Source organism: Microbacterium sp. NPDC078428 (assembly GCF_044542535.1).
Taxonomy (GTDB): domain Bacteria; phylum Actinomycetota; class Actinomycetes; order Actinomycetales; family Microbacteriaceae; genus Microbacterium; species Microbacterium limosum.
Genome location: NZ_JBITUP010000004.1, coordinates 228,170 through 285,840, shown reverse-complemented (window position 1 = coordinate 285,840; position 57,671 = coordinate 228,170). Strand labels below are relative to the sequence as shown.

The following is a 57,671-nucleotide window of genomic DNA, read 5'->3' as shown; positions in this document are numbered from 1 at the left end:
GGAGGCCTCGTCGAAGCTCGCGACCGGCGAGCCGTCGATCGCGAGGATCCGATCGCCCGGTCGCAGTCCCGCCTCGGCGGCGGGGGCTGCCGGATCGGAGGCGGAGCACTCCGTCTGGGTCGATCCGGCGGGCGCGATGCACTCGCTGATCGAGGCGATCGTGGTGGAGGCTTGCTGCACGCCGATGCCCGTGAAGAGGATCGCGAATAGCACGATCGCGAGCACCAGGTTCATCAGCGGCCCGCCGAGCATGATGACGATGCGCTTCCAGACCGGGAGGCGCCAGAACACCCGATCGTCGTCGGCATCCACCATCGTGTCGGCGTTCGCGGCACGCGCGTCCTGCACCATCGTCGCGAAGAATCCGCCGCCAGCCCGACCCGATCGGGTGCCGGATGCCGCGGCGTCGCGTTCCTCGGGCGGGGGCGGATACATGCCCGCCATCGAGATGTAGCCGCCGATCGGGAGCGCCTTCACGCCGTACTCGGTCTCGCCACGGCGACGCGAGAACAGCGTGGGCCCGAATCCGATCATGTACTGCCCGACGCGGACGCCGAAGCGCTTTGCGGGGACGAGATGCCCGATCTCGTGAAGGGCGATCGACACGGCGAGCCCCACGATCATGATGAGGATGCCGATGACGAAGGCGAGCGCGGTCACACCCACACGCTACTCCGGGCTTCCTTTGCACCGGCCGGGAGCTGCGCGCCGGACGGTAGGTTCGAGTCAGGAGACGACCGGGGAGGCCCAGTGACCGCACGTTCGCTGCGCGCCGCGCGAGGCGCGGGCGCGACGGTCGTCGCCGTCCTCCTGGGTGCGGTCTCCCACACGATCGGGGGCGGCTCCGCACCCGACGCGGCGATCCTGCTCGCGGTCGCGGCGCTCGGCTGGCCCCTCGCCACGATCCTGGTGGGTCGCCGGCGGCGACCGTGGGGCCTGGCCGCATCGGTCGTGCTCACGCAGGCCGCGCTCCACACAGTCTTCGCCGTCGCGGGCGGAGCGCGGGTGCCGTCTGCGGGCGGCCATGTGCACGGCGTCCCGGACCTGAACCTCGTTGCCGCCGCGCACACGTCGGCACCACTGGCATCGTCGACACCGGATGCCGCGATGTGGGTCGCCCATCTCGCCGCCGCTCTCGTCGCCTTCGCCGTGCTCGCGCGGGGCGAGTCCGCCCTCGTCGCGATCGCCCGCTGGGTGCGCCGGCACGCCGAGCGTGCAACCTGGTCGACGCCCGCGCCCGCGGTGCGTGCCCGGCTCGCCCCGGTCGCTCCCGTCCTCCGGCGACTCCCGCCCCGGTACCTCATCGCCGCGCCCCTGCGCGGCCCGCCCTCTTCTCCCGGCGACCTCCGCGTCGCGTGACCCGCGCCGGGACCTCCGTCCCCGCGCGCCACAGGAGTGCACCGCAGACGGCGATCGCCGCGGGTGCCGAGAAGAGAGAACCCATGAACGATCACATCCACACCCCCGCTCCCGCACGCCGACGCTTCCGCGCGGGACGCCTCGTCGCCGGCTCGGTCATCGCCGCGGGCCTCGTGCTCGCGGCGCCCGCGGCCGCGCAGGCCCACGTCACGGCGACCCCCGGCGCCGACGCCGCCGCCGGCGCCTACGGCGTGCTCACGTTCGCCTTCAGTCACGGATGCGACGGGTCCCCCACCACCGCCCTCGAGATCGAGATCCCCGATGGCCTCGCCTCGGTGACCCCGACCATCGAGCCTGGCTGGGACGTCGCCCTCGAGCGGGACGGGGAGAACGGCCCCGTCTCCCGCATCGTGTACACCGCCGCCGAACCCGTCGCCGACGGCTTCCGAGCCACCGTCGACCTCGGCGTGCAGTACGCGCAGGATGCCGCAGGTCGGACGCTGGCCTTCCCGGTCAACCAGGTGTGCGAAGTCGGCAACACCTCCTGGAGCGAGATCCCGGAAGAGGGTCAGGACCCGCACGACCTCGACGCGCCCGCGCCCACCGTGGCCGTCGGCGAGGCGAGCGAGGCGGGCGGCCACGAGCACGGCTCCGGCGATGCCGCCCACGAGGAGGGCGAGAGCGCGGATGCCGCCGCGACGTCCGCCTCGCCGGAGTCCGCGGTCCTGCCCGTCGTCCTGGCGACCTCCGGCCTCGTCCTGGGCGCCGCAGCCCTCGTCGTGGCCCTGCTCGCCCTCCGGCGGCGCGCCTGAGACCCGGGGGCGCCGGCGCGCGCACGACGCCGCCGGCGCCTCCCGTCCCTCCCGCGGGTGTCTGGTTGAATGGGTGGGCTATGCCGAGCCCCTCTGACTCCCCCGTGACACCCTCCCTCCCGCCGGTGCTGCGGCCCGCTCACCCGCCCGCGCGGCGACTTCACGACCTCGCCGACGTGATCGATGCCGAGCTCCGCGGCGACGCCGGGAGCACGACCGTGTCGGGCATCACGCTCGCGACGGCGGATCTGCGTCCGGGCGAGGCCTTCGTGGCGATTCGCGGCGTGAACCGCCACGGCGCGGAGCTCGCGCGCGACGCCGTCGCGAAGGGCGCCGTCGCCATCGTGACCGATGCCGAGGGCGCGGAGATCGCGGCGGACTGCGGCGTCCCCCTCGTGATCGTCGACCATCCCCGTGCACGACTCGGCGCCCTCTCGGCCTGGGTGTACGGCACCGGTCCGTCGGACGCGCTCCCCCTGCTGCTGGCGACGACCGGCACCAATGGCAAGACGAGCACGTCGCACCTCCTGGCGGGCATCCTCGAACAGCTCGACGTCGTCACCGGCCTCAGCTCGACGGCCGAGCGTCACATCGCGGGCGAGGTCATCGTCTCGCGCCTCACGACGCCCGAGGCATCCGAGTTCCACGCCCTCCTCGCGCTCATGCGCGAGCGCGGCGTCGAAGCGGTCGCCGTCGAGGTCAGCGCGCAGGCGCTGAGCCGCCACAGGGTCGACGGGCTCGTCTTCGACGTCGCGGCCTTCACGAACCTCACTCACGACCACCTCGACGACTACGCCGACATGCGGGAGTACCTCGAGGCCAAGCTCCCCCTGTTCCAGCCGGACCGGTCGCGCCGGGCCGTCGTCGCGCTGGACTCCCCGGCGGGCGCCGAGGTCGTCCGCTCCGCCGGCGTGCCCGTCACGACGATCGGCACGCCGGCCATCGCGACCGATCCGGATGCCGCGGCGGCCGCGGACTGGACCGTGACGATCCACGACGAGACGCAGGCCGGCACGCGCTTCACGCTGGAGGGCCCGGGCGGATCGCTGACCACGGTCGTGCCCGTCATCGGTCCGCACATGGCGGCGAACGCCGGCCTGGCGATCGTCATGCTGCACGAGGCGGGCTACGCGTGGGACCGCATCGTGCAGGCGCTCGATCGCGACGGCGGCGTGCGCGCCTACCTGCCGGGGCGGACCGAGCGGGTCTCCGGCGACCGGGGCCCCGCCGTCTACGTCGATTTCGGCCACTCCCCGGATGCCTTCGAGAAGACGCTCGCCGCCGTGCGGCGCGTCACCCCCGGACGCGTGCTGATGCTCTTCGGGGCAGACGGCGACCGCGACACCACGAAGCGCGCCGACATGGGTCGCACCGCCGCCCTGGGCAGCGACATCCTCATCGTCACCGACCATCACCCGCGCTTCGAGGATCCCGACTCGATCCGCGCCGCTCTCATCGAGGGGGCCCGCGCGGCACGACCCGACGCCGAGATCCACGAGCACTCGCCTCCCGAGAGCGCGATCGTCGCCGCCGTCGCGATGGCCGGTGAGGGCGATGCCATCCTCTGGGCGGGCCCGGGACACCAGGACTACCGCGACATCCGAGGCGTGCGCACGCCGTACTCCGCACGGGAGCTGGCACGGCGCGCCCTGCGCGACGCCGGCTGGCCGGTGCCGGACCCTCGCTGGCCGGTCCCCTACTCCGACTGACGTCGGACGCCCGCTCAGGCCGCGGCGGCGATCGCCTCATCGGCGCTGCGACGGGCCCAGCCCTCGGCGTCGGCGAGCGACTCGCGAGTGAGCTCGCCGGGGGCGTCGTGCGCGTCGACGATGCGCTCCACCGTCTCGACGATCCCGGTGAAGGCGATGCGCCCCTCGTGGAACGCGTCGACGGCCTGCTCGTTGGCCGCGTTGAACACGGCCGGGTAGGTGCCGCCCGCGCGGCCCACGCGCTTGGCGAGCTCGACGGCGGGGAAGGCCCCGGCGTCGAGGGGCTCGAACGTCCACGTCGCGGCGCGCGTCCAGTCGAGCGGCGCTCCGACCCCGCCCACGCGGTTCGGCCAGTCCAGGCCCAGGGAGATCGGCAGGCGCATGTCGGGCGGGGACGCCTGGGCGATCGTCGACCCGTCGATGAACTCCACCATCGAGTGGACGATGGACTGGGGGTGGACGACGACGTCGATGCGGTCGTAGTCCACGCCGAACAGCAGATGGGCCTCGATCACCTCCAGTCCCTTGTTCACGAGCGTCGCGGAGTTCGTCGTGACGACCCGCCCCATGTCCCACGTGGGGTGCGCGAGCGCCTGTGCCGGAGTCACCTCCGCCAACTCCGCCCGCGACCGCCCGCGGAACGGGCCGCCGGAGGCCGTGAGCACGAGGCGGCGCACCTCGCCGGCCGTGCCCGAGAGCAGCGACTGCGCGAGCGCCGAGTGCTCGGAGTCGACGGGGACGATCTGACCCGGGGCGGCGAGCGCCGTGACGAGCCCCCCGCCGACGATCAGCGACTCCTTGTTCGCCAGCGCCAGGGTGCGGCCCTTCTCGAGCGCCGCAAGGGTCGGGCCGAGGCCGACGGAGCCGGTGATGCCGTTGAGCACGACATCGGCCTCGACATCCCGCACGAGCTGCTCCGCCTCCACCGCCCCGATCGCGCAGTGCTCGACGCCGAACCGGCGGGCCTGGACCGTCATCGCCTCGCGGTTGCGGCCAGCGGCGAGGCCCACGACCTCGAAGCGCTCGGGGTGCGCCTCAATCACCTCGAGGGCCTGGGTACCGATCGAACCGGTGGATCCGAGGATGAGGACGCGACGCACCTCGTCAGCCTAGCGAGAGCGCACGGCGGATGCCGGGGGCGCTCAGGCGGCGGCGTGCTGCGTGCCGAGGATGTCGACGACGAAGACGAGCGTCTCGTTCTGCAGCTCGTGCCCCTCGGAGGCGCCGTAGCCCGCGGCCGGCGGCACGACGACGACGACCTGGGATCCGACCGTCTGACCCTCCAGCGCCTGGCGGAAGCCGTCCACGACGCCCGTCGTCGCGAAGGCCGCGGGGGTCCCGCGATCCCAGCTCGAGTCGAACACCTCGCCATCCGACCACTTCACGCCGTGGTACTGCACGAGCACGTTGTCGCCCGATTCGACGACCTCGCCGTCTCCGCGCTTGAGGACGCCCAACTCCACCTCGGTGGGGGCCTCGGCGTCGGGGATCTCGACGGTCGGCACGCCGCCCTCGCCGAGCTCGACCGTCGGCAGGCCGCCTGCGGGGGTCTCCTCCTCGCCCCACGCGGCGGCGGGGGTGACACCGAGCACGTCGACGATGTAGACCTCCGCGCCGGCCGACTCCGACGCGGGGAAGGTCACGACCAGGCGGGACCCGACGTTGGCGCATCCCATGATCTGTCCGAGGTTCGACTCCGCCGAGACCGTCGTGGGCAGCACTTCGCCACCGACGTAGCCGATGTCGCCGACCTTCTCGGCGGTGTCGGCCGAGAAGGCGCTCAGCGCATACTCCACGAGGTCGCCCTCCTGCAGCGCCTCGCCGTCGCCGTCGCTCACGACCGTGCGCTCGAGTTCTTCGATCGTCAGCCCGGCGTCGAACGTGGCGGTGGAGATCTGCCCCGCCTCGCCGTCGACGGTGACCGCCTCCGACGCGTCTCCCGACGGCGCGGCCGCGGCGCACAGCGCGTCGGCCGAAGCCGACGCTTCGCCGTCGGAGGTACCGGTGCAGCCGGCCAGGGCGAGGGCCGACACGGAGAGGGCGGCCAGGGTCAACAGGGGGCGAGAGCGCACGGAGATACCTCGGAGTGATCGGGGACGAACCTCCATCCTGCCGGAGAATCCTTTGTCTCCGCTGAGTCATCGCATAACGGCCGGCGCATGAAGCGGGCGCTAGCCTCGGTGGGTGACCACTGCGAAGGATGAGCCGGCACCCGCCCGCGCAGAGGAGACGGAAGCCGCGACCGACCCGGCCCACCGGATGACCTGGACCTACGCCGTCGGGCGGTTCTTCATCGCACCCCTCGCGAGAGTGGTGTACCGGCCGATCGTCGAAGGCCGCGAGCGCGTGCCGCGCCGCGGACCGGTCATCTTCGCGAGCAACCACCTGTCGTTCATCGACTCCATCGCCATCCCCGTCGCCGCTCCACGGCCCGTCCACTTCCTCGCGAAGGCGTCCTATTTCGAGGGTCGGGGGCTCTCCGGCTGGGTCACGCGGGAGTTCTTCACCTCGATCGGCGCCATCCCGGTGCGGCGAGGGGCGGGCCAGGCCGCCCTCGACGCCCTCGATCAGCAGCGTCTCCTGCTCGATGAGGGCAAGGCCGTGGCCCTCTACCCCGAGGGAACCCGCTCGCTCGACGGACGTCTCTACAAGGGGCGGACGGGGGCGGCCTTCCTCGCCCTCCAGACCGGCGCTCCCGTCGTGCCCGTCGGCCTCGTCGGCACCGACGAGGTGATGCCGGTCGGCGCCAAGATGCCCGTGCGCGGAAAGCGCATCACCGTGCGTTTCGGAGACCCGATCGATGTGAGCGCCCACGGCGCCGCGACGTCGGGTCGGGCCCGCCGAGCGGCGACCGACGAGATCATGGCGGCCATCCACGCCCTGTCGGGTCAGGAGCTCGCGGGCGAATACAACGAGGCGCCCGCCCACGGCGCCGTCGAGCGCATCAAGCAGGTCCTGCCCCACGAACGCCGCTGACGCGGCGTCCTACTCCGCCGTCACCTCGGCCTCGTGGCGCACGGGGAAGGCCACGGAGTTCGCGATGAAGCACCACGCGTTCGCCTGCGCATGGGCGCGCATCGCGGCATCCACCATCGCCGGCTCGGCGACCACGACCCGGGGCCGCAGCACCGCCTCCGTGAACGCGCCTCCCCCACGGCCATCGAGCCTCATCGTTGCGACGGCCGTGTCGGAGTAGCGTGTCACGACCACGCCCTCGCTCACGCAGGCGTGCAGATAGCTCAGCAGGTGGCACTCGGCCAGAGCCGCGAGCAGAAGGTCCTCCGGGTTCCACTTCGCCGGATCGCCACGGAACGGGCGGTCGGCGGAGGCATGGATTGCGGGCTTGCCCTCGATCTCCAGCGTCACCGCCCGGACGTAGTCGCGATATCCGCTCGTCCCCGAGCCGAGATCCCCCGTCCACGTCGCCGTGACCTCGTAGGTGTGCTCTCCGCGCATGTCAGCAGTCTCGCATCGACCCGGCCGCCGGGCGGGGCGCGCGCCCGGCCGCCGGTAGGCTGTGTCGGTGCTGCAGACCTTCTCCTCCACGGATGCCGTCGAGCTCGCCACGCTCGAGCGGGGCGGCTTCATCGAGTCCCGGCACAGCGGCAGCGCCGTGGTCCTCGGACCGGACGGGTCGGTGCGTGCGTCGCACGGATCGCCGGATGCCGCGGTCCTGCCCCGCTCCAGCCTCAAGCCCCTGCAGGCGGTCGGCATCCTCACGGCCGGCGCACCGCTCCAGGGCGAGCAGCTCGGTCTGTCGACGGCCAGCCACTCCGGCACGGATCGGCACATCGAGGTGGTGCGCGACATCCTCGGCGCAGCCGGCCTGACCGAGGATGCCCTCGCCTGTCCGGCCACGCTCGCGGGCGACCCCGCGACCCGCGAGCGCATGGTGCGCGACCTCGAGGCGAAAGCCGCCGTGCGCCACAACTGCTCCGGCAAGCACGCCGGCATGCTCGCGGCGTGCGTCGCGTCGGGGTGGGCGACCGACGGGTACCTGGACGTCGATCACCCGCTTCAGGTCCATCTGCGCGACGTCGTCGAGCGTCTCACCGGCGAGAAGGTGCGCGCGAGCGTGACCGACGGCTGCGGCGCCCCCGTGCATGCGATGTCGCTCACCGCGCTCGCACGCGGTGTGCAGCGCGTGGGGACCGCGGCCGAACGCTCCCCGTTCGCCCTTCATCGCCACGCAGCCGCTGTCCGGGAAGCGGTCAGGTCGCACCCGTGGACGATCGCCGGGCCGGGATGGCCGGACACCGTCGTCGGCGAGCGCCTCGGCCTGTTCTCCAAGCTCGGCGCCGAGGGTGTGCAGGTGATGGTCGCCTCGGACGGCACGACGGTCGCGCTCAAGGTGCTCGACGGAAGCCAGCGCGCCGCGACGGCCGTCGCTCTCCGGCTCCTCCGGATCGCGGGCGCCCTGCCGGAGGAGGCCGAGTCGGATGCCCTCGCCCACCTCGATCTCGCCGTGTACGGCGGAGGGGCCGTGGTCGGCGCGATCCGACCCTCGCCCGCCCTGGGCTGAGCCCCGGCGGGGTGTCGCCCCGGAACCTCCGGTCGAGCGCGGCCGATCAGTCGACGGGCATCTCCCGGATCCCCCACGGCGACCCGTAGCCCTCCGGCGCGGGCGCCGCGAGCAGATCGAGGTACGGCTTCGCGTCGAAGGCCTCGGGGCCGAGCACGCCGACGCCCTCCCAGCGCCCGCCGGCGAGCAGTTCCAGTGCGACGACGGGGTTGATGGCGGTCTGCCAGACCACCGCCTGCGACCCGTACTCGCGCATCGTCTCGGCATTGTCGGCGACGTGGTAGAGGTAGGACGACCGGGGACGACCGTCGGTCCCCCGCCCCCGCACCCAGACCCCGGCGCACGTCTTCCCCGTCATCCGGTCCCCCAGGGTGGCGGGATCGGGGAGGCAGGCGGCGACGACGTCGCGGGGCGATACCGATACGCCCTTCACCGTCACGGGCTCCGTGCGGTCGAGTCCGATCGTGTGCAACACCTGCAGAACGGTGATGAACTCGCGACCGAGCCCGTACTTGAAGGTCGCCCGCTCCGCCCGCGTCCACCGCGGCATGAGCAGGACCTCCTCGTGCTCGACGTTGACGCACTCGACCGGGCCGATTCCCTCGGGGAAGTCGAAGACCTCGGGTTCGGAGAACGGCTCTGTGGTGAACCAGCCCCTACCCTTCTCAGCGACCCGTCGCCGATGAGGGACCAGAGGTAGGGGTGCCTGCGGCGAGGCCCTTTCCACCGCCCGCGCGAGCCTCTTCCTGGCGAATCGCTGCGCTCAAGACCTCACCCTGGCCGACGCCGCATCGTCGCGCAAGCATCAGCGCTTCGCCGGCGTCAGCAGTACTCGTCGTGCCCCGCGACCGGCGCGCCAGAGCCACGCGCGCCCCGCTCTCGGCTGCGCCCAGGGCGGCAGATCCCGCTCGCCGAGCAGCGTCCGCAGCGCGTCGGGACAGCTCGCGTCGACGACGACCTGCCCCTCCGCGATCGCCCGCTGCAGGTCGCGCCAGTGCGCCTGCCAGTGCGCCGGCTCCCCCACCACGACACGGGGCGGATCCTCGGGCGCGGCGTCGCCGGATGCCGCGGCATCCGCGCGCAGGAGGACGGGGACCCCCGTGCCGGCCCATGCCTCCCGCAGCCGCGCCCGCACGCCGTGCGGATCGCGGGCGATCACGGCGGTGTGCCGAGCGGGGAGCCAGGCGGGCGGCTCCGGGGAAGCCTCCGGCTCACCCGGATCGTGCTCGGTCCACCCGAACTGCGTCTCGAGCCCATCGAGCATGCCGCGACCCGGGCCTCGTACCGCGAAGGACCGGCCGTCGCCGCCGGCGGCGACGTGCTCGGCGCGCGAGGGGAAGCCGAGCACCGCCCTGCGCGGCAGGCCCTCCACGAGGCGGCCCACCGCCCCGGACACGCGACGCGTCGTCAGCACGACGGTCGGCCCCGCGGTGCCCCCCATGCGGATGAGCGCCTCGAGTCGATCCGTCAGCTCCGCGGCGTAGTCGTGCCCGAAGCCGGCGAGCAGCCGGTCCACGTCGTCGACGAGGAGGAGCCGCGGAGGGTCTGTCGCCCCGCGCGCGACGGCGTCCCACGCGGCCTCGCCCGCCTGTGTCAGGATCGTCGCCTCGCGGCCGTGGGAGGCGACGAGGCGGAGGATGGCGCTCTTGCCGCTTCCGGCACCGCCGACGACGACGAGGCCGCGTTCGCCCATCCGGAGTCCGACCCCGAGCCGGGACTGCGCCGCGGGATCGTCGGCGATCCCGAGCGGGATCGTGTCCTCGCCCTGCGCCGGCAGCTCGCCCGCCCGGATGAGGGAGGGCAGGGGCGGCAGCCAGGACGCGCGGGGACGCTCCTGATGTGCCACCTCCGCGACCACCGTCGCGAGGTCCTCGGCGGCGGTCCGGGGTATCTGCGCGACCACCGGCGAGGAGTCGGCGGCGCGGCGGATCAGTGCGCGCCCCCGCGCTGCCTCACCGCCCGGGAGACGGGCCGCCGCGGGGGTGCCGAGCAGGGTGCGGCTGTCGGCGTCGTCGGCCGCGCGCAGCGCGATGCGCAAGGGGGCGTTCGCCAGGATGCCCTCTCGAACGACGCCGGTGACGCGCTGCGTTCCGAGGATGAGGTGGATGCCGAGGGCGCGCCCCCTCGCGGCGATGTCCGTGAAGACCCGCTGCAGGTCGGGCAGGTCGGACACGAGGGCGGCGAACTCGTCGACGACCACGACCAGCCGCGGCAGGAGCAGGCCCGCTTCGGCGATGTGGCGGACGCCCGCGCCCGCCAGGATGCGCTCGCGCCGCCGCATCTCCGCGCGAAGGCTCGAGATGGCGCGATCCGCTCCATCGCCGTCGAGGTCGGTGATCACCCCGGTGACGTGCGGAAGTGCCGAAAGGGCGTCGAAGGAGACTCCGCCCTTGAAATCGGCGAGGAGGAAGGTCACCTCGGTCGTCGTGTAGGCGCGGCACAGGCTCGTGATCCAGGTCGTCAACAGCTCGGACTTGCCCGCCCCCGTCACCCCCGCGACGACCGCGTGCGGACCGTCGCCCACGAGATCGACGAGCACCGGCGTCCTTCCCATGCCGAGCGCCACGACCAGGCGACCGGGTACCCCGACGCCGTCGGCACGCCACAAGTCCCTCACATCAGCGACGGCCTCCGGGCTGCTCGGGTGGAGGGCGCGCGCACGAGCAGCCAGCGATGAGGCGATGGCCGCGGCCTGTGCCGAGCCCAGCGCCTCGGGTTCGAGCGCCGCCGTCACCGTTCCGATCCGCAGCTCGGCGCGCAGGGGTGAGCCCGCCTCGATCAGCGCGGCGCATCGGGGGTCGAGTGCACCGGCCTCGTCATGCCAGGCGAGGACGACATCGCCCGAATCCTCGGCGCGCTCGCGGGGCGCGCCCAGACACAGGCGAAGCGCTCCGCCGTCGCCCTCCGTGTCATCGCCACGGTGCGGCAGTCGATCCACCCACCCCCATCCCTCGGGCGTCGTTCCCACGATCCGCAGTGCCCTGGGCGGGTGGATGAGGCAGAGCTGGATCAGCAGCGCCCGCGCGACCGCTTCCGCCAACGGCCCGGGCCCGCGCACCGCGAGGCCGTCGCGCCACGGCACGGTGACGGGCGCGCGGCGCAGCACGTTCGCGTCCGCGCGCAGCCGGGCCGCGGCATCCCGACCCGCCGGGTCGCCGCCCACCGCGATCCCGCTCTCGCGGTCGCCGCGTCCCACGATCACGGTGGCGGCGCGTTCGGGCACCGGTCGCCAGACCTCGTCGGGCGCGCTCGCGAACCCCGCCACGTCGGGATGGCGCGCCTCGAGCGCCGTGCGACGACGGTCGAGGGAGGCGTCCAGCCGCTCGCGCAGCGATTGCAGGGCGAGGGCGTACTCCCTCTCGTGGCGTCGCCGCTCACGGCGGCGTGCACGCAGCGAATCGAGCAGCCCGCCCAGGGCGATCACGGGCCCGAGAACGGCGAACCACAGCGCGAACATCGATCCCGTGATCAGCCACAGGGCAACGCCGCCGAGCACCGGGGCCAGGGAGGCCAGGACCGGCACGGCGGGCCGACGCGGTGACGGCGGCGCGACGGGAAGGGCGAAGACGTCATCGCTCAGCATCCCGCCAGTACATCCCGCCCCGCGCCGCGGGAATGCGGTCGTGGCGCGAAGGCGGGGTCAACGGGCGGGAATCGGCTCTGTGGAGGAGCCGTCGTCGCGCGGGCCGCGACGCGCGGCGGTGTCGGTGTCGGCTTCGGCGTCGCCGGCGCGGTGGCCCGTGCGCTCGACATTGAGGACGATGACCGTGATGTTGTCGCGCCCGCCGTTGTCCAGAGCCGCCGCGAGCATCGCCTCGACGGCGGCCTTGGGATCGCGGTTCTCGGCGAGGAAGTGCCGGATGCCGTAGTCGGTGAGCTCCTTCGTCAGGCCGTCCGAGCAGATGACGAAGCGGTCGCCGTCGACGACGTCGAGACGTACGTAATCGGGCTGCACGCTCTCGCTCGGCCCGACGGCCCGTGTGATGACGTTCCCGTACGGATGGTTCTCCGCCTCTTCGGGGCTCAGGCGTCCCGCCGCGACGAGCTCCTGCACCACCGAGTGGTCCGTCGTGACCTGCACGAGCGAGTCGTCGCGCAGCAGGTAGACACGGGAGTCGCCGATGTTGAGCGTGACCCAGGTGGGCTCGGCCCCGCTCTGATCGAGGAACACGCCGGTCACGGTGGTCCCCGTGCCGTCGTCGGTGGCCTGGGGGTGGGAGAGGATGTCCTTGACCGCCTTCGCCAGCGCCCGCTCGATGGTCTTCACCGACACCTTGCCGTCCCGCACGACGGCTCCCAGCCGGTCGATCGTGCTCGCGCTGGCGATCTCGCCCCCGAGGTGCCCACCCATCCCGTCGGCGACGATGAACAGGGGGAAATCGGCGAGCACGGCGTCCTGGTTCTGGTCTCGCCTCACTCCGCGGTGCGTCACGGCGGCCCACGACAGCGTCAGTTCGCCGCCCCCGCTCAGGGGCAGCGTTCGCCGGTCGGCGGATGCTGCGGTGTCGGTGTCGGTATCGGACAAACCGTTCGTCCCTCTCGTGGGCGTCTGCGTGCGCCGTCGGCAACACCGGCGACGGGCCCTCCCATTCTAGTCGGACCGCACACCCCTGCCCCGGGGGAGCGGGAGGCGTCCCTCCCGGTCCGGACGTGCGTTCGCTCAGAGCGAACGCTGGTCAGCCGGCCGCGGGGTCGGCGGGCAGCGGCAGTATGCCGTCGATCGCGTCCAGGTCGTCCGCCGTGGGCGTCCAGGATGCCGCGGCGGCGTTCTGGCGGATCTGATTCGGCGTCGTCGCGCCCGCGATGACGCTCGCGAGAGCGGGCTGCGCGAGGAGCCACCCGAACGTCGCCTGGAGCATCGTGATGCCGCGTTCGTCGCAGAATCGCGCGTACGCCTCCAGCGCGTCCCACGGCGCGGCGCGCCACACGTGGGGGCGCTGGCGCATGATGCGGCTGTCCTCGGGTCCGCCCTCGCGGGCGAACTTGCCGGTGAGGAGGCCGTTGTGGAGCGGGAAGAACGGGAGGAAACCGACTCCCGAGGCACTCGCCGCCGGAATCACCTCGCGCTCGGCCGCCCGGGCGAGCAGACTGTACTGGTTCTGGGCGGAGATGAAGCGCTCCGCACCGCGGGCGCGCGCGACGGCGTCCGCCTGCGCCAACTGCCACCCGGACAGGTTGGAGTGCCCGATGTAGCGCACCTTCCCCTCCCGGACGAGCTCGGTGAGGGCGTCGAGGGTCTCCTCGATGGGCGTCTCGGGGTCGGGCGTGTGCAGCTGGTAGAGATCGATCCAGTCGGTGCGCAGGCGGCGGAGCGAGGCTTCGACCGCGGCACGCACGTAGGCGCGCGACCCTTTGGATGCCGTGCTGGACACTCCCCCGGGGATCTGCGAGTGCCCGAACTTCGTGGCCACGACGAAGCGGTCGCGCCGCCCTTGCAGCGCGGCCCCCATCAGTGTCTCCGAGAGCCCGGGCTCCTTGCCGTAGACGTCGGCGGTGTCCAGGAAGGTGACCCCGGCATCCAGTGCGGCATCCAGCACGTCGCGCGTGCCCTCGAGCGTCTCGCTGTGGGTCCCCGCGCGCCCGAAGTTGTTGCAGCCGAGGCCGATCGCGCTGACGAGAAGTCCGGATGCGCCGACGCGGCGCTGGGGCATATCGGTCATGCCTCCACGCTACCGAGCTTCCCGCCGGACGACGACGGCCGGCACCTCCTGGAGGAGGCGCCGGCCGTGACGAGCGCACCGGTTCGATGCGCTCCCGTCAGACGCGGGGGCTGTTGGGATCGTCGGAAGCCCCGGCATCCGTCGTGCCCGCCGGAGGCGCGGGCGGGGCGGCGGGCGGCTGGGGCGCCGCGGGCGGCGGATACGCGGCCGCGGAGGGCGCGGACGTCGGTGCGGATGCGTCGGCGGCGTACCCGGGCGAGGCGGGCGGCGCCGAGACGCCGCCGGCGGAGGCCTGGGCGGGGACGCCCTCCCAGACGGTTCTGTCGGCGAGGAAAGAGTTGCCCGCCCACGGGGCCGGGGCCACCGCGGAGTTCCAGCGCGACTGACCGAACGCGAGGATCGCGAGCCAGATGAGCGTGCCGAGTCCCGGGATGAGCCAGAGCAGCAGCAGGTACCACTCGTGTCCGAGCTTGAGGCCCACGCGCCATCCGACCATGACGGCGACGGCGAGGGCGACGAGCGAGAGCAGCCAGCCGATGATCGGCACCTGACCGAGCACGCTGGCGGCGACGATGGCGCCGAGCATGACCCACGGCGATACGTCGCCCAGTTTGGCGAGGATCATCGAGTTGTAGACGGGCACCCATGCGCGCCACTTGCCCTGCACGCCGGCCTTCTCGAAGATCTTCATCAGCAGGAACGACCCGATGATGTACCCGGCGAAGATCAGGATCAGCAGGATCGGCAGAACGATGAGCAGGAAGGCGATGGCGGCTCCCGCCCCACCGTCGTTGTAGGTCTCGGCCACGGTGAAGTTTCCCTTCACGTCAGCCCCGCCGGCCACAGTGGCCACGCGGGACGCGGGCGTCTCCCGCGCCACAATGCTAGCGATACACACGGCTTCTTCGCAGGAAACGCCCAGCCCGGTGTGTCACACGACGAGATGCCACACCCGCGGGTCGGGCGTGCGTCGGAGATCCACCCGCGCCGCCGCGCCCCACGCCAGCAGATCCTCCCCCGAAGCGATCACGGGCGCGTCCCTCGCAAGCGCTCGCACCAGCTCGCCCTTGGCACGCTTGTTGAAGTGGTTGAGCGCCCGCGCCCCCGTACCGGATCCGTCGTCCGACACCACCCGGATGTATGCCGACGCGGCCGCCGGGGGAACCGGCCCCAGCGCGACATAGGCCTCCGACCGCAGGTCCAGGACGAACGGCGCATCGACCCCGGCCAACGCCTCCGTCACGGCAGGCGCCCAGGCACGACGAAGCGGCGGCACGCCCGGAAGGGATGCGCCCGCGGCGAGTCGGTATGAGGGGATGCCGTCCAGGACGCCGACGGGTCCGAAGGGCGCCGTGTGGATGAGCGCGTGCCGCCCGAGCCAGGCGCGTTCGGCGTCGCCGAGCGTGCCGGGGTCGAGGGCGTCGAACAGCACGCCCGTGTACCGGTCCATCGCGGGCATCGTCGCCGCCGAGCGCAGCCCCGCGTTCACGGCGATTTGATCGCGCTGCCGCGGCCCGAGCTTGAGGACCCGCGCCGCGTCATCCGGTCGCGCCGAAAGGGCGACCAGCGCGGCGACGACGTCCTCACGCACGGCGTGCAGGCTCGGCAGCGCCAGCCCATCCAGCGCCAGGGCGGGCCCTTCGCCTCCGACACGCTTCGTCTCCGACGGCGGCAGGAGTATGAGCACGGTGTCTCCCCTCACGTCGAACGCCGGCGGACCCGTTGGTCCGCCGGCGTTCGAGGTGGTCTTCGTCAGGCGACGAGTGCGGCGTTCCCTGCGACGATCGTCAAGGTGTCGGCCTCCATCGAGAGGAAGCCGTCCTGCGCGTTGGCGAGGATCTTCGACCCGTCGGAGGTCGTGATGCGAACCTGGCCTTCAGCCAGGATCGCCAGCACGGGCTCGTGGCCGGGCATGAATCCGATCTCGCCCTCGACGGTCTTCGCGATCACGAGGGACGCGTCTCCGGTCCAGACCTCGGCATCGGCCGAGACCAGGCTGACCTTCAGCGGCATGATCAGCCGTTCTCCTTCTGGATCTGCGCCCAGCGGGCCTCGACGTCGGAGATGCCGCCGACGTTGAAGAACGCCTGCTCGGCGACGTGGTCGAAGTCGCCCTTGACGATCGCGTCGAACGACTCGATGGTCTCCTTGATCGGAACCGTCGAGCCCTCGACGCCGGTGAACTTCTTCGCCATGTAGGTGTTCTGCGAGAGGAACTGCTGGATGCGCCGCGCACGCGACACGACGACCTTGTCCTCTTCGGAGAGCTCGTCGACACCGAGGATCGCGATGATCTCCTGCAGTTCCTTGTTCTTCTGCAGGATCTGCTTCACCGAGGTCGCCACGCGGTAGTGGTCCTCGCCGATGTAGCGCGGGTCGAGGATGCGGCTGGTCGACGTCAGCGGGTCGACGGCCGGGTAGAGGCCCTTGGAGGCGATCTCTCGCGAGAGCTCCGTCGTCGCGTCGAGGTGCGCGAATGTCGTGGCCGGCGCCGGGTCGGTGTAGTCGTCGGCGGGGACGTAGATCGCCTGGAGGGAGGTGATCGAGTGACCGCGCGTCGAAGTGATGCGCTCCTGGAGCACACCCATCTCGTCGGCGAGGTTCGGCTGGTAGCCCACGGCGGAGGGCATGCGACCGAGAAGCGTCGAGACCTCGGAGCCGGCCTGCGTGAAGCGGAAGATGTTGTCGATGAAGAGCAGGACGTCCTGCTTCTGCACGTCGCGGAAGTACTCCGCCATCGTCAGGGCCGACAGGGCGACGCGCAGACGCGTTCCCGGCGGCTCGTCCATCTGGCCGAACACGAGGGCGGTCTTGTCGAAGACGCCCGCCTCCTCCATCTCGTGGATGAGGTCGTTGCCCTCACGGGTGCGCTCGCCGACACCGGCGAACACCGACACACCGCCGTGGTCCTGCGCGACGCGCTGGATCATCTCCTGGATGAGCACGGTCTTGCCGACGCCGGCACCACCGAAGAGGCCGATCTTCCCACCCTGCACGTACGGGGTGAGCAGGTCGATGACCTTGATACCGGTCTCGAACATCTGCGTCTTCGACTCGAGCTGGTCGAAGTTGGGCGCCTTGCGGTGGATGCCCCAGCGCTCGGTGACCTCGACGGTCTCACCGGGAGCGGCGTTGAGCACCTCGCCGATGACGTTGAAGACCTTGCCCTTGGTGACGTCGCCGACCGGGACCGTGATGGGACCGCCCGTGTCGCGGACCTCCTGGCCGCGAACGAGGCCGTCGGTGGGCTTCAGGGCGATCGCACGGACGAGGTCGTCGCCCAGGTGCTGCGCGACCTCGAGGGTCAGCTCGCTGGACTCCTCGCCGATCGTGATCGTCGTCTTGAGCGCGTTGTAGATCTCGGGGATCGCGTCGTGCGGGAACTCGATGTCGACGACGGGACCGGTGACGCGCGCGACGCGCCCGACGACCGCGGTCTCCGTCGCTTCGGCGGTGGCGGTGGGGGTCATGGTCTTCTTCTCTTTCGTGTGGGCTACTTGGCCGACGCCAGAGCGTCGGCGCCGCCGACGATCTCGGCGATCTGCTGAGTGATCTCGGCCTGACGCGCGTTGTTGCGCAGGCGGGTGTAGTCGGTGATGAGCTTGTCGGCGTTGTCCGAAGCCGACTTCATCGCCTTCTGGGTGGCGGCGTGCTTGGCCGCGGAGGACTGCAGGAGCGCGTTGAACACGCGGCTCTGCACGTACACCGGCAGCAGCGCGTCGAGCACCGTCTCGGCTTCCGGCTCGAACTCGTAGAGCGGATAGACGGCGCTGTCGGTCGCCGCGGCATCCGCCTCGACGATCTCGAGCGGCAGGAGACGCAGCGTCTCCGGCGACTGGGTCATCATGCTCACGAAGCGGTTGTAGACGAGGTGGATCTCATCCACCCCGTCACCCGCTCCCCCGCGCCGGAACGCCGCGAGCAGCTCATCGGAGATCTCCTCCGCCGTGCTGAACTGAGGCGTGTCGGTGTCGCCGGTCCACTGCGCCGCGCTGGCGATCTTCCGGAACTGGAAGTACCCGACGGCCTTGCGGCCCACCAGGTAGTAGACGACCTCGCGGCCCTCCGAGCGCAGCAGCTCCGCGAGCTCGAGCCCCTCGCGCAGGATCTGCGAGTTGAACGCGCCCGCCAGGCCCCGGTCCGACGTGAAGATCACGACGGCCGAGCGACGGATGACCTCCGGCTCGCGGGTGAGGGGGTGGTCGACGTTCGAGTGGGTCGCCACCGCAGACACGGCGTTCGTCACGGCGCGCGCGAAGGGAGAGGACGCGCGCACGCGCCCCATCGCCTTCTGGATGCGGGATGCCGCGATGAGCTCCATCGCCTTGGTGATCTTCTTGGTCGTCTGAGCAGAAGAGATCTTCTGCTTGTAGACCCGCAGTTGTGCGCCCATGGTTTCGCTGTCGCGTCTCTCCTCAGCCCCGGCGGCCCTTGACGATGCGCTCCTGGTTGACGTCTTCCGCGTCGGCGGCGTGCACGTCCTCCCTGCCGGGAGCGACCAGGCTCTGTCCCTCGCCCGCCTGGAACTCCAACGCGAAGGCATCCACCTGCTTCTCGAGCTCGGCGACGGTGTCATCGTCCAGGACGTTGGTCGTGCGCAGGGTGTCGAGGATCTGCGTGTGGCGACGCAGGTGGTCGAGCAGCTCGCGTTCGAAGCGCAGCACGTCCTCGACGGCGACGTCGTCGAGCTTGCCGTTGGTGCCGGCCCAGATCGAGACGACCTGCTCTTCGACGGGGTACGGCGAGTACTGCGGCTGCTTGAGCAGCTCGGTCAGGCGCGCACCGCGGGCGAGCTGACGACGCGAGGCCGCATCCAGGTCGCTCGCGAACATCGCGAACGCCTCGAGCGAGCGGTACTGGGCAAGCTCCAGCTTGAGCGTTCCCGAGACCTTCTTGATCGACTTGACCTGTGCGTCGCCGCCGACTCGGGAGACGGAGATGCCCACGTCGACCGCGGGGCGCTGGTTGGCGTTGAAGAGGTCGGACTGCAGGAAGATCTGTCCGTCCGTGATCGAGATGACGTTGGTCGGGATGTACGCCGAGACGTCGTTCGCCTTGGTCTCGATGATGGGCAGACCCGTCATCGACCCGGCGCCCAGTTCGTCGGAGAGCTTCGCGCAGCGCTCCAGCAGACGGGAGTGCAGGTAGAAGACGTCACCGGGGTACGCCTCGCGGCCCGGCGGGCGGCGCAGCAGCAGCGACACGGCACGGTAGGCCTCGGCCTGCTTCGACAGGTCGTCGAAGATGATCAGGACGTGCTTGCCGCCGTACATCCAGTGCTGGCCGATGGCCGAACCGGTGTAGGGGGCGAGGTACTTGAAGCCCGCGGGGTCGGATGCCGGAGCGGCGACGATCGTCGTGTACTCCATCGCGCCGGCGTCCTCGAGCGCACCCTTCACGGAGGCGATCGTCGAGCCCTTCTGGCCGATGGCGACGTAGATGCAGCGCACCTGCTTCTCGGGGTCGCCCGACGCCCAGTTGTCCTTCTGGTTGATGATCGTGTCGATCGCGATCGCGGTCTTGCCGGTCTGGCGGTCGCCGATGATCAGCTGCCGCTGACCGCGGCCGACCGGGATCATCGCGTCGATGGCCTTGATGCCGGTCTGCATCGGCTCGTGCACGCTCTTGCGCTGCATGACGCCGGGCGCCTGCAGCTCGAGGGCACGACGCCCCTCGAGCTCGATGGTGCCGAGACCGTCGATCGGGTTGCCGAGCGGGTCGACGACGCGGCCGAGATAGCCGTCGCCGACACCCACCGAGAGCACCTCGCCGGTGCGGGTGACTTCCTGCCCCGCCTCGATGCCCGAGAACTCGCCGAGGACGACGACGCCGATCTCGTGCTCGTCGAGGTTCTGGGCGAGGCCCTGCGTGCCGTCCGCGAAGGTGACGAGCTCGTTCGCCATGACGCCGGGCAGACCCTCGACGTGGGCGATCCCGTCGGCCGCGTCGACGACGGTGCCGACCTCGGTCGCTGCCGCGCCGGTCGGCTCGTACGCCGCGACGAAGTCCTTCAGCGCGTCACGGATGACGTCGGGGCTGATCGATAGTTCTGCCATTGTCTTCCTTCGTGTTGTGAAGCCTTGCGGCTCCAAGCTTCCGCTCCCGAAGTCGCGGGAAATCTAGGGGTCAGCCGGCCAGGCGGTGGCGCAGCTCGGCGAGGCGCGAGGCCACCGACGCGTCGATGACGTCGTCGGCGATCTGCACACGGATCCCACCGATCACGGCGGGGTCCACCACGGTGTTGAGGGACACCTCACGGCCGTACTTCGCCGACAGGAGCGACGCCAGACGCCCCGCCTGCGAACGCGAGAGCGGCGAAGCCGACACGACCGTCGCCACCGTGCGGTTGCGCTGGTCGGAGACGATGCGAAGCGCCCGGCTCAGCAGCTGGCGCACGCGGCGCTCACCCGGCTGCTGCACGAGCGAGGAGACCACGAGTGCGGTCGCGGCCCCGGCGCGGCCGCCCAGGAGGGTGTCGACCAGCGCGCCCTTCGCGTCCGACGAGCCCAGGCGGCTGCCGAGCGCGAGCTCGAGCTGCGGGTTCGCGGCGATGGTGCGGGTGAACGCGAACAGCTCACCCTCGAGGTCGGTGCTCGGCGCCGCGATGGAGGCGCTGCGGACCGCGAGCTCCTCGATCCCGTCGACGAGATCCGCCGCGCTGGACCAGCGCTGCTCCACCGCGGTCTTCACGAGGGAGACCGCCGCCGGCGAGAGCGAGCCGAAGACGTCGTCGACGACCCTCGCCCGCGCGGCCGCCGGCGCGGCCGGGTCGGCAAGCGCGCCGCTCAGGTGGGACGATCCGCCCACGACGCGCGCGATGGCGAACAGCTCGCTCGCGACCTGCAGGTCGATCCCCTCGGTGCTCGCGAGCCCGCGGTTGCTGACCTCCAGGGCCTGAGTGGTCGCGCTTCCCATTACTGCGCCTTCCCGGCCGAGGCCTGCTCGGAGGCCTCGAGGTCGGCGAGGAAGCGGTCGACGACCGACTGCGCCTTGGCGTCGTCGGAAAGCGTCTCGCCGATGACGTTGCCGGCCAGGTCGAGCGCCAGGGTGCCCACCTCGGAGCGGAGCGACACGAGAGCGGTCTGACGCTCCGCCTCGATCTGCGCGTGCGCCGCGGCCGTCAGGCGTGCCGCCTCGACCGACGCGGCCTCCTTGGCCTCGGCGACGATCTTCTTGCCGTCCTCGCGAGCGATCTCGCGGATCTCACCGGCCTCCTTACGGGCGGCGGCGAGCTGCGCCGTGTACTCCTCGAGGGCGGCTTCCGCCTTGCGCTGAGCCTCGTCGGCCTTCGCGATGTTGCCCTCGATGGCGGCACCGCGCTCATCGAGCAGCGCCTTCATGCGCGGCAGGACGACGCGCCAGAACACCACGAGGATGACGACGAAGCACACCGCCGACCAGATGATGTCGTACGCCGCCGGCAGCAGGGGGTTCGGCGCAGCCTCGCCCTCTTCCGCGGCGAGTGTGACAAGAGCGCTCAGCATCCTGTCTCCTTACGTCGTGAGAGCGGGATCAGAAGCCGAAGATGAAGCCGGTGGCGATGCCGATGAACGCCAGCGCCTCGGTGAAGGCGATACCGATGAACATCAGGACCTGGAGGCGGCCGGCCAGCTCGGGCTGACGGGCGACGCCCTCGATCGTCTTGCCGACGACGATGCCCACGCCGATGGCGGGGCCGATCGCGGCGAGGCCGTAGCCGACGGTCGCCACCGAACCGGTGAGCTGGGCGAGAACCGTAGTTGCGTCCACGGGTTGTTTCCTTTCGTTGGGTGGTCAGGCGGGCGCCTGACCGCTCAGTGCTCTTCCGCGACCGCGAGCTGGATGTAGACCGCGGTGAGGATCGTGAAGACGTACGCCTGGAGGAAGGCCACCAGGAGCTCGAACAGGGTGAAGACGAAGCCGAAGGCGAGCGTGCCGACACCCAGGGGTGCCCACCATCCGCCGAGGCCGAAGAAGAAGAACTGCGTCGCGGCGAAGAACAGCACGAGCATGAGGTGGCCGACCATCATGTTCATCAGCAGACGCAGCGTCAGCGTGACGGGGCGGATGATGAAGGTCGAGAGGAACTCGAGCGGGATGATGATGATGTAGAGCGGCCACGGCACGCCCGAGGGCATCAGCGAGTTCTTGAAGAAGTTGCCCGGGTCCTTCTTGATGCCGGCGTAGATGAACGTGACGTACGAGACGATCGCCAGCAGGAGCGGGACCGCGATCACGCTCGTCCCGGCGATGTTCAGGAACGGGATGATCCCCGTCAGGTTCATGAACAGGATCATGAAGAACAGCGTCGTGAGGATCGGCAGGAAGCGATCGCCGTCCTTGCGGCCGAGCAGGTCGTGAGCGATGTTGACGCGCACGAAGTCGAGTCCCATCTCCACGACGCTCTGGAATCGGCCGGGCACGACCTTCATGCGGCGGGTGCCGAGGAGGAAGAGGAGCACCAGGACGACCGTCGCGAGGATCTGGATCAGGTTGATCCGCGTGATCGCGAAGAGCGTGCCCTCGAAGAGCACCGCGTCGGGGAAGAACTCGAAAATCGACGGCGGGTGGAACTCGTCATCCGTGGATGCGGTCGCGATCAGTGTCGCAGCTTGAGTAAACAGCGCTGGCTCCAGCTTCGGGGCACCGACAGGCGGTGCGACGATGGGTGGTGAGCGTCATCCACGGCGTGCACGTCGTTGTGTTCGTTCAGACGCATCTGGCTTCGTTCAGACGCAGTGTTTGCTCAAACCAATGTGTGCGCAAACCGTCTTCGCGGTCGGACGAACCTCTTGCGAAGACGTTGTCTGTTCGACTGTGTCTGTCACGAACCTCAGTTCAGTGCACGGCCCAGGGGAACTCCTCCACCCTAGCAAACGATGGGCGTGCTCACGAACCGGCGCCGGCCGCCGGGGCCGACGGCGAGTCGCCTTCCTCCCCCGGCAGGGTCACGTCGCTGGCGTACGGCAGGCGCATCCGGAGCATGACGATGACGTCGACGGCCAGCGCCGCGAGGACGGCCGCGACCAGCGCCAGGAAGAACGCGGGCGGCACGAGCCACTCGGCCGTGCGGACCACCAGGAGCACGACGATGAAGACCACCAGCTTGAGGATCCAGCCGCCGAGCACGATGCCGAAGAAGATCGGCACGTAGAGCGGGTCGCCGAACCACCGGTTGGCGATCAGGATCGACAGCGCCGTGATCGCGAGGAAGAGCGCGCCGACGAGCACTCCGGACAGCGCGCTCCAGAGTCCGTCGCCGCCGGCGGCGAGCCATCCCGCGACGGCGGCCAGGACGGCGAGCGGCACCGCCACGAGGGCGCTCCAGCGCAGCGCGGCCGCGAGGATCGGGGTGCTCGAGGGGCGTCGGGCGGGGGCGGGGTCGGTCGTCATGGGAGCTCCTCCACGGGGGTCATAATGCCGTCAGACGCCTCGGGGGCGCGTCGGCGCGGCCTGCGCGAGGGCAGGAAGGTGATGGTCAGGCAGGCTGCGCCGCCCACGACGGCGAAAGCGACGCCGATCATGTACGACAGGCCCGCACGCTCGGCGAGGAACATCAGGAGCACGGCGAGCCCCATGATCGCCGTCCAGGCATAGAAGATCAGCACGGCATCCCGGTCGCTGTGGCCCATGTCGAGCATGCGGTGGTGCAGGTGCTTGCGATCGGGAGAGAAGGGCGACTTCCCCGCGCGGATGCGACGGATGACGGCGAGGCCGAAGTCGAGCAGGGGCAGCATCACCACGACGACGGGAAGGAGGATCGGGATGAAGGCTCCGAGCAGCTGCGAACGCCCGATGTCCTCCGGGTCGAGCACGCCCGGGTCGAGGGCGCCGGTGATGGCGACGGCGGACGTGGCCATCAGCAATCCGATCATGAGCGCGCCGGCGTCGCCCATGAACAGCTTCGCGGGGCTCCAGTTCAGCGGCAGGAAGCCGAGGCACGCGCCCACGAGGGCGGCGGCGAGGAAGGTGGCGAGGGAGAAGTTGCTCGTGGCGAACTCGCGCAGCAGCAGATAGGAGTACACGAAGAACACGCCGTTCGCGATGAGCGTGACGCCGGCCACGAGGCCGTCGAGCCCGTCGATGAAGTTCACGGCGTTCATCACGACCACGATCGCGAACACGGTCAGCGTGAAGCTGACCCAGCTGGATCCCACGGTGAGCCCGCCGATCGGCAGGGAGTAGATCTGCAGCTCGCCGTAGCCCGCGATGATGCCCGCGGCGAGGAACTGGGCCCCCAGCTTGATCATCCAGTCGAGGTCCCACAGATCGTCCGCGACTCCCACGATGACGATGAGCGTCGTGGCGGCCGCGATGGCGATCACCTCCTTCGGCGGATCGGCCCAGAACGTGCCGAAGTACTCGTTCGCCTTCGAGACGAGGAGGGCCCCCATGATGCCGATGAACATGGCGATGCCGCCGAGGCGGGGCGTCGGCGTCTTGTGCACATCGCGCTCGCGGATGCCGGGGTACAGCTTGAACCGCATGCTGAGCTGCCACACCGCCCACGCGAGCGACAGCGTCACCGCGCCGGTGAAAAGGATCGTGAAGAGGTACTGCTTCACGCGTCGGCGTCCGGCTCGAGCGCGTCGCCCAGGACCTCTCGCAGCCGATCGCGCGAGATAGCCCCCTCGCGCAGCACCCGCACCCCGTCTCCCCCGGCGCCGCCGGTCAGCGACGTCGCGTCGACGATCGTCGAGGCGACACCCGTGCGGGACGGACCGTCGTCGAGGTACACCGACACGCTGTCGCCGAGCATCTCCAGCGCGCCGACCATGCTCGTGGCCGCCGGGTGGCCGGTCAGGTTGGCGCTGGAGACGGCGAGCGGGCCGCTCTCGGCGATGAGCTCGAGCGCGACGCGGTGATCGGGCATCCGCACGGCGACGGTGCCGTGCGTCTCGCCCAGGTCCCAGGCGAGGGAGGGCTGGCTCGGCAGCACGACGGTGAGACCCCCCGGCCAGAAGACCTCGACGAGCGCATCGACCTCGGCGGGGACGTCGGCGACGAGCGCGCGAAGCATCAGCGGTCCGGAGACGAGCACTGGCGGGGGCGACTGGCGCCCGCGCCCCTTCGCCGCGAGGAGGGCGGCGACGGCTCCCGCGTTGAACGCGTCGGCGGCGATTCCGTACACGGTGTCGGTGGGCAGCACGACGAGCTCCCCGCGCGCCAGCAGCTGACGCGCCTGGCGCATGCCGGTGAGCAGCTGCGCCTCGTCTCGGCAGTCGAACATCGCGGTCATGACGCCGACAAGTCTAGGCCGCGGCGCGGCCCCCGCCGATTCGCCCGCGCCGGTGCCGCGTCACGCCCGGAACGCCGTCGTGGCGCGCTCGCGCATCGTCAGATCCGGATGCGTCGCGCTTGCGCGCCAGCCGTCCGCCGCGAGCAGTTCGCGCACGGCCGGCCCCTGCCATTCGCCGTGCTCGATCACGAGAGCGCCGCCGGGCCGCAGGAGGCGAAGGGCGGTGCGGCTCAGCGCCCTCACGACATCCAGTCCGTCGCGGCCCCCGTAGAGGGCGGCCGGCGGGTCGAAGAAGCGCACCTCGGGGTCGCGCGGGATCGCGTCGTCCGGGACGTACGGCGGGTTGGAGACGACGACGTCGACGGTGCCGTCCAGCTCCGCGGGCGTGTCGGCGAGGTCGGCGAAGACGAACCGCGCGTTGTCGGCTCGCGTGACGGCGAGGTTCTCACGCGCCCAGATGTAGGCCTCGACGCTCTTCTCCACGCCGTACACCTGAGCGGTCGGCACCTCCGTGGCCAGCGCCAGCGCGATCGCTCCGCTGCCGGTGCACAGGTCGACCGCGACGGGACGGGCCGTCGGCGCGGCGCGCAGCGCGTCGATGGCCAGCTGCGCCACCATCTCGGTCTCGGGCCGCGGGACGAAGGCGCCGGGACCGATCCTCAGCGTCAGGTGGCGGAACGGAGCGAGACCCGTGATGTGCTGCAGCGGCTCCCGCGCGGCCCGTCGGTCGACGAGGCGCTCGAGGGCCGCGGCCTGCGGCGACGGAAGCTCGTCGCCCCGGATCATGCCCGCCTGCAGGGCACCCCTCGTCGTCCCCCAGGCGTGGGCGGCCAGAAGCTCGGCATCCACGTCGGGGGTCGGCACGCCCGCCTGGGCGAGCCGGGATGCCGCGGCGTGCACGGCATCCGACAGGCGACGTGGGACCGCGGTGCCGTCGGCGAAGGGGGTGGGGGTGCGTGAGGAGATCATGAGCGCGATTCAGCCTAATCAGGCACCCGCGGCATCTTCCCCGCATCGGAGACCCGATACGGGATCGTCACAAAACCTCCCCGACCGCCGTCATACAGGGGCATTTTCCGCCCCGCGCCGCCGCGCCTCGCCTAGGCTCGTTGACGGCGTCCCGGACGGCGCCCCACCCTGGACGACGAAAGGCAGGCCATGGCCGGCATCCACCCCGACATCACCTCCGCATTCGGCAACACCCCGCTGGTGCGACTCAACCGCGTCACCGAGGGCGTGGATGCGACGGTGCTGGCCAAGCTGGAGTTCTACAACCCGGCATCGAGCGTCAAGGACCGCCTGGGCATCGCGATCGTCGATGCCGCCGAGGCCTCGGGCGAGCTGAAGCCCGGGGGCACGATCGTGGAGGCGACGAGCGGCAACACGGGCATCGCGCTCGCGATGGTCGGCGCGGCACGCGGCTACAAGGTCGTGCTGACGATGCCGGCCTCCATGTCCAAGGAGCGTCGCACGCTCCTCAAGGCCTTCGGCGCGGAGCTCGTGCTGACCGACCCCACCAAGGGCATGAAGCACGCCGTGGAGGAGGCCGAGCGCATCGCCGCCGAGACGCCCGGCTCGGTGCTCGCCAAGCAGTTCGCGAATGAGGCGAACCCCGCGATCCACCGCAAGACGACGGCCGAGGAGATCCTGCGCGACACCGACGGCAAGGTCGACTACTTCGTCGCCGGCATCGGCACGGGCGGCACCATCACGGGTGTCGGCCAGGTGCTCAAGGAGCGCGTGCCCGGAGTGAAGGTCGTCGCCGTCGAGCCGAAGGACTCCCCGCTGCTGACCGAGGGCCACCCCGGCCCCCACAAGATCCAGGGGATCGGGCCCAACTTCGTCCCGGCCATCCTCGACCGCGACGTCATCGACGAGGTGATCGACGTCGAGTTCGACGACGCGATCGCCCTGGCACGGGAGACGGCCGCGAAGGACGGCATCCTCGTCGGCATGTCTTCGGGTGCGGCGATCTGGGCCGCGCTCGAGATCGCCCGCCGCCCCGAGGCCGCCGGCAAGAACATCGTCGTGATCATCCCCTCCTACGGCGAGCGGTATCTCTCGACGGCCCTGTACGCGCACCTCGCCGAGGACTGAGGTGCCGGTCAGGACGCTGTCGGCCCGGGTCCGAGAGGACATCGCGTCCGCGCGTCTGCGCGACCCCGCTGCACGCGGCGGGCTGGAGATCGGGCTCCTCTACCCCGGGCTCCACGCCATCTGGGCCCACCGCGTGTGGCACGCGCTCTGGAAGCGTGATCGGCGGTTCCTCGCCCGCGCGGGCTCCCAGATCACGCGCGCGCTCACCGGCATCGAGATCCACCCGGGCGCCCGCATCGGCCGGCGCTTCTTCATCGACCACGGCATGGGCGTCGTGATCGGCGAGACGGCCGAGGTGGGCGACGACGTCATGCTGTACCACGGCGTGACGCTCGGGGGTCGCACGCGCGACTCCGGCAAGCGTCACCCCACCCTCGGCGACGGCGTCGCGGTGGGAGCGGGGGCCAAGGTGCTCGGGCCCATCACGATCGGTGCGGGGTCGGTCATCGGCGCCAACGCCGTCGTGACGCGCGACGCCCCGGAGGACTCGGTCCTCACGGGCATCCCGGCGAAGGCCCGGGCCCGTCGCGACGGCGAGACCACCCGATCGATCTTGACGGCGCCCGAGTACCAGATCTGATCGCCGGCCCACCCGGACGGGTGACTCAGCGCAGCTGGACGGCCAGCGCCCGGCCGGCGAGGGCGTGATCGCGCAGGTGGATCAGCACGGCGATCGACACCACGACGAGGCCTGCGATCTCCAGCGACTCCTCGAAGCACGCCAGCAGCCAGACCACGGGGTCGTTCTCGTCGCGCAGGAGGGATTCCACCTCGGCGCCGGCGGTGGCGCTGACGACCTCGATGCCGAGCGCTCCCCCGACGTACAGCACGCCGGCGACGATGAACAGCGTGCGCACCCGCCGCGGCAGCGCGGCGAGGAAGCGGATCGCGAAGGGCGAGGCCGCCACGAGGGCGATCCCGACCGGGATGACCCACGCGTACCAGAGCGGACCGCCGGTGATCCCGAAGACGTTGCGCGTGGCGTACATCAGGCTCTCGTGCAGCGCTGCGCCCTCGTCGAGGGACAGATAGGCGAACACGATCGCCAGCGCCGCCCAGCCCCGGCGCATCCGCGGCATCCGCGTGGCCACCGCGACGGCCGCGGCGCCGAGCGCGACGCCCGCCAGGAGCATCATGTTGAACCAGGTCGGGATGCTGACCTCGTCGTCCATGTCGAACGCCGAGATCACACGCCCTTCGTAGGTGATGACGCCGAGGGCCGCCAGCGTATGGACGACGAGGTGCGCCGCCGCGAGCGCGACGCCGATGAGGACGAGCCCGCGCGCGACACCGCGCACCGAGGCGCGGACGACGGGGTCGTCGCCAGCGTCCGCGCCGTCGCGCCTGTGCGACGCCCTCGTGGTCCCCGTTGTCAACGCCATGACAGACCCCATCCCCGTGCACGCCCCCGCGCGCCGTTCCCCAGCCGGACACCGCGCGTTCACCTGCGCGACACCGTGAGGTCACTGTAGCGGGCGAGGCGGCCCAGGCGCGAGGCGCGCCTCCCGACGGGCGCCTTACGAGGCGGCGGCGGGCGCGGCGACGGCCGCGACGTGATGGCAGCAGCCGGGAACGCCGAGGCCGCGGACGGCGGCCAGGGAGGCGTCGTCGACCTGGCCGGATGCCGCGGCGAACGCATCGAGGTCGATGCGCTCTCCCCCGAGCCACGTGCCGAGCACCGCGATCGCGCCGATCTCCTCGGGCGCGACGGTGTACGGGTCCGCCGCCAGCGCGACGAGGTCCGCGAGCTTGCCCGCCTCGATCGATCCGGCGTCGGCGTCGCATCCCAGGGCGTGCGCGCCGTTGATGGTCTGCGCCCGCAGCGCTTCGTCGAGCGTCGTCGCCTGCTCGGGACCCCGCACGGTGCCGCTCGAGGTGCGGCGGGTAACGGCGGTCTGGATGTTCAGCAATGGCGTCGGCGGGCTGACGCTGCCGTCGTTGTGGAAGGAGGGGTGCACGCCGGCGTCGAACGCGTCGCGGAAGCGCTGCCACGGGGCGCCCACGGCGGAGTCGAACATCTGCCCGTCGAGCAGATCACCCCAGTAGTGGAACTGGAACGGGCCCATCGAGGCGACGACGCCCAGCGCCGCCATGCGGGAGAACTGGTCGTGGCGCGCCCCGCCGATGTGCTCGACGCGCCAACGGTGATCGGTGCCGCTCAGCCCGTGCGTGTCGAGTGCGCGGGCGAACGCGTCGAGCACGATGTCCAGACCGATGTCGCCGTTGACGTGGAACGCCATCTGCCAGCCCTCGGCGGCGTGCGCATCCAGCAGCGCGTCGAGCTGGCTGCGCGTGTAGTTCATGGGTCTCTCGCCCGTCACGCCGGGCGATATCCCCGCCGCTCGCGTCGCCGGCGTGTCGAGGTACGGCGCGCTCATCGCGACGTTGCCCACCCACGGCGATCCGTCGGCCCAGAGCTTGATGCCCTGCTTGCGCAGCATCGTCGGCGGCACGTGGGACGTGAACGGCGCCCCGCAGTCGGTCTCGGTGGACATGTGGTACAGCGTGATGCGCAGCGGCGAGCTCGGCAGTGTCGCGAGCGTTTCGTACGCGGTCTTCAGCGGCGTCTTGTACGTCAGCTCCGACGTCGAGGTGATCCCGGCCGACGACATCAGCACGTAGTACTCCACGGCGCCCTGGAGGGGCCTGGCCGCACCCGCGATGGCGCTCAGCACGGGCTCCGCGAGCGCCATCGCGGCGGGCACCTCGGTGGCGCGTCCGTCGAGGGCGCCGTCGGGAGTGCGTCCGAAGAAGCCGCCCACGGGGTCGGCGGGGGGATTCCGGTCCCAGCCCAGAGCGCGGATGACCGCCGAGGTGACGTAGGAGGTGTGTCCCGAGTTGCCGAAGACGAGCACGAGGCGGTCTCCGAAGATCTCGTCGAGCACGGCGGCGGTGGGCTCCTCGTGCTGCTGCAGCAGCCCGTCGAAGCCGAAGAAGGACAGCGGCGCCGCGGCATCCGTCTCCGCGATCGCCCGCCGGAAGACGGCGAGCACGTCGTCCCAGGTGGGGCAGAACCACGGCGCGACCCAATAGGCCGGCGGCATCGTGGCCATCCCGCTCAGCACGGGGTGGGAGTGCGAATCGATGAAGCCGGGCAGCAGGCACGCCGCCCCCGAGTCTTCGACCTCCGCTTGGGGCAGCGCCGCCCGACACTCCTCCAGGGCGCCGACGGCGACGATGCGCTCCCCCGAGACGGCGATCGCCTGCGCGCGCGGTCGGCGGGGGTCCATCGTGATGACGGTGTCTGCGGTGATGATCCGGTCCATGCGGCCTCCTGGCGCCGGGGTCGTGGTGGGGTGCATCGGGTCAGGCGGGCGTGCCGTCGCGGCGGCGGTCGCGGCGATCGTCGACGCGCTTGGCGAAGAAGAGCAGGGGCAGCAGCACCGTGGCGAGGGCGGTGATGACCCACACCACGACGGGCGCGAGGACCCACGAGATCGCATCGGTGATGCGCAGGCCGCCGATCGGCAGCAGCACGACGACCAGGAGCGCCACCAGGGTGGAGATGATGCCGATGCCGCCGAGAAGGGCCGGTGCGTAGCGGCGCGCCATCGTCGCGATCCACGGCGAGAGCACGCTCTGCAGGACCGCGAAGACGACGATCGCGAGCACGAAGCCCCACCAGTCGTGCCAGACGATCACGAAACCCGGCAGCAGCAGGTCGGCCACGACGAGCCCCAGTGCTGCGGAGAGCAGGAACACCAGCGTGCGCAGGAGGAACATGATCACGCTCGTGACCCTATCGGTGCGCGGATGCCGCGGCCACGTCCCCACGCCGCCCCCGTCCCCCGCGCCGCCGCCCGCCGCGCCGCCCCGCGCCCTCGCGCCGCCCCGCGCCCTCGCGCCGCCCCGCGCGCCGCGCGGGCCGCTCCCCTGTCACGATCCGACCCTTCCCGCCGGCACGCCGAGCGGAATGCGACAGGCGAGCGTCAGGACCGGGCGCGGAGAGCGGCCGCCACCCTCGCGACGAGCTCGTCGGGGTGCGCGAACAGCATCGTGCGGCTCACGCGGATCACGCGCCAGCCGGCCGCCTGCAGCGCGTCGTGCTTCTCCATGTCCCGATTCCACGTCGCCAGGTCCACGCGGTGATGATCGCCCTCGTACTCGATCGCGATCTTCCACTCGGGGTAGGCCAGGTCGACGCAGCCGATGAAGTTCCCCGCGTCGTCGTACACGTCACGATCCAGCGTCGGCTCGGGAAGGCCCGCGTCGCACAGGGTCAACCGGGTCCACGACTCGGGACGGGACGCGGAGCCGGTCCGCACACGATCGACTGTCTCGCGCAGGCGCGGCCCGCCGACGCGGCGTCCGGCGCGCACCGCGGCATGCAGCTGGTCGACCCTCGCCAGCGGCGGCGGCATCGGGCGCGGCCGGGGGCCCGGCATCCGCTGGACCCTTACGAGCGAATCGCCCGCCGCGATCAGGTCATACGGATGCAGCGGCTGAGCCCCCAGCATCGCCCACGTCGTCGCCGGGCTCGCGATGCGCAGCCCGGTGCCGGGATGCACGACGACCCTGGTCAGGCGCGGCTGCGCCTCGTGCCCGCGGATGCCGCGGACACGGGGCAGGCGGCGCGGGGGGAGGACCGCGACGTGGACCTTCTCGTCCGGGAGAAGGGGAAGGGCGGCACCCCAGAGAACCGCCGCGGTCGCATGACTGAAGAACTCGAACTCGGACATGCGCGCCGCGTACTCGAGGGCCGCCAGACGGATCCGCTCGCGCTGGCTCAGGGCCGCGTCGGCGGCGCCGGCGTCGAAGACCTCGCGCCGGGAGCGCACGCCGTGGAACGGACGACGCAGGTCCTTCGAGCGCAGACGCCCCTCGCCGACGCCCGCGGCGCGCGCCATCGGGACGGTGAAAGCGGGCGGCAGCGTTTCGGGAAGCGGAGTGTGCGACATGCGCCCCACCGTGCCGCGCAGCACTGCTCCGCAGGGCGCGCCCGCCGGCATCCGTGGATCACCGCACCGACCGCGCCCTGTGGAGGACCCCCGCGCCCCCGCGCCGCCCCCCGCGCCGCCGCTCCCCTGTCACGAAACGACGCGACGGGACCGACACCGGGTCGATTCGCGACAGGCGAGCCCTCCGTCCGGGACGGAACGGACGGGGGCGACGCGGGCGGGACGGCGGGTCAGGCGCCGAGGGCGGCGAGGCGCGCTTCCTCGTCCGCGGCGATGCAGCTCTCGATCACCGGGCCGAGGGCACCGTCCATGACCTGGTCGAGGTTGTACGCCTTGTAGCCGGTGCGGTGGTCGGCGATGCGGTTCTCGGGGAAGTTGTAGGTGCGGATGCGCTCGGAGCGATCCATCCCGCGGATCTGCGACTTCCGGGCGTCGGATGCCGCGGCATCCCGCTCCTCCTGCTGCTTCGCCAGCAGGCGCGCACGCAGCACGCGCATGCCCGCCTCGCGGTTCTGCAGCTGCGACTTCTCGTTCTGCATCGACACGACGATCCCGGTCGGCAGGTGCGTGATGCGCACGGCGGAGTCGGTCGTGTTGACCGACTGGCCGCCGGGGCCGGAGGAGCGGAACACGTCGATCTTGAGGTCGTTCGGGTTGATCTCGATCTCGTCGGGCTCGTCGACCTCGGGGAACACCAGCACGCCGGTCGTCGACGTGTGGATGCGTCCCTGCGACTCGGTCGCGGGAACCCGCTGCACGCGGTGCACGCCTCCCTCGTACTTGAGGTGGGCCCAGACCCCCTGCGCCGGGTCGGACGAGGAGCCCTTGATCGCGACCTGCACGTTCTTGTAGCCCCCGAGGTCGGACTCGTCGCGCTCGATGAGCTCCGACTTCCAGCCCTGCGCCGCGGCGAACTGGAGATACATCCGCAGCAGATCCGCCGCGAACAGCGCGCTCTCCGCGCCGCCCTCCCCCGCCTTGATCTCGAGGATGACATCGCGCGCGTCGTCGGGGTCGCGCGGGATCAGCAGCCGCCGCAGGCGCTCCTGCGCGGCGAGCATCTTCTCCTCGAGCGCGGGGACCTCCTCCGCGAACGCGTCGTCCTCGCGGGCGAGCTCCCGCGCGGCATCCAGGTCGTCGGATGCCGCGGACCACGCCTCGTGGGCGGCGACGATCCGCGAGAGCTCTGCATATCGGCGGTTGACGCGCTTGGCACGTGGGGCGTCGGCGTGCACCGCCGGGTCGGAGAGTTCCTCCTGCACCCGGCGGTGCTCGTCGATGAGCGCCTTGACGGAGTCGAAGATCGCGGGATCGGTCATGCCGGTCGGATCAGCGGATGTTGTTCTCGTGCCCGTGGCTGTGACCGCCGCCGTGCCCCTCACGCGCGGGGGCGGGGACCGACTTCTGCATCTGCACGAGGAACTCGACGTTGGAGCTGGTCTCCTTGAGCTTGCCAAGGACGACCTCGAGCGCCTGCTGCGGGTCGAGGCCCGCGAGGGCGCGACGCAGCTTCCACGTGATCTTGACCTCGTCGGCCGAGAGCAGCATCTCCTCGCGACGGGTGGACGACGCGTTCACGTCCACCGCGGGGAAGATGCGCTTGTCGGCGAGCTGGCGGGACAGGCGCAGCTCGCTGTTGCCGGTGCCCTTGAACTCCTCGAAGATGACCTCGTCCATCTTGGACCCGGTCTCCACGAGCGCCGTCGCGAGGATCGTGAGCGATCCGCCGTTCTCGATGTTGCGCGCGGCGCCGAAGAAGCGCTTGGGCGGGTAGAGCGCCGACGCGTCGACGCCTCCCGTCAGCACACGGCCGGACGTGGGCGCCGAGATGTTGTACGCGCGCCCGAGCCGGGTGATGGAGTCGAGCAGCACGACGACGTCGCGGCCCAGCTCGACGAGCCGCTTGGCGCGCTCGATCGCGAGCTCGGCGACCGTCGTGTGGTCTTCGGCGGGACGGTCGAACGTCGAGGCGATGACCTCGCCGCGCACCGAGCGCTGCATGTCGGTCACCTCTTCGGGGCGCTCGTCGACGAGAACGACCATGAGGTGGACCTCGGGGTTGTTCTTCGCGATCGCGTCGGCGATCTGCTGCAGCACGATCGTCTTGCCGGCCTTGGGCGGGGCGACGATGAGGCCGCGCTGGCCCTTGCCGATGGGCGCCACGAGGTCGATGATCCGCTGGGTGAGCTTCTCGGGCGCCGTCTCCAGGCGCAGGCGCTCCTGGGGGTACAGCGGCGTGAGCTTGCCGAACTCGACACGCGTCGCCGCGTCGTCGGGCGACAGTCCGTTGATCGAGTCGACCTTCACGAGCGCGTTGTACTTCTGGCGGCCCGACTGCTCGCCCTCGCGAGGCTGCTTGATGGCGCCGACGACGGCGTCGCCCTTGCGGAGGTTGTACTTCTTCACCTGACCGAGCGAGACGTAGACGTCGCTCGTGCCGGGCAGGTAGCCCGTCGTGCGCACGAAGGCGTAGTTGTCGAGCACGTCGAGGATGCCCGCGATCGGGATCAGGACGTCGTCGTCGCCGATCTCGGTGTCGAACTCGTCAGATGCTCCGCCGCCGGTCGCGCCGCGCTTGTTGCGACCGCGACCCCGACCGCGACCCTGGCCGCGCTGGTCGTCGTCGGCGTCCGGCGCGGGCGACGAGGATGACGGGGCGCTGCCGGGCGCGGACGGGGCGTTCTGCGCCTCGCCGCCCTTCTGGCCACCGCCGGCGTTCTGGCCGCCGCCGTTGTTCTGGCCGCCCGCCCCACCGCGGTTGCGGTTGCGGTTGCGGCTGCGGCTGCGGCGACCACCGGTCTGCTCGCCCTCGGACGAGTCGTCGGTCGCGGCGCCGTCGTTCGACGACGCGTCCTGGGAGGAGTCCTCGGAGGACGAACCCTCGGAGGACGAACCCTGGTTCGACTCGTCGGCCGTGGAGCCGGCGGGCGCTTCGGACGCGTCGCCCGACGCGTCGGGCGCCTCGTCCTCGGCGGGCGCGGGCGCCTCGGCGGATGCCGGGGTCTGCGCCTCGGCGGGCGCCTCCGCGGCCGCGTCGGCGTCCTGGATGGCGGTCGCGAGGCGCGCGACGAGCTCGGTGTCGACGGCCGACTGCGCGGACTTCAGCGTGACGCCGAGCTCGGCGGCCGCGGCGATGACGCGCTTGGCGTCGACGCCGAGGTCGGCCGCGACCTCGCGCACCCGCGGACGCCGCTCGCTCTTGCGGGGCGCGCGCACCCGCTTGCCCTCGGCCGGAGCCTCGGAGGTGGCCTCCTCCGCGGGGGCATCGGATGCCTGCTCGGCGGGCGCGGCCTCAGCCGCGGTGTTCTGCTCGCCGGCGGCGGTGTCGGCCGCGGGCGCCTGGTCGGTGGAAGCCTGGTCGCCCTGGGCGTCGGTGGCTTCGGTCTGGATCTCGGAGATGGACTCCACGAGTTCTCCCTTGCACGTGTGGATGATCTACTGCACGGGCGCCGATGGATCGTGACGCCGCACCGCCGATCGGACGACCGTCGCGGTGCTCAGGCGTCTGTGGCGGGGAAGGACATGCAGTGCTTCGCAGATTGCGATCGGAGGCCAGATTCACGCGTATTCACGTGGAACCCTCCGTGTTCTTCACTGTAGCACCCTTGAAGTCGACGGCCAGCATGAGCGCTTCCCACGGAGTGTCCGACGCGTTGGCGACGATGTCCGCGGCCTCGAGGCGGCGCCCGGGCCCGTCGGCGAGCACCAGGATGCTGGGGCCCGCGCCCGAGACGACGGCGGCGAAGCCGGCGTCTCGCAGGGCCTGCACGAGACGCAGCGTCTCGGGCATGGCCTCGGCGCGGTAGTTCTGGTGGAGCTTGTCCTCCGTGGCAGCCATCAGCAGCTCGGGACTCTGCGTGAGCGCCGCGATGAGCAGGGCCGATCGCGAGACGTTGAACACGGCATCCTCGCGCGGCACGTGCAGCGGCTGCAGGCTGCGGGCGAGCGACGTCGACATCGTGAATCCGGGGACGAACACGAGCGGCGACACGCCGCGGTGCACGAGCAGCTTCTTGTGCTGGGGGCCGTCGGGGGTCAGCCACGCGATCGTCAGCCCGCCGAACAGCGCGGGGGCGACGTTGTCGGGGTGGCCCTCCATCTCGGTCGCCAGGCGCAGCAGGTCGTCATCGCTGAAGTCGACCACGCCCTCCAGCAGCCCCTTGGCCGCCACGATGCCCGAGACCACCGCCGCGCCGGACGAGCCCATGCCCCGCCCGTGCGGGATGACGTTGTGCGCCCGCAGACGCAGGCCCGGCAGCGGCACGCCCGCCGCGCGATACGTGTGGTCGATCGCGCGCACGACGAGGTGCGAGGCATCCCGTGGCACGTCCTCGGCGCCCTCGCCCGCCACGTGCACCTCGACGCCCGGTTCGGGCAGCGCCGTGACTTCGAGTTCGTCGTACACGCTCAGCGCGAGGCCGAGGGTGTCGAAGCCCGGACCGAGGTTCGCGCTGGTGGCGGGCACCCGCACCGTGACGGTGCGAGGGGCTGTGTTCACGCGGTGGCTCCGACGGGGGCGAGGCCGAGCACGTCGGCGACGTCGGAGGTGGTGGCGTCCACGACGGTCGGCTCGACCTGCGACCCGTCGGAGCGGCGGAGCGCCCACTGCGGGTCCTTCAGGCCGTGGCCGGTCACCGTGAGCACGACGCGTGAGCCCGCGGGGATGACGCCCGCCTCGGCGCGGTCGAGGAGCCCGGCGACGCTGATCGCCGAGGCGGGTTCGACGAAGATGCCCACCTCCCCCGCGAGCAGCTTCTGCGCCGCGAGGATGCGGTCGTCGTCGATCGCGCCGAAGTACCCGTCGGTCGCTTCCCGCGCCTCGATGGCGAGGTGCCACGAGGCGGGGTTGCCGATGCGGATGGCCGACGCGATCGTCTCGGGGTTGCGCACGACCTCCCCGACGACGAGCGGGGCGCTGCCGGCGGCCTGGAAGCCGAACATGCGCGGGACGCGGGTGGAGACGCCGCTCGCGGCCTCCTCACGGTAGCCGCGCGTGTAGGCGGTGTAGTTGCCGGCGTTGCCGACCGGGATGAAGTGGAAGTCGGGCGCGTCGCCCAGCTGCTCCACGACCTCGTACGCGGCCGTCTTCTGCCCGTCGATGCGGTCGGGGTTGACCGAGTTGACCAGGTGCACGGGGTAGTGCTCGGCGAGCTCGCGGGCGATCTCGAGGCAGTCGTCGAAGTTGCCGCGCACCTGGATGAGCCGGCCGTCGTGCGCGACGGCCTGGCTGAGCTTGCCCATCGCGATCTTGCCCTCGGGCACCAGCACGGCGGCCGTGATGCCGGCGTGCGCGGCGTACGCGGCGGCCGACGCCGACGTGTTGCCCGTCGATGCGCAGATCACGGCCTTCGCGCCGTGCTCGATCGCGCGGGAGATCGCGACGGTCATGCCGCGGTCCTTGAACGACCCGGTGGGGTTCATCCCCTCGTACTTGACCCAGACGTCGGCGCCCGTGCGGCGGGAGAGCGCGGGCGCCGGCAGCAGCGGCGTCCCTCCCTCGCCGAGGGTGACGACGGTCGAGGTCTCGGTCACTCCGAGCCGGTCTCCGTATTCGCGCAGGACTCCGCGCCAGACGTGTGCCATGTCAGTCTCCTTCCACACGCAGGACCGACACGACCCGCTCCACCACGCCGGAAGAGGCGAGGCGGGCGACGGTGTCGGAGAGGTCCTGCTCCAGGGCCTTGTGAGTACCGATGACGAGGCGGGCAACGGGCGCGCCCTCCTCCTCTTCGGTGAGAACGGTCTGCTCGACGGTCGCGATGGACACGCGCCCCTCGGTCAGGATGCCGGCCACGGTCGCGAGCACGCCCGCGTGGTCGTCGACCTCGAGCGTGATCTGGTAGCGCGTCGTGACGCGCCCGATCGGCAGGATCGGGAGGTTGGCGCGCGTGGACTCGCCCACCCCGACTCCCCCGGCGATGTGGCGGCGGGCCGCGGAGACGACGTCGCCGAGAACGGCGGATGCCGTCTGCACTCCCCCGGCGCCGGCTCCGTAGAACATCAGGCTTCCGGCGGCCTCGGCCTCGACGAAGACGGCGTTGTTGGCGCCGTGCACGCTCGCGAGCGGGTGCGAGCGGGGCACGAGCGCGGGGTAGACCCGCACGGAGATGGCGTCGGCCTGCTGGCCGGCCGCGGCATCCTCGATGCGCTCGCAGACGGCGAGCAGCTTGATGACGTAGCCCGCGTGGCGGGCGGATTCGATCATCGCGGCGTCGACGCCCGTGATGCCCTCGCGGTGCACCGCGTCGAGGGGGACGGCGGTGTGGAACGCCAGGCTCGCGAGCAGCGCCGCCTTCTGCGCCGCGTCGTAGCCCTCGACATCCGCCGTCGGGTCGGCCTCGGCGAAGCCGAGCGCCTGCGCCTGGCTCAGCACGTCGGCGAAGGCGGCGCCCTCGGTGTCCATGCGGTCGAGGATGTAGTTCGTGGTGCCGTTGACGATGCCCATGATCCGGCGCACGCGGTCGCCGGCGAGCGAGTCGCGCAGCGGGCGGATGATCGGGATCGCGCCCGCGGCGGCGGCCTCGTAGTAGACGGATGCCCCGACCTGGTCGGCGGCGTCGAAGATCTCCGGGCCGTGGGTGGCCAGGAGCGCCTTGTTGGCGGTCACGACGTCGGCGCCCGAGGCGAGGGCCTGCAGCATGCTGGTGCGGGCGGGCTCGATGCCGCCCATCAGCTCGATGACGATGTCGGCGCCGACGATCAGGGCCTCCGCGTCGGTCGTGAACAGCTCGGGCGGCAGCTCCACGTCGCGCGGCGCGTCGATCGTGCGCACCGCGATGCCGGCGAGCTCGAGGCGCGCACCCGCGCGGTCGGCGAGCTCGTCGCCGTGGCGCAGCAGCAGCCCCGCGACCTGTGATCCGACCGCGCCGGCGCCCAGCAGGGCGACGCGCAGCGTGCGGTAGTCGGTCATTCTTCTCCCCTCGACGGGTGCAGCCCGGCATCCCGGGCCAGCAGGTCGGTGATGGTCTCACCGTGCACGATCACCCGTGCCGCGCCGTCGCGCACCGCGACGACCGGCGGCCGGGGCACGTGGTTGTAGTTGCTCGACAGCGGCTGGCAGTACGCGCCCGTCACCGGCACGGCGAGCAGATCGCCGGGCGAGACGTCATCCGGCAGGTACTCGGCGTCGACGACGACGTCGCCCGATTCGCAGTGCTTGCCGACGACGCGCACGAGCTGCGAGCCGGCGTCGGAGACGCGCGAGGCGATCCGCGCCGAGAAGTCCGCGCCGTACAGGGCGTGGCGGGCGTTGTCGCTCATGCCGCCGTCGACGCTCACGTAGCGCCGCACGGCGGGCCCGGTCTCGGTGTCGACCGTGACGTCCTTCGTCGTTCCGACCTCGTAGAAGGTCACCCCGGCGGTGCCGACGATCGAGCGCCCCGGCTCGAACGCGACGACGGGGACGGGGATGCCGCGGGCGGCGCTCTCCGCCGCGACGACCTCGAGGATGCCGTCGGCGAGCTGCTCGATCGGCGTGGCCTCGTCGGCCGACGTGTAGGCGATGCCGAAGCCGCCGCCGAGGTTGAGGATCGGCGCGGTATCCCCGCCGCCTCCCACGGTGGAGAGGACTTCGAGCAGGCGCGCGGCCGACTCGCGGAATCCGTCGGTGCCGAAGATCTGCGAGCCGATGTGGCAGTGCAGGCCGTCGAAGCGCAGACCCGGCGCGCGGCGGATCCGCCCCACGATCCTGGCCGCCTCGGCGAGCGGGAAGCCGAACTTCTGATCCTCGTGGGCCGTCGCGAGGAAGTGGTGCGTCTCGGCGTGGACGCCGGTGTTGACGCGGATCAGCACGGCCTGCGTGCGACCGGCGTCCACCGCGATCCGCGAAAGGCGCTCGAGCTCGATCTCGGAGTCCAGGACGATCGTTCCGACGCCCGTCTCGACGGCCCGGCGCAGCTCGGCGACCGACTTGTTGTTGCCGTGGAAGCCGATGTGCTCGGCCGGCACACCGGCGGCGAGCGCAACCTCGAGCTCGCCCTGCGTGCAGACGTCCACTCGCATGCCCTCGGCGGTGACCCAGCGGGCGATCTCGGTCGAGAGGAACGCCTTGCCGGCGTAGTAGACCCGCGCGCTGGTGCCCTGTGCCGCGGCGGCCGCCGAGAACGCGGCGACGGTGCGGCGGGCTCGCCCTCGGACCTCGTCCTCGTCGATGACGAGCACGGGCGTGCCGAAGCGGGCGACGACCTCACGCACCGAGACCCCGCCGACCACGACGGCGCCCGTCTCGTCGCGGTGGGCGCTGGCCGCCCAGACGCCCTCGGCGAGCGCGTTCGCGTCGGAGGGCTCGGAGAGCCAGGCGGGGGCGAGCGGCGAGGCGGGCACGGCGTACCAATCGGATGTCGGGATGCGTCGGCGCCGACTGGCGGCAGGTCGCGGGATGCTCACGCGGCCGACGGTTGCTGAAAGTCTAGGGCACCGCGTTCGCTCGGCCCCATCCGGCCCGCGCCGGCCGCGTCATCCGCACGTGCCGTCCTGGCGCAGAGCGGGGTCGTGGAGCACGCCGGGAGCGATGTCGAAATCGATCGTCGCGCGGCCGTCGGCGACCACGACATCCGTCATCGTCAGGGCCGCCGGCAGGTACTGGGCGACGCAGACGTCCCACGAGCGCAGCACGGCATCGGCGAACCCGCCGAACTGCGCGCGCAGGTCGTCGGCCGAGATCGTCGTGTCGGCGAGGCGGAGCGTGGCGGGCGTCAGGACGAGATCGCCGTCCGCGGCGGAGGGCACGAGCCCCACACCGATCGGGATGACCGCGCCGAACACGTTGAGCTCGAAGGATGCCGCGACCTCGCCGCCGTCGATCGACACCGTGTCGGCTGGGAAGCCCTCGAGCCCCGCGAGGAGCGCGCGCAGCTGCTGCTCGTCGAGGACCACCGTCGCCGACGCCTGGCCCAGGTCGCGGTCCGCGCTGATCGGGACGGCCGTCGCGACGACGTCGACGTCGCCCGACAGGGTGCCGAAGCTGAGGTCCTGAGCGGTGATGCGCAGTTCGTCGAGCTCGCCGGAGACGAGCTGCGGGATCACCATGCCCGACACCTCGACGTCGACCTCGCCCGAGGCATCCGCCCCCAGCTGCTGCACCACCTGCGTGCGCACGGCGCGTTCGACGAGGTCGCCGGCGAGCCAGTTGGCCACGAACCAGCCGCCGACCAGCACCGCCGCGACGATCACGAGCGTGACGATCCAGGGCCACACGCGACGCCGGCGGGCCGGAGCCTCGCCGGCGTTCGCGAGCACCCATCGGCTTCCGGGTTCCGGCAGGGGCAGGGTCGGGTGCTCGGCGCCGCTCATGCGCTACATCCGCTCCGGCGCGCTCACACCGAGCAGGTCGAGGCCGTTGCGCAGCACCTGTCCCGTGGCGTCGTTGAGCCAGAGCCGCGTGCGGTGCACGGTCTCGACGGGAGCGTCCCCCTGGGGGATGACGCGGCAGTTGTCGTACCACCGGTGGTAGAGCCCCGCGAGCTCCTCGAGATAGCGGGCCACGCGGTGCGGCTCGCGCACGTCGGCGGCGAACGCCACGATGCGCGGGAACTCCTGCAGCGCGCCGAGCAGCGCCGATTCGGTCTCGTGCTCGAGCAGCTCGGGCGCGAACTCGCTGCGGTCGACGCCCGAGTCGGCCGCGTTGCGCGCGACGTTGTGCGTGCGCGCGTGGGCGTACTGCACGTAGAAGACGGGGTTGTCGTTCGTGCGCTTGCGCAGCAGCTCGGGGTCGAGGGTGAGGGGCGAGTCGGCGGGGTACCGGGCGAGGGAGTACCGCAGCGCGTCGGTGCCGATCCACGCGCGCAGGTCGTCCATCTCGATGATGTTGCCCGCGCGCTTGGACAGGCGCGCGCCGTTGACGGAGACGAGCTGCCCGATGAGCACCTCGATGTCCTTGTCGGGGTCGTCGCCCGCCGCGCCCGCCAGCGCCTTGAGTCGGTGGACGTACCCGTGGTGGTCGGCGCCCAGCAGGTAGATCTTGTGCGCGTAGCCGCGGTCGCCCTTGTTGAGGTAGTAGGCGGCATCGGCGGCGAAGTACGTGTACTCGCCGTTGCCGCGGCGGATGACGCGGTCCTTGTCGTCGCCGAAGTCGGTCGTGCGCACCCACACGGCTCCTTCTTCGTCGAAGACGTGCCCCTGCGCGCGCAGCCGGTCGACGGCCTCGTCCACGAGGCTCGGGCCGCCGTCCGCGGGGCGGGCGTGCAGAACGCGCTCCGAGAACCAGACGTCGAAGTGCACGTTGAAGTTCTCGAGAGAGGCCTGGATCTCCCCCAGCTGCAGCTCGTACGCCGTGTCCCGGGCCACGACCATCCGCTCGTCCTCATCCAGGTCGAGGATGTCCGGGCGCTTCACGAGCACGCGACGACCGAGCTCGTCGATGTAGGCGCCCGCATACCCGCCCTCGGGGGTCGGCTGCCCCTGGATCGCGGCGAGCACCGAGAGGCCGAAGCGGTCCATCTGCGCGCCGGCGTCGTTGATGTAGAACTCGCGCGCCACGGTCGCGCCGCTCGCCAGCAGCAGGCGTGCCATCGAGTCGCCGAGGGCCGCCCATCGCGTGTGGCCGATGTGGAGCGGGCCGGTGGGGTTGGCGGAGACGAACTCGAGGTTGATGCTGTTGCCGCGCTGGGAGTCGTTCGTCCCGAACGCCGCCCCCGCCTCGACGATGGTCTTCACGAGCGCTCCGGCGGCCGCGGCATCCAGCCGGATGTTGATGAACCCGGGGCCGGCGACCTCGACGCTCGCGACGCCGTCGACGCTCTCCAGGCCCGCCGCGATCTCGGCGGCGAGCTCGCGCGGTGCCGCGCCCACCCGCTTGGCGAGCTTCATGGCGGCGTTGGAGGCCCAGTCGCCGTGGTCGCGGTTCTTGGGGCGCTCCAGCGGCAGGTCGGCGGCGGTGAGCCCCTCGGCCGAACCGGGTCGTCGAGCCTCGGCGAGGGGCGTGATCACGGCGAGCAGGGCGGCGGAGAGATCCTCGGGGTTCATAGCCCGCCCAGTCTAGTTTCGACGGACGCCTCCCCCGTGCCTCAGGCCAGCTGCACGAGAGCGGTGAAGTCGTCGGCGGATGCCGCGGCATCCGCCCCACCGTCGTGCAGCCGCGCGTCGACCTGCAGCCGCTCGAGGCCGACGTGGCCGCCGTGGAAGCTGAGGAAGGCGCAGTCGGCGGCGTCGCGGCCCGTTGCGATGCGCACGAGGGAGCGGCGATCGGCGAGGCGGGTCGCGTCAATCACGTACCAGGCGCCGTCGAGATACGCCTCGGCAACGGCGTGGAAGTCCATCGGGTCGAGCCCCGGCGCGTAGCAGGCCGCGTACCGCGCCGGCATGTCCATCGCCCGCAGCAGCGCGATGACCACGTGCGCGTAGTCGCGGCAGACCCCCTGACCGGTCGTGAGGGTCGTCACGGCGCTGTCGGTGCCGAGGCTCAGGCCCGGCGTGTAGGTGATGCTCTGCTCGACGAAGCGGGTGACGGCCTCGATCAGGTCGTGCCCGGAGAGTCCGTGGAACTGTCGCCGCGCCTGCGTGAACACCTCATCGGACTGGCTGTAGCGACTGGGGCGGAGGTAGGTGATGGCGTCCAGGTCGCTCGTGCGCGGCATGCCGGCGGCGCCGTCGACGAGGGCCTCGTAGCGCACTTCGAGGCGACCCGCCTCCCCCCGGAGCCGGTGCAGACGGCTGCCGGACGGGTCGACGATCTCGGTCGGCGCCCACGTGCGGCCACCCTGGATGAAGGTGAGCCGCTCCCCCACGACGGGCACCTGCCGGGCCACGCTGAGGGAGAACACGAGATCGACGGAACCGGCCAGATCGAGGTCGATTTCTGCCGTGACGGAGCGCTGCACCGAGCAATCCTCGCATGCGTCCGGAGGGCCCCGGCGCGCGCGCCTGGAGGCCGTGGACGAAGAGCGCCGCCGGGTCGCCTACGCTCGTGTGCATGTCCGCAGAATCCGCCCGATCCCGCCTGCGTGCGGGGGCCGCGGCCGCCATCGCGGCGGCCGTCGTCGCGGCGGCGCTGGTCGGCGTCTGGCAGCCCTGGCACAGGGCGGCCGCACCCCCGAACGCCGCGGCATCCGGGGAGGGTTCATCCGTCGTCGACGCCGAGCCTCTCGCGCTGCCCGCCGACGCGCGCGTGCTCGTCTTCGGAGACTCGTGGACGTTCGGCTCGGCGGCCGAGCCGGGCATGGGATACGCCTACGTGCTCGAGGCGATGACCGGGTGGGACACGACCGTCGCGGGAGTGCGCGGCAGCGGCTACCTCCGGGAGGGCGTCGACGGCCCGACGTTCGGCGAGCGCATCGCGGCTCTGGATGCCTCGCTCGATCCGGATCTCGTGATCGTGCAGGGCTCGATCAACGACCGCCTCCTGGTGCCCGACGGGTACGACAAGGCCGTGACGTCGGCCTGGGACGCGCTCGCCGCGCGGTACCCGGACGCGCGGATCGTCATCCTGGGCCCCGCGCCCCACCAGCTCCCCGTGCACGCGGGGACGGTGTGGATCGACCAGCGGCTGGGTGAGCTCGCCGCGGCGCGCGGGTGGTGGTACGTCTCCCCGTTGCAGGAGGAGTGGATCCAGTCGTGGAACTACCTCGACGTGATCGACACCGGGCTGGGCCAGTTCCACCCCTCCACGCCCGGGCACGCCTACCTCGCGGCGCGGCTGAATCAGGCGCTCGCCGAGCGCAGCATCGTGGCGGATGCCGCGCCCGGCGCCGAACCGGGGCACTGACCCCGGCGAGCCGCGCACGCTGCCTCGTCGGCGTCGGATGACGCGCGCCGCGGGTGGTAATCTCGACCGGTACGCCTCCGTAGCTCAGGGGATAGAGCGTTGGTTTCCGGTACCAAAGGTCGCAGGTTCGATTCCTGTCGGGGGCACGAGAAAAATCCCAGGTCAGCCTGGGATTTTTTCTTTGCCTGAGTTCGGAGTTGACGTATTCGGGGCTTCGAGGCCGAGCGCGGCCGCGACGCTGTCGAGATCGTCGGGGATCAGGTCGGCGTAGACGTCGAGGGTCATGGTCGCGGAGACGTGGCCGAGCGTGCCCTGGATTGCCTTGATATTCGCGCCCGATGAGAGCGCGAGGCTCGCCGCGGTGTGGCGGAGATCGTGCGGCGTCACTCGCGGGAAGCTCGGGTTGGTCTGCTGCACTCGCTGCACCGCGGACGCGAGCCTGCGGGAGCGGAAGTTGCTGGCGCGGATCCCGGCGCCCGGCGATGGGGCAGGAGGTCGTCGGGCTCGCGATCTTCGCATGCCGCGGCGACCGGGTCGACGAGGAACTGCGGGAACGCCACCGATCTGAGCGTGCGTCTTGGGGGTGCCGAGGACGATGCGGCCCGCCGGTTCGGCGAAGGCGCGAGCGACCTCCACGCGACGACGGGTGACGTCGACGTCACGGACGCCGGAGCGCCGCCGCTTCGCCCCACCGCAGGCCGGTGTAGGCCAGGAACAGTACGAGCGTCCGGGAGTCGCCGCGTTCATCGGCGAGCCGATGGACCTGGGCGTGGGCGAGGTAGCCGCGTTTGGCCTTGATGCGGCGCGGCAGCTGGATGCCTTCGGCCGGGTTCCGGACGAGTCGGCCATCCCGCACGGCGAAGGAGAAGACGAGCGAGAAGACGGCATAGATGTTTCGCTCGGTCTGAGGTGCGAGGGTCTTCGACAGGTCGCTGATCCAATGCTGGATCTCGGCGTAGCCGATGTCGCTCAGACTGCGCCTCCCCCACCGCGGGATGATGCGCTTGCTCAAGGCGCTCTCGTACCCCACCAACGTCGTTGGTTTGAGCTGAGCCTGACTCTTCAGCCAGTCGCGCGCCCATGACTCCACGTTCACTCGCGACAGCGCCGGGTCGACGTCGGAACCTCGTGCCTTGGAGAGCTCGACCATGTGGAGGAACACCGCCGCCTCGCGCTTGGTGCGGTAGCCGCGCTTGTCCGTCTGGGAGTGATCGGGCTTGCGTACCGCACTCGGTAGCGACGGCCGTTCGCCGATTCCTATGCCGTGATGGTGCCCATTTCGACCTCCGTGCATGCGGGTTGACGGTCAGTATCGGCCAGTGTCGGACAGTGGACGGGGGTCGTCAACGCGGTCGATCACACATGTTGATGGATGTCGGAAGACGTCGTCAACTGGCGTTGGATTGTGGTGCCCTCCCTCCGACGCCGAGAGTGTAGCGATCGGTCGCGCCCGATCTCTGGATGGGCCGATTCTCGGAGGGGAGGCAACCGTGGGCGATTTCATTCGCGCTATTTCGCGCACTTCGCAAGACGCACTTGCTCGCCTGAGACCGACGCGCGTGACGGAGACTTGCGATCGATAGGATCTCGAGGTGGACACAGCGACGGAGCCGCGGGCGTGGCTCGTTCGGGGATCAAAGAACTACGCGTTCGATAGTTGGATGCTCGAAAACAGTCTCACCGCTGTCGATTTCCACGAGGTGGGTGACCTGTCCGCCGCGAAGGATCTCCCCGCCATGCGTGCGCTTCTCTCACCAGCGATGCCTGACAAGAGCGAGAAGGCAGTGGGCAACTACGCTGCCCAGCTCAACGCGTTCGCTAACCGAATGTCGGTCGGGGACATCGTCGTTCTACCGCTCAAGAACGTGGGACGACTGGCGTTCGGCGTTGTGACAGGCGCCTACAAGTACCTGCCTGGTACCGGAGTCCTGAACCACGTTCGAGCCGTCGAGTGGAAGCGTCCCGACGTGGCTAGAACGGCCATCAATCAAGATCTCCTCTACTCCCTCGGCGCGTTCAGCACCGTGGTTCAGATCAGTCGCAATGACGCTGCATACCGACTCGCGAAGGTGCTGAACGGTGCCGAAACGGATCCTGGCGCACGTGCCGGTGTCTCCTTGGTCGCGCCCAAGGCCGGCGACGTCGTCGATGCGGATGAGGCGATCGCGAGCAACGGACAGGACATCATTCGCTACTCGCGCGATCGGATCCTCACGGTGATCAAGGAGCAGTTCGCGGGACACGCGCTTCAGGATCTCGTGGCCGAGATCCTCCGGGCGGAGGGAATGACGTGCAAGGTTCCACCCAAGGGGGCTGACGGAGGAATCGACATCATCGCCGGATCGGGAGTGCTCGGCATCTCCGCGCCCACCATCATCGTGCAGGTAAAGTCGCAGCCCAGCCGTGTCGGATCCGAGGTACTCGATCAGCTTGGAGGCGTGGTCGGGCAGCATCAGGCAGATCACGGGCTCCTCGTAGCCCTGGGTGGGCTTACCGCGCAGGCGCAGGGGAAGGTTGATGCGCAGCGACTTCGCGTTGCCGTGTGGGATGCCGAGGAGCTCGTCGACCGTCTCCTCAAGCACTATGAAGTCCTGCCCGATGCGATCAAGGAGATCATTCCGCTCCGTCGCGCCTGGGTAATCGACGAGAGCACCACGTCCTAGCGTCAGATCAGCCCGATCCTCTTGGTGCGAGGCGCAGGTCGCTTCAATGTGCCCAAGTAGATTGAGAGCACCCGACTGCGCTCTTCGAGTGCGGTCCAGCCCGAGGAGATGTACAAGTCGATGTCGCCGACCACCAAGGAAGCCCAGCGCGCAGAATTGCACAAGACCATCTGGCGAATCGCGAATGACCTTCGTGGGTCGGTCGATGGTTGGGACTTCAAGAGCTACGTGCTCGGCATGCTCTTCTACCGCTTCATCTCCGAAAACCTCACCGCCTACATCAACAAGGGCGAGCACGAGGCAGGCGAGGCTGACTTCAACTACGCTCAGCTGCCCGATGCCCAGGCGGAGTTCGGGCGCAAGGAGACGGTCTCCGAGAAGGGTTTCTACGTCCTCCCTTCGGAGCTCTTCCAGAACGTGCGTGGCCGCGCGGCCAAAGACGAGAACCTGAACGAGACGTTGGAACGCGTCTTCAAGAACATCGAGGGCTCGGCGGTCGGTACCGACAGCGAAGACGATCTCAAGGGCCTCTTCGACGACCTCGACGTGAACAGCTCGAAGCTCGGCAACACCGTCGCCAAGCGCAACGAGAAGCTCGTGAAACTGCTTGATGCCATCGGTGACCTGCCGCTGGGCAACTTCGAGGACAACTCGATCGACCTGTTCGGTGACGCGTACGAGTACCTCATGCAGATGTACGCCTCACAGGCCGGTAAGTCCGGTGGTGAGTACTACACCCCACAGGAAGTCTCCGAGGTGCTCGCCCGCATCACCGTCATGGGCAAGAAGCGCGTCAACAAGGTCTACGACCCCGCTGCCGGATCCGGTTCGCTGCTGCTCAAGTTTGCGAAGGTGCTCGGCCGCGAGAACGTCGGCGGCTTCTTCGGGCAAGAGATCAACCTGACCACCTACAACCTCGCGCGGATCAACATGTTCCTGCACGACGTCAACTACGAGAAGTTCAACATCGCCCACGGCGACACTCTGCTCGACCCGCAGCACTGGGACGACGAGCCGTTCGAAGCGATCGTTTCCAATCCGCCTTACTCCATCAGGTGGGAGGGCGACGCCAACCCGCTTCTGATCAACGACGAACGCTTCGCACCGGCCGGGGTACTCGCGCCGAAGTCCAAGGCCGACCTCGCCTTCACGATGCACATTCTGAGTTGGCTCGCGGTCAACGGCACCGCTGCCATCGTCGAGTTCCCTGGCGTGCTCTACCGCGGGGGAGCGGAGCAGAAGATCCGCAAGTATCTGATCGACAATAACTACGTCGACGCTGTCATCCAGTTGCCGCCGGACCTGTTCTTCGGCACCACGATCGCGACCTGCATCATCGTCCTCAAGAAGTCCAAGACCGACAACTCAGTGCTCTTCATCAATGCGTCGGACGAGTTGAAGCGCGTCGGCAATAAAAACAAGCTCACGCCGGACAACCAGCAGAACATCTTGATGGCGCTCGGCGTACGGGAGGACGAGGGTCACTTCGCAAAGCTCGTCCCGAACGAGGACATCGCGGCCAACGACTACAACATTTCCGTCTCCTCATACGTCGAAGAAGAAGACACACGTGAGGTCGTGGATGTCACCGCGCTCACCGCCGAAATCGCAACGATCGTCGCGCGAGCGAACGAGCTGCGCTCGTCGATCGATCAAATCGTTGCAGAGTTGGAGGGTACTAGATGAGCCGCCTCGAGCAGCTGCTGGGCGAGCTCTGCCCCGACGGCGTGCCCTTCCGGGCTCTTGGAGAGATCGGCACCGTGGTTCGTGGGAAGCGCTTCGTCAAAGACGACATGATCGATGTTGGCGTCCCGTGTATTCACTATGGCGAGATCTACACGAAGTACGGCGTATCCGCGACTGAAAGCTACTCGTTCACATCTCCGGAACGAGCGATGACGCTCCGATTTGCCCAGCCGGGCGATGTAATCATGGCGTCGGCAGGCGAGACAATTGCCGACATCGGGAAGTCAGTGGCTTGGCTCGGCGACGATCCGATCGTGATCCACGATGCGTGCTACGCGTATTCGAGCCCACTGGACCCCGAGTATGTGTCTTACTACTTCTCGTCTCGCAGCTTCCGAGATCAGATCAAGCAGCATATTTCTTCTTCGAAAATATCATCCATCTCGACGCAGAGCGTGGCGAAGGCCCGGATCCCGGTTCCACCCCTCGATGTTCAGCGAGAGATCGTGCGCATCTTGGACGTCTTCACTGAACTCGAAGCGGAACTCGAAACAGAACTCAGAGCGCGTCGTGAGCAGTACAAGCACTACCAGGACCAACTGTTGACGTTCACTGATGAAGCCGTCGACTGGGGGATGCTCGGGGACATCGGCCGGATTTCTATGTGCAGGCGGGTATTCAAGGCTGAGACAACATCAATCGGAGACGTACCGTTCTTCAAGATCGGGACCTTCGGCGGCGAGCCCGACGCATTCATCACGCGGGACCTGTACAACGATTACAGATCTCGTTACCCGTTCCCGAAGCCTGGGGAGGTGCTGATATCGGCCGCGGGAACTATCGGTCGTACAGTCGTTTATGACGGAGCACCAGGGTACTTCCAGGACTCCAACATCGTCTGGATCGAGAACGACGAATCGGTCGTTTCGAACGCTTACCTGCGCTACTGGTATCGCGTCGTTCAATGGCGAACGGATGGCGGCACGATTCGTAGGCTGTACAACGACAACATTCGACGCGCGAAGATCGCGGTGCCACGGAAGTCTGAACAAGATCGCATCGTCAGGGTACTTGATGCCTTCGAGGCGCTCGTCAATGACCGCCGCATCGGCCTGCCCGCCGAGATTGCCGCCCGCCGCAAGCAATACACCTACTACCGCGACAAGCTCTTCAACTTCGAGGAGGCCGCGTCATGAGTGAAGCCGCCCCCCGCAAATACAATCCGATCGCGGTCTCTGCCGAGTCAACCGTCGTAGCGGAGTACATTCCGGATGCTCACTCGTCGGCTGCCTACCAGTCCGAGCCCGCGCTCGAGCAAGAACTGATCCGACTGCTGGAGTGCCAGGCCTACGAGCGCATGTCGGTCACCTCGGAGGCGCAACTCGTCGCCAACCTGCGCGTCCAGTTGGAGGCGCTAAACGACATCGCCTTCTCCGACGCCGAGTGGGCGGACTTCTTCGATACGAAGATCGCCGGAAAGAACGATGGCATCGTCGAGAAGACCGTGCGCATTCAGGAGGATCACGTTCAGCTCCTGAAGCGCGACGATGGGTCAACGAAGAACATCACACTGCTGGACAAGCAGAACATTCATAACAACCGGCTGCAGGTCATCAACCAGTACGAGCTCGGCCAGGGCGAGGGCGGCGCGAACTACGCAAACCGCTACGACGTGACGGTGCTCGTCAACGGGCTACCGATGGTGCACATCGAGCTCAAACGCCGCGGTGTCGACATCCGGGAAGCGTTCAACCAGATCAACCGCTACCAGCGCGACAGCTTCTGGGCCGGCTCTGGCCTGTTCGAGTATGTGCAACTGTTCGTGATCAGCAACGGAACGCTGACAAAGTACTACTCGAACACCACGCGCACCCAGCACATCAGCGAGGGCAAGAAGCAGACCAAGGGGCGCAAGACCTCGAACTCCTTCGAGTTCACGTCGTGGTGGGCGGACGCACAGAACAAGCCGATCACCGACCTGACCTCATTCGCGAAGACGTTCTTCGCCAAGCACACGCTGCTCCACATCCTGACCCGCTACTGCGTGCTCACCGCCGACCGGCTCCTGCTCGTGATGCGCCCGTACCAGATCGTGGCGACCGAGCGGATCCTGCAGCGCATCGACATCGCCACCAACTACAAGCAGCTCGGCAGCGTTGCCGCGGGCGGCTACGTCTGGCACACGACGGGTTCGGGCAAGACGCTGACGAGCTTCAAGACGGCGCAGCTGGCTTCCAAGCTGCCGAGCGTCGACAAGGTGCTGTTCGTCGTGGACCGCAAGGATCTCGATTACCAGACGATGCGTGAGTACGACCGCTTCGAGAAGGGCGCGGCGAACTCCAACACGTCTACGGCGGTGTTGAAGAAGCAGCTCGAGGACTCGAACGCGCGGATCATTATCACGACGATTCAGAAGCTGTCGACGTTCATCAAGGCGAACAAGGGTCACGCGATTACCAACGACCACGTCGTGATTATCTTCGACGAGTGTCACCGGTCGCAGTTCGGTGACATGCACACCGACATCACTCGCGCCTTCAAGCGCTATAACCTGTTCGGCTTCACCGGCACCCCGATCTTCGCGGTCAACGCTGGTACGGGTGGCAATCCGCAGCTCAAGACGACGGAACAGGCCTTCGGCGAAAAGCTCCACACATACACGATCGTCGATGCCATCACCGACAAGAACGTGCTGCCGTTCCGGATCGACTACGTCAACACGGTCAAGGTCGGTACCATCGTCGACAAGCAGGTATCCGCCATCGATACCGAGAAGGCGCTTCTGGCGCCGGAGCGCATCAGCCAGGTCGTGCAGTACACGCTGGAGCACTTCGACCAGAAGACCAAGCGTTCATCGAGCTACGAGCACTCCGTCGTGACGAACGTTGCGAAGTCGACACGTGCGCGTCGGCAGGCCGAAGCGGTGCGGGAGCGCAAGCGCGTGCGCGGCTTCAACGCCATCTTCGCGACCGCTTCAATCGATGCCGCGCGTCGCTACTACAACCACTTCCAGCTCCAGCAGGAAGCCCTCCCTGCCGACCGGCGCCTAAAGATCGGCCTGATCTATTCGTACGGCGCCAATGATGCCAGTGACGACGGCATCCTCGACGATGAAGCCTTCGACACCGATGCGCTGAGTACCGACGCGCGCGGCTTCCTCGAAGACGCCATCCAGGACTACAACGACATCTTCGGCACGAGCTACGACACCAGCGCCGACAAGTTCCAGAATTACTACAAGGATCTTTCACAGCGGCTCAAGAACCGGGAGCTTGACCTCGTCATCGTGGTCAACATGTTCCTCACCGGCTTCGACGCGACGACCCTCAACACGCTCTTCGTCGACAAGAACCTGCGCGCCCACGGCCTGATCCAGGCCTACTCACGCACAAATCGCATCCTCAACTCAGTCAAGACCTACGGCAACATCGTCGCCTTCCGCGACCTTGAAGAGGAGACCAACGCCGCCCTCGAGTTGTTCGGCAACAAGGACGCCCGCGGCGTCGTGCTCCTCAAGCCGTACGACGACTACTACGGCGAGTACGCCGAGAAGGTCGACGAGCTACTGGCGTCGTTCCCACTCGGCCAGCAGATCATCGGTGAGGCGGCGCAGAAGGAGTTCATCAAGCTGTTCGGGCAGATCCTTCGGCTCGAGAACATCCTCACCTCATTCGACGACTTCGCAGGCCACGAGATCCTCACCGAGCGCCAGGGTCAGGACTACCGCAGCGTCTACCTCGACCTGTATGCCGAATTCCGCAAGGTCAAGGACACGGACAAGGAACTCATCAACGACGACGTCGTCTTCGAGATCGAGCTGATCAAGCAGATTGAGATCAACGTCGACTACATCCTGATGCTCGTGCAGAGATACCGCAGCCAGCACGGTGACGGCGAGGACAAGGAGATCCGTACCGAGATCTCTCGCGCGGTCGACGCCAGCCCGACCCTGCGCAACAAGAAGGACCTCATCGAAGCCTTCGTAGACTCCGTCTCGGTTGACGGCGCAATCGACGAGGAGTGGCAGGCGTTCATCGCGGCCAAGCGCGAGGCCGAACTCGAGGCGATCATCGAGGACGAGCGGCTCCGCGCCGACGCCACTCGCGCATTCATTGAGATCGCGTTCCGCGACGGTGCGCTCCGCACGACCGGTACAGCGATCACCAAGGTGCTTCCGCCTGCCTCCCGGTTCTCTGCCGATGGCGGCCACGGCGAGAAGAAGCAGCGCGTGATCGAGAAGCTCGGGGCATTCTTCGAGCGCTTCTTCGGACTCGGCAGCAGCCCCGACGCGTGACCGGGCTCTACGCCCGGGGACACTGGCCGGGTTTGTCACCGGCAATGGATACGCTGGACCGACTACCAGGAGTGTAAGGGGTGCAAATGGTCCCTCGGATCGACGGATTCGTGCAGGAGCCGAGGCTTAACGCAGATGGCTCGGTGTACCAGGGGCGACTTTCCCTTCCTGGGACTCAGTGGACGGGTGCTGGGGCAGATGCGGTTGCCACGGTGACCGTCACGCTCGAACAGGTGGCCGCGGCGGCGGAAGGGCGATTGATCTGGACGGATCAATCGGTGCAGCGGGGCATCCTGCCGACGGCGCGGAAGGGTGTAGCGACGGAGTTGCCTCTGTCGGACGGATACCCCGACCGCGAGACCTATATCTTTGATGCCGAGAACGCCGACGAGATGGCGGAGAAGATCCTCCGCGGCGAGCGGCTCTTTCTAAACCCGTTGGTGTGGAATCTGCGGCCCGGCAAGTTCGAGGCGTATTGGGACGAGACGAACCGGCGTATCGACATATACGACGGCAAGATCTTCTTGCCTGATTCTCACCACCGCCATCAGGCGATCCTGAAAGCTGTGCGAAGTTATCGCGATCACCGATCGGGCTTTCCGCGGTTCGATCTGAATCGGCAGTTCAAGGTAGAGCTGTATTTCCTCGACCGGGAGGACGAGGGCAACTACTTCTTCGACAAAAATCAGCGACCCAAGCCAACGGCGCTTTCGAAAGCGTACGACCTCACGACGGAAGATGACCTCTCGACGTTGGCCAAGCGAGTCCTTGACTTGAATCCCAACCTCGACGCGGGCACGAACCGGGTCACGGACCGGCTGAGTAAGAAGGCTGAGAACTTCGTTACGTTGTCGACGCTGCGGGAAGTCATGAAGACATACGCTGGTCACTCGGAAGTCGAGGAGACCCAACTCGATGGCCTCGCCGCCGTCGCAGCGGAATTCTTTGACATGTTGGCCGGCGTGCGACCCGAGCTCCGGGTGGAGACGCCTCAAACCCATCGTGAGACAACTCTTGCCTCACAAGCCGTGATGATGCATGGATATGCCGCGTTGATGCAGGACTACGCCACCGACCGGGCGAAGCTCGGGTCTGTTCGCGCTCGGCGCCTGTGGGAGAAGCGACTTGAGGCGCTGGCGCCGGACTCCGCCTACTCTCACGGGGAGTGGCGGGGCGACGTGCTGTCCCGCGATAACCCACTATGGCGCGAGGTTGGTGTTGTACAAGTGCGCCCGGAAACGGGCGCCGTCAGCATCGCGAACAACGGCGGGACGCGGGCTCGGACAGGGGCAGCCCTGCGCCAGCATGTGCGCGCCGTGGTGCCTGATCGTGACTGAGTCGGCTCGGCGTTCGTTACTGGCTGGACGCTCGGATCAGCCGCTGGACGACAGAAAGGTGCGGGCGGTATCGTCCACTTTCGACGGTCTTGACTACGGCATCCCATACCGATTTGAAGACGGCGCGTCAACCGCGTTTCGAGTCGAAACGGATCTGGGCGAGACGTACGGCATCGTCGTGTTCGGGCGCGATATTTACCCTGGCACGAGCATCATCGACCCGAACAGCGCGCTGTCCATGAAGGCCGCCGCTGCACACGAACTCAGCCACTTCCACCGCTGGACAGACCAAACTCAACTGCCCGAGGAACACCTCGAGCATCTCGACGAAGCTCTGACCAGTCTGGATGCGGCATTGCGGTACAGCGCCCAGCTTTCAGCGCACGAAATCCAGCAGCTTACTCGCGACGCAATGCAACGCCTCCAGATGTATTACGCCACGGTCGCTGTCCCCGACGATCAGCCTAGCGGGCCGCAGAGCCCGGGGTAGTCGGCACCACTCACGATAGCGATGAGCGGTGAAGGCCTCGGGAAGTTCTGCTTGGTCGCCTCTGAGTTTCGACTCGTGTGACCTACCGCAGACGTCGGTATCGGGCTCCGCGTCGTGGTGACGTCGCCCGTTCGGTGGAAACGCGTCATGGCGAACCGCGCATGTGCGCGTCAGCATGCTCGGAGGAACATCCGACATGCCGTCAGACGTCTACCACGCACACGCGAGTACGCCAATACGAGCGGTGCCACACTGACGAGGGCGAGACTGGCGAAGAAGCCACCAGCCGAAGCAGTGATCGAACAGCAATGCTCGCAGGCACCGCGGGTGAGCGACACCCTTTAGCAGCACTCCTCTACATGTACCTGCACGCCCGGAAAATGCCTGGATAATGGGCAAAACCCACCCTATCCTGGCACCATGCGAGGGGGCCTCGAGCGATGGAAGGGAGGTGTCGAATCCCGAGGGGTTCGACAGGCGATCGCGTACGCGCTGGAGGGCACCTGCGATGCTCATCTGCAGCACTCTCCCGGCGTTGACGCGCTCGAAGCGTACGTTGCAGCGTCTGATTCGACCGTCTCGCGGTTCATGGTCGAGAGCGGCGTCATCACCTCCGACGAACTCACCGCCGGCGGCTTTCGCGTCTGGCTCACCGGACACGACCCCGTGACAGGAGAAGAGCGCGGCCATCAGCGGCTGAGCCCCGACGCCGACCTGCTGCTCGACGCGCGCCCCGCGGGCACGGAGGGCTCATCCGCGAAAAGATCACCCGCATCGAAGTCGTCGAACTGCAGCATCGGCGCTCGCGCACGCTCGACCCGCACATCCACCGTCATCTCTGGCTGAACACCAAGGTGCTCGGCGCGGACGGCAAGTGGTCGAACCTCGACTCGCACGTCGCGTTGAAGCTCACGCCGTCGTCAACGCTAGGGCGAGCTCGCCGCCCGCACTGACCCCGCCTGGATCGCCGCGCTCGCCGGCCACGGTTACGCTCGACGACACCGGCAAGATCGCCGAACTTGCCGCGGCCGTCCGACCCGTCTCGCGTCGGTCGGCGTCGATCGAGGGCGACCGCGCACGCCTGATCGCGGAGTGGTCGGCAGCGCATGGAGGATCGGCGCCAAGCTTGGAGGTGCTGCAGCAGATCGATCGACGCGCGTGGGCGATGGCGCGCCCCAACAAGCCGGCCGATCTCGATGAGGCGACGTGGGAGGCGCGCGTCCACGACGAGATCGCAGCGATCGATCCGCCGCTGACCACCCCCGCGCGCACCGATTGACGTTGCTGCAACAGAAGTCGATGCCCTTGACCTGGATCTGCTCGCGGCACGAGCGGTCGTCGATGCGGACGACCGATCCCCATCTTGCGGCGGGAGGTTCAGCATCTTCGACATCCGCGCCGGCGCCATACGCGCGCCCTCGCGCACGGGCGTCGTTGCAGAGCGCGACCGTCTCGAAGGCGTGATCGCCGAGATCACGGAGCGTGCGACGCGTTCCGTCTTTCGGCTCGTTGCGGATGATCCGCCCGCGCACGTGAAGGCGTTCATGGCGAACGAGACCGTGCGCGCCAAGGTGCGTCTCGCCGGCCGCTTGGACGTGCTCGCCCGCCCCGGGCGCTCACTGCTGCCGGAGGAGTTGCACCGGCTCGCACCGCACGAGGATCTGTCGGCACTGGACACGTCGCAAGGCGTTGCGGCGTGCGCCATCGCCGGCACGGACGGGCTAGTGACGGTGACCGGCCCCGCCGGCGCGGGCAAGACGACGATGCTGCGCGCGGCGTTCGTTGCGCTCAGGTCGCAACGGCGACGGATGCTCGTTGTTGCTCCCACGCGAAAGGCGGCATCGGTGGCGTGTCGCGAGGTCGGGGCAGCGGCATTCAGTATTCACGCCCTGCTCTCGGATCATGGCTATCGATGGGGCACCGACGCCGCCGGCGCGAAGGTGTGGACGAGGCTTCGAGTGGGAGAGATCGATCCCAGAACTGGCGTCGTATACGGCGGACCAACGAAGTACGTGTTGCGCTCTCGCGATCGGATCGTCATCGACGAAGCCGGCATGGTCGACCTGCAGACGGCGAACGTCCTCGTCGAGCTCGCGATCGAGCAGGGTGTCGGACTGGCGTTCGTGGGTGACACGCATCAGGCGTTGCCAGTCGGACATGCGGGCGCGATGGGTTCCGCGATCCGGCACGCGAACGCGCGGTCGAGCTCGACACGGTGCACTGGTT

General features: G+C 69.7%; 54 protein-coding genes, 1 tRNA gene and 1 pseudogene (2 of these 56 running past the window's edge). 19 read left to right on the top strand and 37 right to left on the bottom strand.

Annotated features, from left to right (window positions below):
• On the bottom strand, positions 1 to 660 hold the beginning of the coding sequence (locus ACIGCK_RS09815) for a M50 family metallopeptidase (protein ID WP_396665716.1). It extends 660 nt beyond the left edge of the window; only the first 660 of its 1,320 coding nucleotides appear in the window; the start codon lies at positions 658 to 660; its stop codon lies off the left edge, out of view.
• A 90-nt stretch (positions 661 to 750) separates the two neighbouring features.
• Between ACIGCK_RS09815 and ACIGCK_RS09810 the strand changes: the two genes are divergently transcribed.
• From ACIGCK_RS09810 to ACIGCK_RS09800, 3 genes are all read left to right on the top strand, one after another.
• A complete protein-coding gene (locus ACIGCK_RS09810; protein WP_396665715.1) occupies positions 751 to 1,359 on the top strand; it encodes a hypothetical protein in 609 nt (202 codons plus the stop codon).
• Between the two features lie 83 nt (positions 1,360 to 1,442).
• Complete coding sequence (locus ACIGCK_RS09805) at positions 1,443 to 2,171, top strand: DUF1775 domain-containing protein (RefSeq protein WP_396665713.1); 729 nt, start codon at positions 1,443 to 1,445, stop codon at positions 2,169 to 2,171.
• Positions 2,172 to 2,251: 80 nt separating this feature from the next.
• Entirely contained in the window at positions 2,252 to 3,880 is a 1,629-nt protein-coding gene (locus tag ACIGCK_RS09800; RefSeq protein WP_396665711.1) for a Mur ligase family protein, read from the top strand.
• 14 nt (positions 3,881 to 3,894) lie between these two features.
• Here the strand turns inward: ACIGCK_RS09800 and dxr are convergent, their stop codons facing one another.
• Positions 3,895 to 4,980, bottom strand: a complete 1,086-nt coding sequence (gene dxr / locus ACIGCK_RS09795; RefSeq protein WP_396665709.1) for a 1-deoxy-D-xylulose-5-phosphate reductoisomerase — start codon at positions 4,978 to 4,980, stop codon at positions 3,895 to 3,897.
• Positions 4,981 to 5,022: 42 nt separating this feature from the next.
• Entirely contained in the window at positions 5,023 to 5,952 is a 930-nt protein-coding gene (locus ACIGCK_RS09790; protein WP_396665708.1) for an FKBP-type peptidyl-prolyl cis-trans isomerase, read from the bottom strand.
• Positions 5,953 to 6,139: 187 nt separating this feature from the next.
• On the opposite strand from ACIGCK_RS09790, the gene ACIGCK_RS09785 reads away from it, so the two are divergent.
• Positions 6,140 to 6,856 (top strand): lysophospholipid acyltransferase family protein, encoded by a 717-nt coding sequence (locus tag ACIGCK_RS09785; RefSeq protein WP_330172023.1) that lies wholly within the window; start codon positions 6,140 to 6,142, stop codon positions 6,854 to 6,856.
• A gap of 9 nt (positions 6,857 to 6,865) precedes the next feature.
• Here the strand turns inward: ACIGCK_RS09785 and ACIGCK_RS09780 are convergent, their stop codons facing one another.
• Positions 6,866 to 7,336, bottom strand: coding sequence for an OsmC family protein (locus tag ACIGCK_RS09780; protein WP_396665706.1), 471 nt, complete (start codon positions 7,334 to 7,336; stop codon positions 6,866 to 6,868).
• A 67-nt stretch (positions 7,337 to 7,403) separates the two neighbouring features.
• Between ACIGCK_RS09780 and ACIGCK_RS09775 the strand changes: the two genes are divergently transcribed.
• Complete coding sequence (locus ACIGCK_RS09775; protein WP_396665705.1) at positions 7,404 to 8,402, top strand: asparaginase; 999 nt, start codon at positions 7,404 to 7,406, stop codon at positions 8,400 to 8,402.
• Positions 8,403 to 8,448: 46 nt separating this feature from the next.
• Here ACIGCK_RS09775 and ACIGCK_RS09770 read toward each other — a convergent pair.
• The 18 genes and pseudogenes from ACIGCK_RS09770 to prmC form a co-directional block, all read right to left on the bottom strand.
• Positions 8,449 to 9,075, bottom strand: a pseudogene (locus ACIGCK_RS09770) (saccharopine dehydrogenase family protein); the annotation flags it as partial.
• A 132-nt stretch (positions 9,076 to 9,207) separates the two neighbouring features.
• Entirely contained in the window at positions 9,208 to 11,985 is a 2,778-nt protein-coding gene (locus ACIGCK_RS09765; protein WP_396665703.1) for an FtsK/SpoIIIE domain-containing protein, read from the bottom strand.
• Between the two features lie 57 nt (positions 11,986 to 12,042).
• A complete protein-coding gene (locus ACIGCK_RS09760; protein WP_396665701.1) occupies positions 12,043 to 12,927 on the bottom strand; it encodes a PP2C family protein-serine/threonine phosphatase in 885 nt (294 codons plus the stop codon).
• 151 nt (positions 12,928 to 13,078) lie between these two features.
• Positions 13,079 to 14,062, bottom strand: a complete 984-nt coding sequence (locus ACIGCK_RS09755) for an aldo/keto reductase (protein WP_396665699.1) — start codon at positions 14,060 to 14,062, stop codon at positions 13,079 to 13,081.
• Positions 14,063 to 14,159: 97 nt separating this feature from the next.
• Complete coding sequence (locus tag ACIGCK_RS09750) at positions 14,160 to 14,888, bottom strand: large exoprotein (RefSeq protein WP_396665697.1); 729 nt, start codon at positions 14,886 to 14,888, stop codon at positions 14,160 to 14,162.
• A gap of 105 nt (positions 14,889 to 14,993) precedes the next feature.
• Positions 14,994 to 15,749, bottom strand: coding sequence for a YaaA family protein (locus tag ACIGCK_RS09745; RefSeq protein WP_396665695.1), 756 nt, complete (start codon positions 15,747 to 15,749; stop codon positions 14,994 to 14,996).
• 65 nt (positions 15,750 to 15,814) lie between these two features.
• Positions 15,815 to 16,075, bottom strand: a complete 261-nt coding sequence (locus ACIGCK_RS09740) for a F0F1 ATP synthase subunit epsilon (RefSeq protein ID WP_396665693.1) — start codon at positions 16,073 to 16,075, stop codon at positions 15,815 to 15,817.
• 2 nt (positions 16,076 to 16,077) lie between these two features.
• Positions 16,078 to 17,532, bottom strand: coding sequence for a F0F1 ATP synthase subunit beta (atpD, locus tag ACIGCK_RS09735; protein WP_330169838.1), 1,455 nt, complete (start codon positions 17,530 to 17,532; stop codon positions 16,078 to 16,080).
• A gap of 23 nt (positions 17,533 to 17,555) precedes the next feature.
• Positions 17,556 to 18,455, bottom strand: a complete 900-nt coding sequence (locus tag ACIGCK_RS09730; protein WP_396665691.1) for a F0F1 ATP synthase subunit gamma — start codon at positions 18,453 to 18,455, stop codon at positions 17,556 to 17,558.
• A gap of 22 nt (positions 18,456 to 18,477) precedes the next feature.
• Entirely contained in the window at positions 18,478 to 20,118 is a 1,641-nt protein-coding gene (gene atpA, locus ACIGCK_RS09725; RefSeq protein WP_396665689.1) for a F0F1 ATP synthase subunit alpha, read from the bottom strand.
• 70 nt (positions 20,119 to 20,188) lie between these two features.
• The gene (locus tag ACIGCK_RS09720) at positions 20,189 to 20,977 is read right to left on the bottom strand and encodes a F0F1 ATP synthase subunit delta (protein ID WP_396665687.1); all 789 of its coding nucleotides are present in this window, start codon (positions 20,975 to 20,977) and stop codon (positions 20,189 to 20,191) included.
• Positions 20,977 to 21,546, bottom strand: a complete 570-nt coding sequence (locus tag ACIGCK_RS09715) for a F0F1 ATP synthase subunit B (protein WP_396665685.1) — start codon at positions 21,544 to 21,546, stop codon at positions 20,977 to 20,979. The genes ACIGCK_RS09720 and ACIGCK_RS09715 overlap by 1 nt, the downstream gene beginning before the upstream one ends.
• A 28-nt stretch (positions 21,547 to 21,574) precedes the next feature.
• Complete coding sequence (gene atpE / locus ACIGCK_RS09710; RefSeq protein WP_319034552.1) at positions 21,575 to 21,811, bottom strand: F0F1 ATP synthase subunit C; 237 nt, start codon at positions 21,809 to 21,811, stop codon at positions 21,575 to 21,577.
• A gap of 44 nt (positions 21,812 to 21,855) precedes the next feature.
• Positions 21,856 to 22,665 carry a F0F1 ATP synthase subunit A gene (atpB, locus tag ACIGCK_RS09705; RefSeq protein ID WP_396665783.1) on the bottom strand — a complete coding sequence of 270 codons (810 nt, stop codon included), beginning with the start codon at positions 22,663 to 22,665 and terminating at the stop codon, positions 21,856 to 21,858.
• 265 nt (positions 22,666 to 22,930) lie between these two features.
• The gene (locus ACIGCK_RS09700) at positions 22,931 to 23,434 is read right to left on the bottom strand and encodes a hypothetical protein (RefSeq protein ID WP_396665683.1); all 504 of its coding nucleotides are present in this window, start codon (positions 23,432 to 23,434) and stop codon (positions 22,931 to 22,933) included.
• On the bottom strand, positions 23,431 to 24,606 hold the full coding sequence (locus tag ACIGCK_RS09695) for an MraY family glycosyltransferase (protein ID WP_396665681.1): 1,176 nt from the start codon (positions 24,604 to 24,606) through the stop codon (positions 23,431 to 23,433). Before ACIGCK_RS09695 ends, ACIGCK_RS09700 begins: the two co-directional genes overlap by 4 nt.
• On the bottom strand, positions 24,603 to 25,280 hold the full coding sequence (locus tag ACIGCK_RS09690; protein ID WP_396665679.1) for an L-threonylcarbamoyladenylate synthase: 678 nt from the start codon (positions 25,278 to 25,280) through the stop codon (positions 24,603 to 24,605). Before ACIGCK_RS09690 ends, ACIGCK_RS09695 begins: the two co-directional genes overlap by 4 nt.
• Positions 25,281 to 25,340: 60 nt before the next feature.
• Positions 25,341 to 26,249 (bottom strand): peptide chain release factor N(5)-glutamine methyltransferase, encoded by a 909-nt coding sequence (gene prmC / locus ACIGCK_RS09685; protein ID WP_330169848.1) that lies wholly within the window; start codon positions 26,247 to 26,249, stop codon positions 25,341 to 25,343.
• A gap of 189 nt (positions 26,250 to 26,438) precedes the next feature.
• On the opposite strand from prmC, the gene cysK reads away from it, so the two are divergent.
• A complete protein-coding gene (gene cysK, locus ACIGCK_RS09680; protein WP_330169849.1) occupies positions 26,439 to 27,377 on the top strand; it encodes a cysteine synthase A in 939 nt (312 codons plus the stop codon).
• Between the two features lies 1 nt (position 27,378).
• Entirely contained in the window at positions 27,379 to 27,957 is a 579-nt protein-coding gene (epsC, locus tag ACIGCK_RS09675; protein ID WP_396665676.1) for a serine O-acetyltransferase EpsC, read from the top strand.
• Positions 27,958 to 27,982: 25 nt separating this feature from the next.
• On the opposite strand, the gene ACIGCK_RS09670 is transcribed toward epsC, so the two are convergent.
• From ACIGCK_RS09670 to ACIGCK_RS09610, 13 genes are all read right to left on the bottom strand, one after another.
• Complete coding sequence (locus ACIGCK_RS09670) at positions 27,983 to 28,759, bottom strand: hypothetical protein (protein WP_396665674.1); 777 nt, start codon at positions 28,757 to 28,759, stop codon at positions 27,983 to 27,985.
• Between the two features lie 135 nt (positions 28,760 to 28,894).
• Positions 28,895 to 30,643: an amidohydrolase gene (locus tag ACIGCK_RS09665; protein ID WP_396665672.1), complete on the bottom strand. Its 1,749-nt coding sequence runs from the start codon at positions 30,641 to 30,643 to the stop codon at positions 28,895 to 28,897.
• A 40-nt stretch (positions 30,644 to 30,683) separates the two neighbouring features.
• Complete coding sequence (locus ACIGCK_RS09660; protein WP_396665781.1) at positions 30,684 to 31,100, bottom strand: hypothetical protein; 417 nt, start codon at positions 31,098 to 31,100, stop codon at positions 30,684 to 30,686.
• A gap of 206 nt (positions 31,101 to 31,306) precedes the next feature.
• Positions 31,307 to 32,275 carry an endonuclease domain-containing protein gene (locus tag ACIGCK_RS09655; protein ID WP_396665670.1) on the bottom strand — a complete coding sequence of 323 codons (969 nt, stop codon included), beginning with the start codon at positions 32,273 to 32,275 and terminating at the stop codon, positions 31,307 to 31,309.
• 230 nt (positions 32,276 to 32,505) lie between these two features.
• Positions 32,506 to 33,579 carry a peptide chain release factor 1 gene (gene prfA, locus ACIGCK_RS09650; protein WP_330172025.1) on the bottom strand — a complete coding sequence of 358 codons (1,074 nt, stop codon included), beginning with the start codon at positions 33,577 to 33,579 and terminating at the stop codon, positions 32,506 to 32,508.
• A gap of 25 nt (positions 33,580 to 33,604) precedes the next feature.
• Positions 33,605 to 35,683, bottom strand: a complete 2,079-nt coding sequence (rho, locus tag ACIGCK_RS09645; RefSeq protein ID WP_396665668.1) for a transcription termination factor Rho — start codon at positions 35,681 to 35,683, stop codon at positions 33,605 to 33,607.
• Positions 35,684 to 35,843: 160 nt separating this feature from the next.
• Positions 35,844 to 36,773, bottom strand: coding sequence for a homoserine kinase (gene thrB, locus ACIGCK_RS09640; protein ID WP_396665666.1), 930 nt, complete (start codon positions 36,771 to 36,773; stop codon positions 35,844 to 35,846).
• Entirely contained in the window at positions 36,770 to 37,858 is a 1,089-nt protein-coding gene (thrC, locus tag ACIGCK_RS09635) for a threonine synthase (RefSeq protein ID WP_396665664.1), read from the bottom strand. The genes thrB and thrC overlap by 4 nt, the downstream gene beginning before the upstream one ends.
• Before the next feature lies 1 nt (position 37,859).
• Positions 37,860 to 39,185, bottom strand: coding sequence for a homoserine dehydrogenase (locus tag ACIGCK_RS09630; RefSeq protein WP_396665662.1), 1,326 nt, complete (start codon positions 39,183 to 39,185; stop codon positions 37,860 to 37,862).
• Positions 39,182 to 40,597, bottom strand: coding sequence for a diaminopimelate decarboxylase (lysA, locus tag ACIGCK_RS09625; RefSeq protein WP_396665780.1), 1,416 nt, complete (start codon positions 40,595 to 40,597; stop codon positions 39,182 to 39,184). Before lysA ends, ACIGCK_RS09630 begins: the two co-directional genes overlap by 4 nt.
• 132 nt (positions 40,598 to 40,729) lie before the next feature.
• Positions 40,730 to 41,566 (bottom strand): DUF2993 domain-containing protein, encoded by an 837-nt coding sequence (locus tag ACIGCK_RS09620; RefSeq protein WP_396665660.1) that lies wholly within the window; start codon positions 41,564 to 41,566, stop codon positions 40,730 to 40,732.
• Between the two features lie 3 nt (positions 41,567 to 41,569).
• Positions 41,570 to 43,237 carry an arginine--tRNA ligase gene (gene argS / locus ACIGCK_RS09615; protein WP_396665659.1) on the bottom strand — a complete coding sequence of 556 codons (1,668 nt, stop codon included), beginning with the start codon at positions 43,235 to 43,237 and terminating at the stop codon, positions 41,570 to 41,572.
• 41 nt (positions 43,238 to 43,278) lie between these two features.
• Complete coding sequence (locus ACIGCK_RS09610) at positions 43,279 to 44,091, bottom strand: transglutaminase family protein (RefSeq protein WP_396665658.1); 813 nt, start codon at positions 44,089 to 44,091, stop codon at positions 43,279 to 43,281.
• A 92-nt stretch (positions 44,092 to 44,183) separates the two neighbouring features.
• Between ACIGCK_RS09610 and ACIGCK_RS09605 the strand changes: the two genes are divergently transcribed.
• Together ACIGCK_RS09605 and ACIGCK_RS09600 are read left to right on the top strand one after the other, a co-directional pair.
• Positions 44,184 to 44,975 (top strand): SGNH/GDSL hydrolase family protein, encoded by a 792-nt coding sequence (locus tag ACIGCK_RS09605; RefSeq protein ID WP_396665657.1) that lies wholly within the window; start codon positions 44,184 to 44,186, stop codon positions 44,973 to 44,975.
• A gap of 73 nt (positions 44,976 to 45,048) precedes the next feature.
• Positions 45,049 to 45,121: transfer RNA gene (locus ACIGCK_RS09600), tRNA-Arg, on the top strand.
• A 16-nt stretch (positions 45,122 to 45,137) separates the two neighbouring features.
• On the opposite strand, the gene ACIGCK_RS09595 is transcribed toward ACIGCK_RS09600, so the two are convergent.
• Positions 45,138 to 45,392: a tyrosine-type recombinase/integrase gene (locus ACIGCK_RS09595; RefSeq protein ID WP_396665655.1), complete on the bottom strand. Its 255-nt coding sequence runs from the start codon at positions 45,390 to 45,392 to the stop codon at positions 45,138 to 45,140.
• 241 nt (positions 45,393 to 45,633) lie between these two features.
• The gene (locus ACIGCK_RS09590; protein WP_396665653.1) at positions 45,634 to 46,269 is read right to left on the bottom strand and encodes a tyrosine-type recombinase/integrase; all 636 of its coding nucleotides are present in this window, start codon (positions 46,267 to 46,269) and stop codon (positions 45,634 to 45,636) included.
• Between the two features lie 298 nt (positions 46,270 to 46,567).
• Between ACIGCK_RS09590 and ACIGCK_RS09585 the strand changes: the two genes are divergently transcribed.
• The 10 genes from ACIGCK_RS09585 to ACIGCK_RS09540 form a co-directional block, all read left to right on the top strand.
• Positions 46,568 to 47,638: a restriction endonuclease gene (locus tag ACIGCK_RS09585; protein WP_396665651.1), complete on the top strand. Its 1,071-nt coding sequence runs from the start codon at positions 46,568 to 46,570 to the stop codon at positions 47,636 to 47,638.
• A 120-nt stretch (positions 47,639 to 47,758) separates the two neighbouring features.
• Positions 47,759 to 49,324, top strand: a complete 1,566-nt coding sequence (locus ACIGCK_RS09580; protein ID WP_396665649.1) for a type I restriction-modification system subunit M — start codon at positions 47,759 to 47,761, stop codon at positions 49,322 to 49,324.
• Positions 49,321 to 50,520, top strand: a complete 1,200-nt coding sequence (locus ACIGCK_RS09575) for a restriction endonuclease subunit S (RefSeq protein ID WP_396665647.1) — start codon at positions 49,321 to 49,323, stop codon at positions 50,518 to 50,520. The genes ACIGCK_RS09580 and ACIGCK_RS09575 overlap by 4 nt, the downstream gene beginning before the upstream one ends.
• Entirely contained in the window at positions 50,517 to 53,618 is a 3,102-nt protein-coding gene (locus ACIGCK_RS09570) for a type I restriction endonuclease subunit R (RefSeq protein WP_396665645.1), read from the top strand. Before ACIGCK_RS09575 ends, ACIGCK_RS09570 begins: the two co-directional genes overlap by 4 nt.
• 212 nt (positions 53,619 to 53,830) lie before the next feature.
• The gene (locus ACIGCK_RS09565) at positions 53,831 to 54,955 is read left to right on the top strand and encodes a DNA sulfur modification protein DndB (RefSeq protein ID WP_396665643.1); all 1,125 of its coding nucleotides are present in this window, start codon (positions 53,831 to 53,833) and stop codon (positions 54,953 to 54,955) included.
• Positions 54,948 to 55,445 carry a hypothetical protein gene (locus ACIGCK_RS09560; protein ID WP_396665641.1) on the top strand — a complete coding sequence of 166 codons (498 nt, stop codon included), beginning with the start codon at positions 54,948 to 54,950 and terminating at the stop codon, positions 55,443 to 55,445. Before ACIGCK_RS09565 ends, ACIGCK_RS09560 begins: the two co-directional genes overlap by 8 nt.
• 588 nt (positions 55,446 to 56,033) lie before the next feature.
• Complete coding sequence (locus tag ACIGCK_RS09555) at positions 56,034 to 56,291, top strand: hypothetical protein (RefSeq protein WP_396665640.1); 258 nt, start codon at positions 56,034 to 56,036, stop codon at positions 56,289 to 56,291.
• On the top strand, positions 56,198 to 56,398 hold the full coding sequence (locus tag ACIGCK_RS09550; RefSeq protein WP_396665778.1) for a relaxase domain-containing protein: 201 nt from the start codon (positions 56,198 to 56,200) through the stop codon (positions 56,396 to 56,398). The genes ACIGCK_RS09555 and ACIGCK_RS09550 overlap by 94 nt, the downstream gene beginning before the upstream one ends.
• Positions 56,320 to 56,724 (top strand): hypothetical protein, encoded by a 405-nt coding sequence (locus ACIGCK_RS09545; protein WP_396665638.1) that lies wholly within the window; start codon positions 56,320 to 56,322, stop codon positions 56,722 to 56,724. The genes ACIGCK_RS09550 and ACIGCK_RS09545 overlap by 79 nt, the downstream gene beginning before the upstream one ends.
• Positions 56,725 to 56,989: 265 nt before the next feature.
• A protein-coding gene (locus tag ACIGCK_RS09540) for an AAA family ATPase (RefSeq protein WP_396665636.1) crosses the window boundary here: on the top strand, positions 56,990 to 57,671 show its 5' portion. Its footprint extends 143 nt past the window's final position; 682 of the gene's 825 nt are visible here — the first part of the coding sequence; it begins with the start codon at positions 56,990 to 56,992; its stop codon lies off the right edge, out of view.

Coding starts and splice junctions, on each gene's coding strand:
- ACIGCK_RS09700 (WP_396665683.1), bottom strand. CDS start 23,434: ATGACGACCGACCCCGCCCCCGCCCGACGCCCCTCGAGCACCCCGATC.
- ACIGCK_RS09805 (WP_396665713.1), top strand. CDS start 1,443: ATGAACGATCACATCCACACCCCCGCTCCCGCACGCCGACGCTTCCGC.
- ACIGCK_RS09780 (WP_396665706.1), bottom strand. CDS start 7,336: ATGCGCGGAGAGCACACCTACGAGGTCACGGCGACGTGGACGGGGGAT.
- ACIGCK_RS09740 (WP_396665693.1), bottom strand. CDS start 16,075: ATGCCGCTGAAGGTCAGCCTGGTCTCGGCCGATGCCGAGGTCTGGACC.
- ACIGCK_RS09575 (WP_396665647.1), top strand. CDS start 49,321: ATGAGCCGCCTCGAGCAGCTGCTGGGCGAGCTCTGCCCCGACGGCGTG.
- ACIGCK_RS09580 (WP_396665649.1), top strand. CDS start 47,759: ATGTCGCCGACCACCAAGGAAGCCCAGCGCGCAGAATTGCACAAGACC.
- argS (WP_396665659.1), bottom strand. CDS start 43,237: ATGAACCCCGAGGATCTCTCCGCCGCCCTGCTCGCCGTGATCACGCCC.
- ACIGCK_RS09730 (WP_396665691.1), bottom strand. CDS start 18,455: ATGGGCGCACAACTGCGGGTCTACAAGCAGAAGATCTCTTCTGCTCAG.
- ACIGCK_RS09690 (WP_396665679.1), bottom strand. CDS start 25,280: ATGACCGCGATGTTCGACTGCCGAGACGAGGCGCAGCTGCTCACCGGC.
- prmC (WP_330169848.1), bottom strand. CDS start 26,249: ATGATCTCCTCACGCACCCCCACCCCCTTCGCCGACGGCACCGCGGTC.
- ACIGCK_RS09570 (WP_396665645.1), top strand. CDS start 50,517: ATGAGTGAAGCCGCCCCCCGCAAATACAATCCGATCGCGGTCTCTGCC.
- ACIGCK_RS09655 (WP_396665670.1), bottom strand. CDS start 32,275: ATGTCGCACACTCCGCTTCCCGAAACGCTGCCGCCCGCTTTCACCGTC.
- ACIGCK_RS09620 (WP_396665660.1), bottom strand. CDS start 41,566: ATGAGCGGCGCCGAGCACCCGACCCTGCCCCTGCCGGAACCCGGAAGC.
- ACIGCK_RS09670 (WP_396665674.1), bottom strand. CDS start 28,759: ATGGCGTTGACAACGGGGACCACGAGGGCGTCGCACAGGCGCGACGGC.
- cysK (WP_330169849.1), top strand. CDS start 26,439: ATGGCCGGCATCCACCCCGACATCACCTCCGCATTCGGCAACACCCCG.
- atpD (WP_330169838.1), bottom strand. CDS start 17,532: ATGACCCCCACCGCCACCGCCGAAGCGACGGAGACCGCGGTCGTCGGG.
- ACIGCK_RS09590 (WP_396665653.1), bottom strand. CDS start 46,269: ATGCACGGAGGTCGAAATGGGCACCATCACGGCATAGGAATCGGCGAA.
- ACIGCK_RS09555 (WP_396665640.1), top strand. CDS start 56,034: ATGGTCGAGAGCGGCGTCATCACCTCCGACGAACTCACCGCCGGCGGC.
- ACIGCK_RS09660 (WP_396665781.1), bottom strand. CDS start 31,100: ATGTTCCTCCTGCGCACGCTGGTGTTCCTGCTCTCCGCAGCACTGGGG.
- thrC (WP_396665664.1), bottom strand. CDS start 37,858: ATGGCACACGTCTGGCGCGGAGTCCTGCGCGAATACGGAGACCGGCTC.
- ACIGCK_RS09605 (WP_396665657.1), top strand. CDS start 44,184: ATGTCCGCAGAATCCGCCCGATCCCGCCTGCGTGCGGGGGCCGCGGCC.
- ACIGCK_RS09665 (WP_396665672.1), bottom strand. CDS start 30,643: ATGGACCGGATCATCACCGCAGACACCGTCATCACGATGGACCCCCGC.
- ACIGCK_RS09800 (WP_396665711.1), top strand. CDS start 2,252: ATGCCGAGCCCCTCTGACTCCCCCGTGACACCCTCCCTCCCGCCGGTG.
- ACIGCK_RS09755 (WP_396665699.1), bottom strand. CDS start 14,062: ATGACCGATATGCCCCAGCGCCGCGTCGGCGCATCCGGACTTCTCGTC.
- ACIGCK_RS09765 (WP_396665703.1), bottom strand. CDS start 11,985: ATGCTGAGCGATGACGTCTTCGCCCTTCCCGTCGCGCCGCCGTCACCG.
- ACIGCK_RS09785 (WP_330172023.1), top strand. CDS start 6,140: ATGACCTGGACCTACGCCGTCGGGCGGTTCTTCATCGCACCCCTCGCG.
- atpA (WP_396665689.1), bottom strand. CDS start 20,118: ATGGCAGAACTATCGATCAGCCCCGACGTCATCCGTGACGCGCTGAAG.
- ACIGCK_RS09720 (WP_396665687.1), bottom strand. CDS start 20,977: ATGGGAAGCGCGACCACTCAGGCCCTGGAGGTCAGCAACCGCGGGCTC.
- ACIGCK_RS09715 (WP_396665685.1), bottom strand. CDS start 21,546: ATGCTGAGCGCTCTTGTCACACTCGCCGCGGAAGAGGGCGAGGCTGCG.
- ACIGCK_RS09630 (WP_396665662.1), bottom strand. CDS start 39,185: ATGACCGACTACCGCACGCTGCGCGTCGCCCTGCTGGGCGCCGGCGCG.